At 40.4% G+C, this 56519-nt stretch carries 63 protein-coding genes, 1 other RNA gene and 1 riboswitch (2 of these 65 cut by a window edge); of the genes, 33 read left to right on the top strand and 31 right to left on the bottom strand.

The annotated features are described in order from the left end of the window. The 3 genes from I6E78_RS00855 to I6E78_RS00845 form a co-directional block, all read right to left on the bottom strand. Positions 1-204, bottom strand: the 5' end (the start) of a protein-coding gene (locus I6E78_RS00855; RefSeq protein WP_089368752.1) for a hypothetical protein. 267 nt of this gene lie to the left of the window's left edge; the window shows 204 of its 471 coding nt (coding positions 1-204); it begins with the start codon at positions 202-204; its stop codon lies beyond the left edge, outside the window. Between the two features lie 71 nt (positions 205-275). Further along, complete coding sequence (locus I6E78_RS00850; protein ID WP_089368751.1) at positions 276-674, bottom strand: hypothetical protein; 399 nt, start codon at positions 672-674, stop codon at positions 276-278. Positions 675-1022: 348 nt separating this feature from the next. Further along, positions 1023-1994, bottom strand: a complete 972-nt coding sequence (locus tag I6E78_RS00845; RefSeq protein WP_089368750.1) for a zinc transporter ZntB — start codon at positions 1992-1994, stop codon at positions 1023-1025. A gap of 278 nt (positions 1995-2272) precedes the next feature. Between I6E78_RS00845 and I6E78_RS00840 the strand changes: the two genes are divergently transcribed. The 3 genes from I6E78_RS00840 (at position 2273) to I6E78_RS00830 (ending at position 4710) form a co-directional block, all read left to right on the top strand. Beyond that, entirely contained in the window at positions 2273-2695 is a 423-nt protein-coding gene (locus I6E78_RS00840; RefSeq protein WP_086995212.1) for an ATP-dependent zinc protease family protein, read from the top strand. A 64-nt stretch (positions 2696-2759) separates the two neighbouring features. Then, positions 2760-3665, top strand: coding sequence for a 30S ribosomal protein S6--L-glutamate ligase (gene rimK / locus I6E78_RS00835; RefSeq protein WP_011329225.1), 906 nt, complete (start codon positions 2760-2762; stop codon positions 3663-3665). Beyond that, positions 3652-4710, top strand: a complete 1059-nt coding sequence (locus I6E78_RS00830) for a succinylglutamate desuccinylase/aspartoacylase family protein (protein WP_011329224.1) — start codon at positions 3652-3654, stop codon at positions 4708-4710. Before rimK ends, I6E78_RS00830 begins: the two co-directional genes overlap by 14 nt. A 90-nt stretch (positions 4711-4800) precedes the next feature. On the opposite strand, the gene I6E78_RS00825 is transcribed toward I6E78_RS00830, so the two are convergent. From I6E78_RS00825 to recQ, 4 genes are all read right to left on the bottom strand, one after another. Further along, positions 4801-5370, bottom strand: coding sequence for a mechanosensitive ion channel domain-containing protein (locus I6E78_RS00825; protein ID WP_011329223.1), 570 nt, complete (start codon positions 5368-5370; stop codon positions 4801-4803). A gap of 65 nt (positions 5371-5435) precedes the next feature. Next, positions 5436-7145 (bottom strand): ShlB/FhaC/HecB family hemolysin secretion/activation protein, encoded by a 1710-nt coding sequence (locus I6E78_RS00820; protein ID WP_197181800.1) that lies wholly within the window; start codon positions 7143-7145, stop codon positions 5436-5438. A 107-nt stretch (positions 7146-7252) separates the two neighbouring features. Further along, positions 7253-7537 carry a DUF3630 family protein gene (locus I6E78_RS00815; RefSeq protein ID WP_011329221.1) on the bottom strand — a complete coding sequence of 95 codons (285 nt, stop codon included), beginning with the start codon at positions 7535-7537 and terminating at the stop codon, positions 7253-7255. A 7-nt stretch (positions 7538-7544) separates the two neighbouring features. Further along, positions 7545-9368, bottom strand: coding sequence for a DNA helicase RecQ (gene recQ / locus I6E78_RS00810; protein ID WP_192532767.1), 1824 nt, complete (start codon positions 9366-9368; stop codon positions 7545-7547). Between the two features lie 201 nt (positions 9369-9569). Here recQ and I6E78_RS00805 point away from each other — a divergent pair, with 201 nt between their 5' ends. Then, positions 9570-10025, top strand: a complete 456-nt coding sequence (locus I6E78_RS00805; protein WP_172459223.1) for a thioesterase family protein — start codon at positions 9570-9572, stop codon at positions 10023-10025. A 52-nt stretch (positions 10026-10077) separates the two neighbouring features. Further along, a complete protein-coding gene (rarD, locus tag I6E78_RS00800; RefSeq protein WP_011329218.1) occupies positions 10078-10998 on the top strand; it encodes an EamA family transporter RarD in 921 nt (306 codons plus the stop codon). A 112-nt stretch (positions 10999-11110) separates the two neighbouring features. On the opposite strand, the gene I6E78_RS00795 is transcribed toward rarD, so the two are convergent. After that, positions 11111-11485 (bottom strand): DUF413 domain-containing protein, encoded by a 375-nt coding sequence (locus I6E78_RS00795; protein WP_011329217.1) that lies wholly within the window; start codon positions 11483-11485, stop codon positions 11111-11113. 90 nt (positions 11486-11575) lie between these two features. Here I6E78_RS00795 and I6E78_RS00790 point away from each other — a divergent pair, with 90 nt between their 5' ends. The 8 genes from I6E78_RS00790 to ung all read left to right on the top strand — a co-directional run bounded on the left by I6E78_RS00790 (position 11576) and on the right by ung (position 19238). Further along, positions 11576-12439: a LysR family transcriptional regulator gene (locus tag I6E78_RS00790; RefSeq protein WP_011329216.1), complete on the top strand. Its 864-nt coding sequence runs from the start codon at positions 11576-11578 to the stop codon at positions 12437-12439. A gap of 162 nt (positions 12440-12601) precedes the next feature. Beyond that, positions 12602-13540, top strand: coding sequence for a porin (locus I6E78_RS00785; RefSeq protein WP_089368748.1), 939 nt, complete (start codon positions 12602-12604; stop codon positions 13538-13540). Positions 13541-13585: 45 nt separating this feature from the next. Further along, positions 13586-13726, top strand: a riboswitch (cobalamin riboswitch). Positions 13727-13805: 79 nt separating this feature from the next. Further along, a complete protein-coding gene (locus I6E78_RS00780; protein ID WP_089368747.1) occupies positions 13806-14618 on the top strand; it encodes an ABC transporter ATP-binding protein in 813 nt (270 codons plus the stop codon). A 1-nt stretch (position 14619) separates the two neighbouring features. Further along, positions 14620-15621 carry a FecCD family ABC transporter permease gene (locus tag I6E78_RS00775; RefSeq protein WP_089368981.1) on the top strand — a complete coding sequence of 334 codons (1002 nt, stop codon included), beginning with the start codon at positions 14620-14622 and terminating at the stop codon, positions 15619-15621. 9 nt (positions 15622-15630) lie between these two features. Then, positions 15631-17121, top strand: a complete 1491-nt coding sequence (locus I6E78_RS00770) for a cobyric acid synthase (RefSeq protein ID WP_179806965.1) — start codon at positions 15631-15633, stop codon at positions 17119-17121. Then, positions 17105-17704, top strand: a complete 600-nt coding sequence (gene cobO, locus I6E78_RS00765; RefSeq protein WP_182683923.1) for a cob(I)yrinic acid a,c-diamide adenosyltransferase — start codon at positions 17105-17107, stop codon at positions 17702-17704. The genes I6E78_RS00770 and cobO overlap by 17 nt, the downstream gene beginning before the upstream one ends. Next, entirely contained in the window at positions 17704-18579 is an 876-nt protein-coding gene (locus I6E78_RS00760) for a cobalamin-binding protein (RefSeq protein ID WP_197181799.1), read from the top strand. Before cobO ends, I6E78_RS00760 begins: the two co-directional genes overlap by 1 nt. Continuing rightward, positions 18576-19238 carry a uracil-DNA glycosylase gene (gene ung, locus I6E78_RS00755; protein ID WP_197181798.1) on the top strand — a complete coding sequence of 221 codons (663 nt, stop codon included), beginning with the start codon at positions 18576-18578 and terminating at the stop codon, positions 19236-19238. Before I6E78_RS00760 ends, ung begins: the two co-directional genes overlap by 4 nt. Positions 19239-19294: 56 nt before the next feature. Here ung and I6E78_RS00750 read toward each other — a convergent pair whose 3' ends face one another. Together I6E78_RS00750 and tal are read right to left on the bottom strand one after the other, a co-directional pair. Further along, complete coding sequence (locus I6E78_RS00750; RefSeq protein WP_011329208.1) at positions 19295-19474, bottom strand: DUF3545 family protein; 180 nt, start codon at positions 19472-19474, stop codon at positions 19295-19297. A 270-nt stretch (positions 19475-19744) separates the two neighbouring features. Further along, the gene (tal, locus tag I6E78_RS00745; protein WP_197181797.1) at positions 19745-20695 is read right to left on the bottom strand and encodes a transaldolase; all 951 of its coding nucleotides are present in this window, start codon (positions 20693-20695) and stop codon (positions 19745-19747) included. Positions 20696-20926: 231 nt separating this feature from the next. Here tal and yaaA point away from each other — a divergent pair, with 231 nt between their 5' ends. Beyond that, the gene (yaaA, locus tag I6E78_RS00740; protein ID WP_197181796.1) at positions 20927-21706 is read left to right on the top strand and encodes a peroxide stress protein YaaA; all 780 of its coding nucleotides are present in this window, start codon (positions 20927-20929) and stop codon (positions 21704-21706) included. Between the two features lie 132 nt (positions 21707-21838). Then, on the top strand, positions 21839-22795 hold the full coding sequence (locus I6E78_RS00735) for a mechanosensitive ion channel family protein (protein ID WP_197181795.1): 957 nt from the start codon (positions 21839-21841) through the stop codon (positions 22793-22795). 87 nt (positions 22796-22882) lie between these two features. Here I6E78_RS00735 and mgtE read toward each other — a convergent pair whose 3' ends face one another. The 12 genes from mgtE to I6E78_RS00675 form a co-directional block, all read right to left on the bottom strand. Further along, a complete protein-coding gene (gene mgtE / locus I6E78_RS00730) occupies positions 22883-24241 on the bottom strand; it encodes a magnesium transporter (protein ID WP_011329204.1) in 1359 nt (452 codons plus the stop codon). Positions 24242-24388: 147 nt separating this feature from the next. After that, positions 24389-24661, bottom strand: a complete 273-nt coding sequence (locus tag I6E78_RS00725) for an HPr family phosphocarrier protein (protein WP_011329203.1) — start codon at positions 24659-24661, stop codon at positions 24389-24391. Positions 24662-24704: 43 nt separating this feature from the next. After that, positions 24705-25550 carry an RNase adapter RapZ gene (rapZ, locus tag I6E78_RS00720; protein ID WP_011329202.1) on the bottom strand — a complete coding sequence of 282 codons (846 nt, stop codon included), beginning with the start codon at positions 25548-25550 and terminating at the stop codon, positions 24705-24707. 21 nt (positions 25551-25571) lie between these two features. Further along, positions 25572-26024 (bottom strand): PTS IIA-like nitrogen regulatory protein PtsN, encoded by a 453-nt coding sequence (gene ptsN, locus I6E78_RS00715; protein ID WP_041454569.1) that lies wholly within the window; start codon positions 26022-26024, stop codon positions 25572-25574. 4 nt (positions 26025-26028) lie between these two features. Then, entirely contained in the window at positions 26029-26316 is a 288-nt protein-coding gene (gene hpf / locus I6E78_RS00710) for a ribosome hibernation promoting factor (RefSeq protein ID WP_011329200.1), read from the bottom strand. A 26-nt stretch (positions 26317-26342) separates the two neighbouring features. Beyond that, positions 26343-27836: an RNA polymerase factor sigma-54 gene (locus I6E78_RS00705; protein ID WP_041454568.1), complete on the bottom strand. Its 1494-nt coding sequence runs from the start codon at positions 27834-27836 to the stop codon at positions 26343-26345. Positions 27837-27905: 69 nt separating this feature from the next. Further along, positions 27906-28631: an LPS export ABC transporter ATP-binding protein gene (gene lptB / locus I6E78_RS00700; protein ID WP_011329198.1), complete on the bottom strand. Its 726-nt coding sequence runs from the start codon at positions 28629-28631 to the stop codon at positions 27906-27908. Beyond that, positions 28628-29173 (bottom strand): lipopolysaccharide transport periplasmic protein LptA, encoded by a 546-nt coding sequence (gene lptA, locus I6E78_RS00695; protein WP_182676499.1) that lies wholly within the window; start codon positions 29171-29173, stop codon positions 28628-28630. Before lptA ends, lptB begins: the two co-directional genes overlap by 4 nt. After that, positions 29163-29720: an LPS export ABC transporter periplasmic protein LptC gene (gene lptC / locus I6E78_RS00690; RefSeq protein ID WP_089368740.1), complete on the bottom strand. Its 558-nt coding sequence runs from the start codon at positions 29718-29720 to the stop codon at positions 29163-29165. The genes lptA and lptC overlap by 11 nt, the downstream gene beginning before the upstream one ends. After that, on the bottom strand, positions 29717-30268 hold the full coding sequence (gene kdsC, locus I6E78_RS00685; protein WP_197181794.1) for a 3-deoxy-manno-octulosonate-8-phosphatase KdsC: 552 nt from the start codon (positions 30266-30268) through the stop codon (positions 29717-29719). The genes lptC and kdsC overlap by 4 nt, the downstream gene beginning before the upstream one ends. After that, a complete protein-coding gene (locus I6E78_RS00680; RefSeq protein ID WP_011329194.1) occupies positions 30269-31240 on the bottom strand; it encodes a KpsF/GutQ family sugar-phosphate isomerase in 972 nt (323 codons plus the stop codon). It abuts the gene before it with no gap. Positions 31241-31249: 9 nt separating this feature from the next. After that, positions 31250-32218 (bottom strand): calcium/sodium antiporter, encoded by a 969-nt coding sequence (locus I6E78_RS00675; RefSeq protein WP_041454567.1) that lies wholly within the window; start codon positions 32216-32218, stop codon positions 31250-31252. 266 nt (positions 32219-32484) lie between these two features. Between I6E78_RS00675 and I6E78_RS00670 the strand changes: the two genes are divergently transcribed. The 7 genes from I6E78_RS00670 to murA are packed head-to-tail and all read left to right on the top strand — an operon-like array spanning position 32485 to position 37149. After that, complete coding sequence (locus tag I6E78_RS00670) at positions 32485-33300, top strand: ATP-binding cassette domain-containing protein (RefSeq protein WP_011329192.1); 816 nt, start codon at positions 32485-32487, stop codon at positions 33298-33300. After that, the gene (mlaE, locus tag I6E78_RS00665) at positions 33300-34079 is read left to right on the top strand and encodes a lipid asymmetry maintenance ABC transporter permease subunit MlaE (RefSeq protein WP_179806993.1); all 780 of its coding nucleotides are present in this window, start codon (positions 33300-33302) and stop codon (positions 34077-34079) included. Before I6E78_RS00670 ends, mlaE begins: the two co-directional genes overlap by 1 nt. A 13-nt stretch (positions 34080-34092) precedes the next feature. Beyond that, positions 34093-34641: an outer membrane lipid asymmetry maintenance protein MlaD gene (gene mlaD, locus I6E78_RS00660; RefSeq protein ID WP_011329190.1), complete on the top strand. Its 549-nt coding sequence runs from the start codon at positions 34093-34095 to the stop codon at positions 34639-34641. Positions 34642-34646: 5 nt separating this feature from the next. Next, a complete protein-coding gene (locus I6E78_RS00655) occupies positions 34647-35327 on the top strand; it encodes an MlaC/ttg2D family ABC transporter substrate-binding protein (protein WP_179806970.1) in 681 nt (226 codons plus the stop codon). Beyond that, positions 35320-35613, top strand: coding sequence for an STAS domain-containing protein (locus I6E78_RS00650; RefSeq protein WP_011329188.1), 294 nt, complete (start codon positions 35320-35322; stop codon positions 35611-35613). Before I6E78_RS00655 ends, I6E78_RS00650 begins: the two co-directional genes overlap by 8 nt. 5 nt (positions 35614-35618) lie before the next feature. Beyond that, positions 35619-35876 (top strand): BolA family protein, encoded by a 258-nt coding sequence (locus tag I6E78_RS00645; protein WP_011329187.1) that lies wholly within the window; start codon positions 35619-35621, stop codon positions 35874-35876. A gap of 13 nt (positions 35877-35889) precedes the next feature. After that, positions 35890-37149 (top strand): UDP-N-acetylglucosamine 1-carboxyvinyltransferase, encoded by a 1260-nt coding sequence (gene murA, locus I6E78_RS00640; protein ID WP_011329186.1) that lies wholly within the window; start codon positions 35890-35892, stop codon positions 37147-37149. Positions 37150-37216: 67 nt separating this feature from the next. Here murA and I6E78_RS00635 read toward each other — a convergent pair whose 3' ends face one another. The 3 genes from I6E78_RS00635 to I6E78_RS00625 form a co-directional block, all read right to left on the bottom strand. After that, entirely contained in the window at positions 37217-38299 is a 1083-nt protein-coding gene (locus tag I6E78_RS00635) for a trypsin-like peptidase domain-containing protein (protein WP_011329185.1), read from the bottom strand. Between the two features lie 99 nt (positions 38300-38398). After that, positions 38399-39751 carry a Do family serine endopeptidase gene (locus tag I6E78_RS00630; RefSeq protein ID WP_086995406.1) on the bottom strand — a complete coding sequence of 451 codons (1353 nt, stop codon included), beginning with the start codon at positions 39749-39751 and terminating at the stop codon, positions 38399-38401. A 393-nt stretch (positions 39752-40144) separates the two neighbouring features. Next, the gene (locus I6E78_RS00625) at positions 40145-40579 is read right to left on the bottom strand and encodes a YhcB family protein (protein ID WP_011329183.1); all 435 of its coding nucleotides are present in this window, start codon (positions 40577-40579) and stop codon (positions 40145-40147) included. Positions 40580-40704: 125 nt separating this feature from the next. On the opposite strand from I6E78_RS00625, the gene zapE reads away from it, so the two are divergent. The 8 genes from zapE to I6E78_RS00585 all read left to right on the top strand — a co-directional run bounded on the left by zapE (position 40705) and on the right by I6E78_RS00585 (position 47202). Beyond that, positions 40705-41793, top strand: coding sequence for a cell division protein ZapE (gene zapE, locus I6E78_RS00620; RefSeq protein ID WP_197181793.1), 1089 nt, complete (start codon positions 40705-40707; stop codon positions 41791-41793). 315 nt (positions 41794-42108) lie between these two features. Beyond that, on the top strand, positions 42109-42537 hold the full coding sequence (rplM, locus tag I6E78_RS00615; RefSeq protein ID WP_011329180.1) for a 50S ribosomal protein L13: 429 nt from the start codon (positions 42109-42111) through the stop codon (positions 42535-42537). An 8-nt stretch (positions 42538-42545) separates the two neighbouring features. After that, positions 42546-42938, top strand: coding sequence for a 30S ribosomal protein S9 (rpsI, locus tag I6E78_RS00610; RefSeq protein WP_086995409.1), 393 nt, complete (start codon positions 42546-42548; stop codon positions 42936-42938). Positions 42939-43463: 525 nt separating this feature from the next. After that, positions 43464-44054 (top strand): ubiquinol-cytochrome c reductase iron-sulfur subunit, encoded by a 591-nt coding sequence (petA, locus tag I6E78_RS00605; RefSeq protein WP_011329178.1) that lies wholly within the window; start codon positions 43464-43466, stop codon positions 44052-44054. Next, complete coding sequence (locus I6E78_RS00600) at positions 44054-45319, top strand: cytochrome b (RefSeq protein WP_011329177.1); 1266 nt, start codon at positions 44054-44056, stop codon at positions 45317-45319. The genes petA and I6E78_RS00600 overlap by 1 nt, the downstream gene beginning before the upstream one ends. Then, entirely contained in the window at positions 45316-46059 is a 744-nt protein-coding gene (locus tag I6E78_RS00595) for a cytochrome c1 (protein ID WP_179806975.1), read from the top strand. The genes I6E78_RS00600 and I6E78_RS00595 overlap by 4 nt, the downstream gene beginning before the upstream one ends. Positions 46060-46138: 79 nt before the next feature. Further along, complete coding sequence (gene sspA, locus I6E78_RS00590) at positions 46139-46765, top strand: stringent starvation protein SspA (protein ID WP_011329175.1); 627 nt, start codon at positions 46139-46141, stop codon at positions 46763-46765. Beyond that, positions 46765-47202 (top strand): ClpXP protease specificity-enhancing factor, encoded by a 438-nt coding sequence (locus I6E78_RS00585; protein ID WP_011329174.1) that lies wholly within the window; start codon positions 46765-46767, stop codon positions 47200-47202. The genes sspA and I6E78_RS00585 overlap by 1 nt, the downstream gene beginning before the upstream one ends. A gap of 279 nt (positions 47203-47481) precedes the next feature. Here the strand turns inward: I6E78_RS00585 and dolP are convergent, their stop codons facing one another. The 4 genes from dolP to I6E78_RS00565 are packed head-to-tail and all read right to left on the bottom strand — an operon-like array spanning position 47482 to position 50931. After that, positions 47482-48048, bottom strand: coding sequence for a division/outer membrane stress-associated lipid-binding lipoprotein (dolP, locus tag I6E78_RS00580; protein WP_011329173.1), 567 nt, complete (start codon positions 48046-48048; stop codon positions 47482-47484). Next, complete coding sequence (locus I6E78_RS00575; RefSeq protein WP_011329172.1) at positions 48041-48634, bottom strand: SIS domain-containing protein; 594 nt, start codon at positions 48632-48634, stop codon at positions 48041-48043. Before I6E78_RS00575 ends, dolP begins: the two co-directional genes overlap by 8 nt. 34 nt (positions 48635-48668) lie before the next feature. Then, positions 48669-49040 carry a YraN family protein gene (locus tag I6E78_RS00570; RefSeq protein WP_011329171.1) on the bottom strand — a complete coding sequence of 124 codons (372 nt, stop codon included), beginning with the start codon at positions 49038-49040 and terminating at the stop codon, positions 48669-48671. A gap of 13 nt (positions 49041-49053) precedes the next feature. After that, entirely contained in the window at positions 49054-50931 is a 1878-nt protein-coding gene (locus I6E78_RS00565; RefSeq protein ID WP_179806976.1) for a penicillin-binding protein activator, read from the bottom strand. Between the two features lie 61 nt (positions 50932-50992). On the opposite strand from I6E78_RS00565, the gene rsmI reads away from it, so the two are divergent. Further along, positions 50993-51850, top strand: coding sequence for a 16S rRNA (cytidine(1402)-2'-O)-methyltransferase (gene rsmI, locus I6E78_RS00560; protein ID WP_086995415.1), 858 nt, complete (start codon positions 50993-50995; stop codon positions 51848-51850). A 43-nt stretch (positions 51851-51893) separates the two neighbouring features. Continuing rightward, positions 51894-52258: RNase P RNA component class A (gene rnpB / locus I6E78_RS00555), an RNA gene on the top strand. A gap of 109 nt (positions 52259-52367) precedes the next feature. On the opposite strand, the gene I6E78_RS00550 is transcribed toward rnpB, so the two are convergent. After that, positions 52368-53447 carry a mechanosensitive ion channel family protein gene (locus tag I6E78_RS00550; protein WP_197181844.1) on the bottom strand — a complete coding sequence of 360 codons (1080 nt, stop codon included), beginning with the start codon at positions 53445-53447 and terminating at the stop codon, positions 52368-52370. A gap of 114 nt (positions 53448-53561) precedes the next feature. Between I6E78_RS00550 and I6E78_RS00545 the strand changes: the two genes are divergently transcribed. Further along, positions 53562-54521 (top strand): YihY/virulence factor BrkB family protein, encoded by a 960-nt coding sequence (locus I6E78_RS00545; protein WP_011329167.1) that lies wholly within the window; start codon positions 53562-53564, stop codon positions 54519-54521. Positions 54522-54581: 60 nt separating this feature from the next. Here the strand turns inward: I6E78_RS00545 and I6E78_RS00540 are convergent, their stop codons facing one another. Then, positions 54582-56519: the 3' portion of a bifunctional diguanylate cyclase/phosphodiesterase gene (locus I6E78_RS00540; protein WP_331459133.1), read on the bottom strand. The gene runs 1086 nt beyond the window's last position; only the last 1938 of its 3024 coding nucleotides appear in the window; its start codon lies beyond the right edge, outside the window — the gene reads right to left on this strand; the stop codon is at positions 54582-54584.

The following is a 56519-nucleotide window of genomic DNA, read 5'->3' as shown; positions in this document are numbered from 1 at the left end:
ATTATATAAATTGTTCGTATCTACGTATTCAGATATTTCATAATCAAAAGATATTTCTAGCTTATGCTGCCTTTCATTTAAATTATGAGTTTCGTTAATTTTAAGCTTTGATATTACAGCTTCACTAACGTCAAAGTCTGAATAATTTGTTGACGCACAGCCTGCTAAAGCTAATAAAGCAATTGAAATTCCGAGTTTTCTCATTATTTTTCCTTAAAATATAAAGCAACCAGATGTTGCAGTTTAGTGTTTTAAATATTCACGTTTAATCAGTATTAAGTTATATCAACAAGTGCCTTTAATTCTGGGTTTATTTTAACCTTAACCGGAATTTTAGTCGGGTTAGTTATGGAAGGCTTATATTGTTGTATTGGCATTTTATCTAATATTTTTTGTGTCATCCAATCATTAGGTATGGAGTCAATTAACTCTCTACTAACCAAAGTTCCGTTAGAATCAATAGTAATAAAAAAAGATGCTTTACCCATTCCTTTAGGTATCCACTTTGGACGCCCAGGTAAGAAAACTACCTTAGATGTTTTAGCAACCCAATATTGGTTCAAATCAGCTACATCAATCACTACAATATCGTTATTAAAGGTTGGCTCTTTAACCGAGCTACAACCTAATAAAGTCATAGACGCAAAAATAAACCACAGTACTAATTTGGTCACACAATAACTCCTAAAGCGGTCACTTGCTTAAAGGCATTATAGAGAAAGACTAGGAGGCAATACTATCAGAGCTTCCTAGTTATTATTTCCTATATTAGTAACAAATAGTTAAGAGTTTTGCTAGTTTATTGTAATTAAATTGTTGCTTTATTTTGGTGTAGTTTGTTTTTAGGAGAATATAGAGGGTTTTATATTTGAATTTTTTTGCGTGTTTAGAGCCGCATCAGATTTTTATTGCATAAAAACCTGATGCGGCTCACCTTAAATTACCTAGCGTATTTATAAGCTATCTTTGCTTATTGCTTTACCCGTAGCGCGTTACTTCCACTAAATAATTAATTTATATTGTTACAGCCATTTTTTATTTTTAAAGTACACGCCAATACTGCCGGTAAGTACAACTAAAAACACGACGAATAAAGTGAACGCATAAGGGCTTTCTGTGCCAGGTATGCCGCCTACGTTTACGCCTAATAAGCCGGTTAAAAAGCCCAGTGGCAAAAATAATGCAGCCACCACCGACATAACATACATACGCTGATTTAGCTGCTCAGATACTTGGTTAGTGACTGTTTGTTGAATAATTTGCGCCCGATCTATTGAGCTGTCTAATTCTTCAAGGTAACGAGTTAGTAAATTAGTGGTTTCATTAAGCTTAGCTTTATCCTCATCGAAGAGCCATGAATAGTGATGATTAACCATGCTAATAAGCGCTTCTTTTTGTGGCTTTAAATAGCGTTTTAAAGCAATAGTTTGCCGACGTAATTGCGACAAACCTTGATTATCAAACTTTTTGCTTGGCTCATCTATTTCTTCTTCAAATTCATCTAGGGTTTCATCTAAAGCATCAATAACACTTTCCATACGGGAAGTGAGTTTTTGGGTGATAGTGCAGACGAGTTCAGAAATACTGCGCGGACCGGTATTGTTACTAAATGAAGCTAAAATATCTTGAATAGATAGTAAGCGACGCTTTCGGGTAGTAATAACAATATCATCGTTAATAAAAAGGCGAATTGAAACCATGTCTTCAGGGCTTTGTGCCGGATTTAAATTAATACCGCGTAAAAATAACATATGGCCGTTTGTAGCAGAGGTGATACGTGGACGAGTTTCGTCTGCAGTTAGCGACTCTAATTCGTAGTCGGTTAAAAATTCACAGCCTTTTAGCCAAGTGACAACGTCAGCTTGGCTATAATCCATGTGCACCCAAAGCTTGCCTTGCTCTGGTTGCCAATTATGTAGTTCGGCGCTGTTTTCTATAGTGCGCGCACCGCCTTGCTCATCAAGTACAAGGGCGTGAAGTAAGCCATTAATCATAATAATTTCTCATAGATGGTGTGTTTTTAATACCGTTTACTATAGTGTATTTACTTTAGTAAATTAAACTTATCTTTCTTTTTTAAGAAGTTAAATTTATTTAGCGCTTCGAACAAGGGGGTTTTTGGCCCTTAAAGTTGACTAGTTTGTTACGCTTATATTGTTAAACTAGTCGGCTATAAAGATCAATCAAATCAATTTGTCGACTTGATAAATTTATTTTGTTGGTGTTTTTTTTCCGGTAGCGTATAAGACACTTTTTTATTAAGGGCACATTTATGACAGCAAAGATTACCGTTGGTTGGCGTGAGTGGTTGAGTTTACCAGAGCTAGGCATCGAGAAAGTAAAAGCAAAAATTGATACCGGTGCCCGCACCTCATGTATTCATGCACTTAATATAGAAGAGTATGAAGTTGATGGCGAAAAGTGGGTTAAATTTATTACCCAACCATTGCAAGAAGATGAAGAAACACAAGTTGTTTGCAATGCAAAAGTTAAAAAGAAGAAGCACGTAACCAGCTCTGGCGGGCAAAAAGAGTTACGTTACTTTATAGAAACAACATTGCATGCGGGTAAATATAGCTGGCCTATAGAAATTACCTTAACTAGCCGCGCAACAATGAAGTTTAGAATGTTACTCGGGCGTACAGCCATGGAAAATCGTATAGTCGTTGACCCGGCTTTATCTCATTTATTATAAGGATGTATTAACTTTTAGAGGGACTAAGCTTCTAAAATAATACGTACTTATTAAGGTTTAAATTATGAAAATTGGTATTTTATCTCGCAACAAAAAATTGTATTCAACGCGTCGTTTAATTGAGGCGGCTGAAGCTCGTGGTCACGAAGTTAAAGTAGTAGATGCACTGCGTTGTTATATGAATATAAACTCTGAGCTACCAGAAATTCACTATCGTGGTGAAAACTTAAAAGGCTTTGATGCAGTTATTCCGCGTATTGGCGCATCAGTTACGTTTTACGGCTGTTCGGTGCTGCGTCAATTTGAAATGATGGGCGTGTATCCAGTAAACGAGTCGGTTGCTATTTCTCGCTCTCGCGATAAGTTGCGCTCATTACAGCTTTTATCTCGTAAAGGTGTAGGTATGCCAGTGACTGGTTTTGCTAGTAAACCAGATGATGTAAAAGACTTGCTCGAAATGGTAGGCGGTGCGCCGGTAGTAATTAAACTACTAGAAGGCACGCAAGGTATTGGTGTGGTATTGGCTGAAACGCGTAAAGCGGCTGAGAGTGTTATTGAAGCATTTATGGGCTTAAAAGCTAACATTATGGTGCAAGAATACATTAAAGAAGCCGGTGGTGCTGACATCCGTTGTTTTGTTTTAGGTGACAAAGTGATTGCAGCAATGAAACGCCAAGCACAAGAAGGTGAGTTCCGCTCAAACCTTCACCGTGGTGGTAGCGCTACATTAGTGCGTATTACGCCAGAAGAACGTAAAACAGCCGTTGCAGCTGCTAAAGCGATGGGCTTAAATGTAGCCGGTGTTGATTTACTTCGCTCATCACGTGGTCCTTTAGTGATGGAAGTTAACTCATCACCAGGCCTTGAGGGCATTGAAATAGCAACAGGTAAAGATATTGCAGGCATGGTGATTGATTTCATTGAAAAAACAGCATCAAGTAAAGGAACAGCAACTCGTGGCAAAGGTTAAAATTAACCGTTCTTTTACCTTATTAGGTGAAAGTGTTGGCGTAGGCGAGCGTAAAACGCTGGCCTTAGAAGCGGCAAAACTTTATACCCACTCTCCACTTAATATTCCAATTGAAGTGGTTAATGGTGTTATGGAAGGGCCGGTACTTATGGTGTGTGCGGCTATTCATGGCGATGAGCTCAATGGCGTAGAAGTGGTGCGGCAATTACTTGCTAAAATAGATCCTAACCAGTTGCGCGGCACGCTGATTGCGGTGCCGATTGTAAATGTGTTTGGCTTTATACATAAGTCGCGCTACTTACCTGATAGACGCGATATGAACCGCAGTTTTCCGGGTTCAGAGCGTGGCTCGCTGGCTGGTCGTATGGCGTATATGTTTTTTAATCAAGTGGCAGTACATTGTACCCATATTATTGATTTACATACGGGAGCTATTCACCGCACTAACTTACCGCAAATACGCGCTAATTTAGCCGATGAAGCCACCGCACAAATGGCTAAAGCATTTGGTACACCCGCAGTGATAGATGCCTCGTTACGTAATGGCTCACTGCGCAGCGAAGCCGCTAACTTAGGGATCCCGGTTATTACTTATGAAGCCGGTGAAGCACTGCGTTTTGACCCATTTGCGATTGCTGCAGGTGTACAAGGCGTTGACTATGTTATGCGCCATTTAAAAATGATCCGTGGTAAGCGTCCTAGAAAGCTTCCTGAGCCTATTATAGCCAGCTCTACAAGTTGGGTGCGTGCTAATGTAGATGGCATTGTGCGTGCGCAGGTATCGCTTGGAGAGCGTGTTACTAAGGGGCAAGTACTTGCTTATATTAGCAGCCCACTTGGCGACTCTGAACTTGAGTTACCAGCACCACGCAGTGGAATTATTATTGGCCAGCAAACTATGCCATTAGTAAATGAGGGTGATGCGGTGTTTCATATTGCGTATTTTGCTCATGCAAATAGCTTGGTTGAACAACAGCTTGGCACTTTTATTGATGAAATAAATGATTTAGATGATGAGCTTAAAACAGCTGAGTTAAATAACTAGTTATAATAGTAAGCTACTAAATATAGATAGAATAAATTGTAAAGCCGTTTTAGTTAACCCAGTTGGGATAACAAAACGGCTTTTTTATTACTATTTATTTGGCTTTTTGGGGCCAATAATACGCCTAATTACCGGTGCTTTTGTTGGCTTAGGTTCTTTGTTTAAAACCAGTACCGGACGAGTTACAAATAAGTTATTAGGGTATATAACTCTATGCCCGTCAATGTGCTCAAGCACTACATTCATTAAGCCCATTTCTATAATGCGCCCTTCAATACTATTTGCGCCATCAACAATACGTACCCAATAGCCAACGCGGCAGTCATTTTGAATAAACATCAGTAAAAAAGCGGTGAGATTACTAAGTAATGACCAAGCGGCAAACAGTGCAACACCTAGCATAGCAAATAGCGACGAACCTAGTACTAGGAGTCCACGTAGCTCAATACCCCAAAATACCAGCACTAAACATAACATCACAAATGCGAGGATAATTTTAAGTAATAGCTCAGCACGATATTTTCGGTGTAGGTCTATTTTTCCTTTAATAGCTTTTTCGAGAAGCTTTTTAGTACCTTTTAACAGTATCGGAAAAAGTAATAACGCAATAAGGGTAACGACCAGTTTATATTGGGTGCCAAGCAGAGCTAACAATTCCAAAGTTATAGTCTCACAATAATTATATATGCCCAGTTTAACGCTTTAGGGTGCGACGAAATAGCCATTTAAAAAGAATTTTTAACATTTACCAGCCACTGTACCGAATCTACGCCATCGGCACTATCTAGCGGTGCAGCTATATCTATATGGATCATGGTGCCGGCATTTGCACGGCTTGGTGCTAAGCGCAGGCCTATACCTACATTTTTAAGAACGCGGCTATCTTCAACATTGTTTGGGGTGTTAGACCATGCTCGGCCAACATCAAGAAAAGCCGCGCCGCCTACTTTAAATAATTGCAGCAAATCATATTCCCAATAGTAACGCTTTTCTAAACTCACTAAAAAGCTGCGATCTCCATGCTGATAATCCATAGGGTAGCCACGTAGGCCGGTTTCGCCGCCGAGTGTAAGTTGTTTATCGTTAGTGAGGTTTTTAGCGTACTGCACCCGAGCTTTTACATACCAAGACTGATCAATGCTGGTATTTAAATAATATTGTATTTGGCTGGTGGAGATCAGGTTTTCAAATTTGTCCTGCTCTTTATTCCAGTAACCATCAATGTCTGCACTAAAGCGCCATAAGGTATTATCGCCACTAAAGTGAGCTTTTTTAAAATTAAAAGAGTAAACCGCGCGGCTATCATCGTTACTAACAGATTCATCGGAGTAGCCTAGTAAGGCTTTTATGTTCCAACCTAAGTTTAAGTCCTCAGTACGATAAATACTGTCGAAATTGCGTACTTTTATAAAGTTATCTTCAAACCAGTGTCCGCTTACATAAGGGTAGCTTAAGCTGCGATCGACGGCTAAGGGGGCAAAGGTAGAGTCTATTGCAGCAAAAGTATGTTGCTCATCAACGTAGCCCAGGCTGAGGCGCTGGGTCCAGTTACGGCTTAATGCTTTGGAGTGACCAACAAAAAAGCTGTTGTAGTCGGTCGTTTGATCAAACTCGCTAAACTTTTCACCGCGCTGATATAGCGCTTCTTCGCGTTGCTCTGAATAGCTTAAAATACCGTAGCTAAAAGGGGTGTCTATAGCAAAAAACGGATAGGTAAGTTCTAGCAGATGGCGTTTACCATCGTTATTATCGGCGTACTCTAAACGCCCACGATAGCGGGTTGATAAAATATTAGGATCGTCGTATACAAATAAATAACCATTACGATCGCTATCTGTAGTGCGCGACAACGACAAACGCTTACCCCAGCCAAATAAGTTAGATTCGCGAAAACCAATACTCGACTTGTTTTCTCCGCCACTGCGGCTAAAGCTTATTTCTGGTAGTAGTGTCCATAAGTCACGCGTAACGACGGTAACATTAACGTTCCCTTCGCAGTTTTCGGTGGCAATGACTTGAGCATCGTATAAATAGTTTTGTTTACGCAGTAAGCGTTCTGATTCGGCGAGCTTTTTAGGATCAAAATTATCACCGCTCTCAAACAATAAAATACTTTTAATAACCTCTGGCTCAGTTTGAATATGCGCGCGGTTAGCAAAGCGAAATAGGGCGTTATTTTCGGCTTCGAGTTCAGTATTAAATACGTTAAGTTGCTGCGAAGTAATATTGGCAATTTTTGCATTACTACTTTGCTTTAACAGTGGCGTTGGTTGATCTAGTTGACGGCGTAAATTATTACTACTTGATGGCGTTGGTTGCTCGCTTGCGCAATCATTTTGCGCATGAGGGGTTTCTTGCGCAGCTAAACTGAACATAAAAAAGCTTGGAATACAGAGGCTAAAACAACAAGATGAAATCCATTTTTTAGTAACCATTCAAACCCTTTACTGCTACGTAGCAAATTACTACCGTAATATCAGCTTACATCATTGTTACTAAAATGTAAGTTAAAAGTAGAGAGCTTGAAGTTATTTAATTGCTATTAACTTAGGTAAAAAGTAAGTGCGGCTAATAAATGTTCAGCGTCATGGCCTTCACCGTTAATCCAAATACTTTGGCTGTAGTGTTCAAAGTTTAAATTAAATGTTTGCTGCTGATAAGTGAAGCGCAGTTGATGGCGATCGGCACCAGCAGAGTACTCATTAATGGTTATTTCATCGTGGTGTAAAAACAAGCGACTCCACAGTTCAAAGTCTTCGTCGTGGGGCGGCTCTACCGGCGTAATAATAATGCATTGATGGGTGTGGTGATATTCTATTATGGTCATAATGCTCTTAGTTAGTAGCAAGGTAGTTGCGAATTGCAGTTAAAAACTCACCGCCATACTTATTTAATTTAGTAAAGCCAACACCCGACACCTTTAAGAATTCGCTGTCGTTGGTCGGCATTAGCTGCGCCATTTCTGCAAGCGTTTTGTCGTTAAATACCACGTACGGCGGTACATCGTCGGCATCGGCTAACTCTTTTCGCAGCGCCCTTAAGCGAGCAAATAGCTTTTTGTCGTAATTAAACTGAGCTAATTTATCTTGATAAACATGCTTCGCTTGCAGGCGAGGCTCTGCGAGTTGCAACGCATATTCGCTTTTTAAAATAGCGCGCGCGGCTTCGGTTAAACGCAGTGATGCACCTTGGGTTATATCTTGGCTTAATAAGCCTTGATGAATAAGTTGGCGTAAAATACTTAGCCAAAATTCACTACTTTTGTCTTTGCCAATGCCGTAGGTGCTGAGTTGATGATGGTTATTATCGCGAATACGACTAGTGTTTGCACCGCGTAGTAACTCAACAATATATCCAAGGCCAAAGCGTTGCTCTGCTCTGTATACACACGATAGCGCCTGCTGCGCTACTAAAGTGCCATCAAAGCTTTTGGGCGGATTTAAGCAAATATCGCAGTTACCGCATGGCTCACGTTGATACTCACTAAAATAGTTAAGCAGTATTTGTCGACGGCAGGTTTGTGCTTCGGCAAAACTGGCCATGGCATTAAAGCGCTGCTCTTCGACGCGGCGACGTTGCTCGTCGTCAATATCTTCAAAAAAGCGTCTTACGCGGCCTATATCAGCCGGATCAAAATACATTATAGCCTCAGCGGCAAGTCCATCTCGCCCAGCGCGGCCAGTTTCTTGATAGTACGACTCTATGCTTTTGGGAATATCGTAATGCAATACAAAGCGCACATTGGGTTTATTTATACCCATACCAAAGGCCACTGTAGCAACCACTATTTGTATATCGTCGCGGGCAAAGCCGGTTTGCACAAATTGGCGCTGCTCGTTACTCATACCTGCATGATAGGCGGCGGCGTTAAGTCCCGCGTCGGCTAACTTTTCGGCTATGTCGTCTACGCGCTTACGGCTGGTGCAATAAATTATGCCGCTTTGGCTTTTTTGTTCTTTTAAATAGCGCAGCAGTTGCACCATAGGTTTAAATTTTTCTTCTATGGTGTAGCGAATATTAGGGCGATCAAAGCTGCCGGTATGAATATAGGGTTGTTGTAACTTTAATTGCTCAACAATATCAAAACGAGTGGCTTTATCGGCAGTTGCAGTAAGGGCCATCATAGGTACATGAGCAAAGCGCTGTTTTAATTCGTTTAAACGAAAGTAATGGGGTCTAAAATCGTGCCCCCAATGCGATACACAATGCGCTTCGTCAATAGCAAATAAGCTGATTTTTAAATGCGATAAGCGCTCTAAAAACTCGCGCTGCAGCACTTTTTCAGGGGCAACATACAGTAGTTTAATTAATCCCTGATGGAGTTGTTGGTATACCTGCTGCTGCTCTTCGCGGGCTAAGCTATTATTTATATATGCGGCTTTAACGCCCAGCGCTTGTAGTTGAGTTACCTGATCTTGCATTAGCGATATTAGCGGAGAAATAACAATAGTTACCCCTTCAAGCACTAAAGCGGGTATTTGATAGCACACAGATTTACCGCCACCGGTTGGCAGCAATACCAACGAATCTTGGCCGTTAATGGCTGCATCAATAACCGTTTTTTGGCCGTCGCGAAATTCACTATAACCAAACACTTGTTTGAGTACAGCTTCAGGGGTGCGCACAAGTGAGCTAGAGGGTGGTGTTAATGTATTCATTGCGGGGTATTTTAGTGTTTTTTGTACAGGATGTCTTTAGCGAGTGTTGAATGTTTTTTGAATAAATTTATAACGTGTGAATTTACTCGCTCAGGGGGGTGATATTAGCTGACTTTAAGCGGCTAATAAATTTAACTGTGTTGCTAGTTTTATCCTAGTTATGCTTTACTCCTCTTACCAGATATAACATAGAGAATAATAATGAATAAAGAAATGTTAATAGAGCATGTAGGCTCGCTGTTTGTAAATAATATGCCGTTTAATCAGTTTTTAAAAATATCGGTAGAATCACTTAGCCCAGAACAAGCAAAAATATCGTTTCCTTGGCAGGATATACTCATAGGTAATCCGGCACAAAAAATACTCCATGGCGGCGTTATTTCGGCAGTGCTCGATAACGTAGGTGGTATGTTAGCTGCAGCAAGTGTAATAGATAAGCTAAACGATGTTGATATTTTATCTGTGCAGCAAAAACTAGCCACCTTGGGCACTATAGATATGCGCACCGATTACCTACGCCCAGGCAAAGGCGAGAAATTTATAGCCAGTGCCACTTTAATTCGCTCGGGCAATAAAGTATGTGTTTGTAGGATGGAATTGCATAATGAGCAAGCAGTACAAATAGCATTTGGTACGGGTACGTATTTAGTTGGCTAATAAAAGTTTGCGGAGTAAACTGGCGACCTTTTGAATAACTAAGTGTTTATTTATGCCGATTGATACCGAGAAGCGCAAGGGCGCCATTTTGGCTTGCATCGCTTTTACTATATGGGGTTTAGCACCTATATACTTTAAGCAACTCCAGCATGTTACTGCATTTGAAATTTTAACGCATCGTGTTGTGTGGTCGGTGATGTTTTTAATTATTATTGTGAGTATTTTAGGCCAGTGGGATAGAATTAAACGCATTATAGTACAGCCTAAATTATTGTTAATGCTGGTTTTAACCTCGTCGATACTGGGGTTTAACTGGGGCCTATTTATATGGGCAGTTAATAATAATCATATGCTCGATGCCAGTTTAGGTTATTACATTAATCCGTTACTAAATGTATTACTGGGAGTGTTATTTTTAGGCGAACGTTTACGTAAGTTTCAAATGGTTGCTGTTGCTTTAGCATTTACCGGTGTACTGCTGCAATTAATAAGTTTTGGTTCATTTCCTGTGGTTGCTTTTTCGTTAGCTATATCATTTGCAATATATGGTTTACTGCGTAAGAAACTGCCAGTGGAAGCATTGTCCGGTATTTCAATAGAAGCATTTATACTCTTGCCCGTAGCGCTTATTTATTGGTATTTAATGGTGCCTACAGCAACGTCAAGCTTGCCTGCTAATGACTGGCATACCAATGTGTTACTCATTAGTGCCGGGATCATTACCACCTTACCACTACTGTGCTTTACCGGCGCTGCTAAGCGTTTGCAATACACCACTTTAGGCTTTTTTCAGTACATAGGGCCAAGTTTGATGTTTATATTAGCTGTAATGCTTTACGGTGAAGTGTTTGATGCCGAGCGAGTAGTTACATTTGTTTGTATTTGGAGTGCATTGGCTATTTTTAGTTGGGACTCTTTTAGGCAATCTCGGAAACGTAAAAAAGCCGCTATTGTTGCCTCAGGCGTGGTTTAAAAGTTAGTTAACTTAAGTAAGCCCGTAGCGCGATGTATTTTGTACTCGCGCTAGGCTTGGTGTATGTTTAACTATTTAAGTTTAAAACGTAAAAATTAAATAGTTTAAGCAATTACATACTGTCTGACTCGGCGTAATAGTCTTGGCTTATTGGTGCTGGGGTCGCTATTTTTGAGCGGCCAAATAATGTATGGAACTTTGCTTTGCTGGTTGTTAACTTTAAGTATTTAACCCAAGCGCGCTCAATTGCATTGGTTGGCTCTAAAGCACCACTAATAACAGCGACAAATTGTTGCTGATGTTCATTTTGTGGCTCTAGGGCTTTATTATGTAAGCCTTTTAAAACAACACCGTGTTGCTCTAATATACTGGCTTCTAATAAGGTAAAGTTTCCGCTGCGACCAAATCCGCGTGGGAAGTTTTGATCATCAAAAAACTGACGTTGACTAACAAATGCTTGGCGAAGTAGTGAAATATCATTGCTCATTGTTGTACCCTCATACCTTGGTAATTGCTGGAGTATGCGGCAAGTTTGCAAATATTTTAAACAAGTTATTTTTATCGTGAGGATAAAAAATTGGATATCGATTTATTAAAAACATTTGTTGAGGTAGTACGCACTCGTCACTTTGGCAAAGCGGCTGAAAACCTTTATATCACGCAGTCTGCAGTAAGCTTTAGAATTCGTCAATTAGAGCAAGGGCTTGGTGTTAATTTGTTTATTCGCCAGCGCAATAATATTCAACTAACAGCGCCAGGTGAGCGTTTATTACCCCATGCACAAATGATCATTACCGGCATGCAAAGAGCAAAAGTAGATGTGGCACTTGCCGATAATATGCATAAACAAATTTGCCTAGCGGGTACACCAAACATTTGGGATGCATTTTTACAGTTTGGTATTACTAATATTGTATCGGCAATGCCCGGTGTGTCTTTGGTGGCTGAGGTAAAAGCACAACAAGAAAGTACCCGCCTGTTATTAGAGCGCACCTTAGATTTAGCTATTTTATTTGATCCACCAAAAGTTGATGAGCTGGTGGTTGAGCGAATTTGTGAACTACCCATTATACCGGTAAGCGCGTTTGATACTGCCAGTTACGATAACTTTTTTGATAACCAGTACGTATATGTTGACTGGGGCACGACATTCTCACTGTGGCATGCTCGCCAGTTTACTGGCAAAACCCCACCTTACTTTAGAACAAGTACAGGGCGTATAGCACTTGATTTAATATTGCAATGCGGAGGGAGTGCATTCATTCCTCAAGTACTTGTTGCAGCGCATTTAGAAAAAGGCGAGTTATTTCATGTGAAAGACGTAGAAACCACCTCGCGCGATATATTTGTTGCCTATCACAGAGACAATGAGCAAAAAGAGTTAATAGAAACATTAGTAAATTTATTAACCCAAATGACTCCTAAGTTACCCGTTGAGTAAGGCCAATGGTTTTGCTGTATATGTACGTTTGATTGCAACTATTATGTGTTTTTATGAATTTAAAAGTGTAAAAATATGACGTCTGTAATATTTTTGTCATTTAACAATGCCAAACTCCTGTTGCATTAAAAACGAGTCTGTTGTGATTATCGAGGAAATAACATGAAATTTGTAAAGTCGAGCTTATGTGTAGCTTTATTAGGTGGTTTGTCTTTTAATGCGCTTGCTGAAGTGGATTTTTACGGTAAAGCGAACGTAACACTACAGTCGTCGGATGATGGTGAGGGGTCTTTTACCGAAATTAAAAGTAACAAATCACGTTTGGGCTTAAAAGGGTCTGAAAAAATATCTGATGGCTTAGAAGCTGTTTATAAGTTTGAATTTCAAGTTGATGTTTCTGACGCCGACTCAAAAGGTGATAATGACGACAATATCTCTGCTCGTAATCAGTATATAGGTTTAAAAGGCGCGTTTGGCCAAGTTGTTATTGGCCGTAACGATACCGCGCTTAAGCAGTCACAAGGTAAAGTTGATTTATTTAGCGACCTTGAAGGCGACATTAAAAATGCCTTTAAAGGTGAAAATAGAATGGGCAGTAGTGTTTCTTATGCCTCTAATTCTTACCAAGGTTTTAAGCTTTTGGCTACGTTTGTTGCAGAGGATAGCGATTCAGCAGGTGCTGAAAATGGCTATTCAATGGCAGTAACTTATGGTGACGCAGCCCTTAAAAAGAGCGCAATATATGCCGCTATTGCTGCCGATAGCGAAGTGAACGGCTACGATGTATTGCGCGCATCAGTACAAGGTAAAGTAGCCGATTTTAAATTAGGCGCTATGTATCAAACGCAAGAAAAAGTTGATGGCAGTAGTGAGGCCGACGGTTATTTATTAAGTGCGGCTTACACTATGGCTAGCAATACCTTTAAATTGCAGTACCAGGCAATGGATTTTAAAGGCAGTGATGACAAAACGGCTATTTCGGCAGGTGTTGATCATCAGTTAAATAAAAACACTAAATTATTTGGTTTTTATTCTAATTTCGATATGGACAACAACGTTGACCAAGACTACTTAGGTGTAGGTATAGAATATAAATTTTAAGCAGCGCTTAGCACTGCCTTTTTAAGCCGTACTTTGTTAAGTGCGGTTTTTTTTGCTTTAAATTATTTACTTAGCCGCCCATAATAGAGTATTCATTTGGAATGAGGTGCAACTCCTCAACTGTTCCCGCAACTGTAATTAGCATAACGCTTTAAGTCAGATACAAATAAACTATTTTAACGAGCGGGTTTACTCATCTTCAAATTATGTACTAGCCATAGTTAGTTGCATTGTTAGTGAGCGCATTCCTGCCTAGGGCTAACTATTGCAAACTCAAACGCCATTAAATACACCATTGTTAAGCGTTAATCACGTGTCGTGGAATATTGGCAGTAAAACTATCCTCAACAATGTTAATTTGCAAATAAAGCAAGGTAAGTTCGTTGGCTTAATTGGCCCCAATGGCGCAGGTAAATCTAGTTTACTGCGGTGTTTGTATCGCTTTAATCAGCCCACTGCAGGGCAAATTAAATTTAATAATACCGATATTTGGCAGTTAAAAAGCCATGAATACGCAAAGCAGGTTGCGGTTGTTTTACAAGAAACCCCATCACAATTTAATTTAACTTTATTAGATGTGGTTGCACTTGGGTTAACCCCGCATAAAGCATTATTTAGCACCACCACAACAGCCGACACACAAAAAATAAACCAAGCTATAGCGCGAGTTGGCTTGCAGGATCATGCAAGCCAACGTTTTGAGTCGCTTTCGGGAGGAGAAAAACAACGTGCATTAATTGCTCGGGCTATGGTGCAGCAACCGCAACTATTAATTATGGATGAGCCAACCAGCCACTTAGATGTGAAGTATCAAATTCAGGTAATGGAGTTGGCTAAATCGCTTGGCGTTACTGTGTTTGCATCGTTTCATGATTTAAATTTAGCCGCTGCTATGTGCGATGAGCTGGTGGTTATAAATCACGGCGAAATTGTTAATACAGGCTCTCCCATCGATGTGCTCAGCGAGGACATGCTCAATGATGTATTTGGTGTATGTGCACAAGTAAGCCACCACCCGCAAATGTCTAAACTAGGTGGTGTTATTCCACATATTACTTACTTTTATGGGTATGAATAATATGCGCATGCTTAACAATCATTCAATAGCACTTTTAGTCACAGTACTAGCTGCATTATTTACGTTATTTACGGCGCTGAGTTATGGCGCTGCCGACATATCATTAACTGATGTATTTAAAAGTATTTTCACCTCAACAGAGGGCTCCTTTAACACTCGAATTATTGTTGAATTAAGAATGCCACGCACATTACTGGCATTTTTAGCTGGCAGTGGTTTAGCCATTGCCGGGCTTATTTTGCAAACCGTGACGCGTAATCCGTTAGCAGATCCTTATTTATTTGGGATATCGTCTGGGGCGTCTTTGGGGGTAGTTATACTCATGGCGTTTGTGGGCATTAGTGCGGGCTTTGCATTATCGGCAGCGGCATTGGCTGGCAGTTTAGTGGCTATGAGTTTACTTATATTGATTGCAGGGCGGCAGCAAAGTGGGCAAGTAGAATCTATGCTGCTGGCAGGTGTGGCCTTGTCATTTTTATTTAGCGCATTTACCAGTTTATTACTTTACTGGAGCGATCCTCAGGCAGTTGCGGCTATTTTATTTTGGACGCTCGGCAGTTTTGCACGAGCGCAGTGGGCAACGCTGTGGTTACCTTTTGTGGTTATTGTATTGTGTACATTTACAATGCTTAGTTTTAGGCGCCAACTAAATGCCATGCTGCTCGGCGATGAAAGTGCTATAACACTGGGTGTGCGGGTACATCGCTTTAGAATATTGATGCTAGTTTTAAGTTCGCTGATAACGGCAGTGTTAGTGGCTATGTGTGGCGGAATTGGCTTTGTAGGATTAATGGTGCCGCATATAGTGCGTTTTTTTATCTCCCAAGGTAGCTTATCTGGCTTACTGGTAACGAGTTTGGTGGGCGGTACTTTTATGGTTTGGGTTGATGTGCTAGCGCGCACGTTATTAACTAATCAAGAGTTACCCGTTGGGGTTATTACTGCAGCTATTGGTAGCGTGTTTTTTTTAAGCTTATTGTATTTTCGTAAGCGCCAGGTGTAGGGCTATAAAATGAAAACGTTAATGGTGCAAGGCACCACATCCGATGCGGGTAAAAGTACACTGGTTGCGGCGCTGTGTAGAGTATTTGCTAATAGAGGGCTAAATGTAGCGCCATTTAAGCCACAAAATATGGCATTAAATAGTGCAGTTACAGATGATGGTGGTGAAATAGGTCGTGCTCAAGCACTGCAAGCTATAGCGGCAAAGGTAGCCCCTGAAACTGACTTTAATCCCATATTACTTAAGCCAAATAGCGATACTGGCGCGCAGGTTATTATTCATGGTAAAGCCATAAGTAATATGGAAGCTGGGGCGTATCACGATTATAAAAAAGTAGCTATGGATGCAGTACTCACGTCGCATAACCGTTTAGCAAAACGTTTTGATTTATTGCTGGTGGAAGGGGCGGGCAGCCCAGCCGAAATAAACCTCAGAGCCAACGACATTGCTAATATGGGCTACGCCGAAGCCGTTGACTGCCCCGTAATTATAATTGCCGATATAGATAAAGGCGGTGTGTTTGCTCATTTAGTGGGTACTTTGGCATTGTTGAGTGAGTCGGAGCAAGCGCGGGTAAAAGGCTTTGTAATAAATCGTTTTAGAGGCGATATAAGCTTATTACAAAGTGGACTTGATTGGCTGGAACAGTACACAAGTAAACCGGTGTTAGGCGTATTGCCGTATTTACACGACCTTGCATTAGATGCTGAGGATGCAATTGCTATTGATAATACGCTAACTAATGCCAGCGTTAATATTGCCGTGCTGCTTGTGCCGCACATCAGCAACCATACTGACTTTGATGCACTGCGCTTACATCCCAATATAAATATTAATTATGTAGCGCATACACAAGCGATCCCCGATGTTGATTTGATCATTTTACCGGGGAGTAAAAACGTATTAAGTGATTTAGCCTTTTTAAAAAATGAAGGCTGGGATACACAAATAAAACGCCATTTACGTTATGGTGGTAAAGTGCTCGGTATTTGTGGTGGTATGCAAATGCTTGGCAATAGTATTAATGATCCCCTAGGTGTTGAGTCATCATTACAGCATATGCCGGGGCTAGCTTTAAGTGATTTTACCAGCACACTTACAGCACAAAAAATATTGAGTAATGTAACCGCGACTATGCAATTAAATAACCAGCAAACACTTTGTAGTGGCTACGAAATTCATGCAGGCATTAGCCAAGGTGAAGCACTTAATAAACCATTTTTAAGCTTTAATGAACACCCAAATGGCTTTACAGCCGATGGGTTTATTAGTGATGATAACGCCATAGCGGGTACTTATTTACATGGCTTATTTGATCAAGCGAGTGCCACATTGCAAATATTAAAGTGGCTCAAAGCCGATACAGTTATTAATCCGGTTAATATTAACCAGCACCGTGAGCAGCAACTAGAGCGTTTAGCTGCCATGTGTGAAACGCATTTAAATATTGCACACATTATTAAAATTTATGAAGGGCATAATCATGAGCGAACAAAGTAAAGATAAACATCAGCAACGCCAACAAAAATTAAAAGATCAAGTTGATGCACGAATAGCTGCAGCGCAACAAGAAAAAGGTATTTTTCAAGTTATAACTGGTAATGGCAAAGGTAAGTCGACCTCAGGATTTGGTGTGGTAGCACGTTGTGTTGGCCATGGAAAAAAAGCCGCTGTGTGTCAGTACATAAAAGGCACTTGGGAATGCGGAGAGCGTAACTTGTTACAGGGTGCGGGTGTGGAGTTTGTGGTAATGGGCACAGGCTTTACATGGAATACCCAAGACAAAGAGAGCGATACCGCAGCCGCGCAAGCTGCTTGGCAAGAATCAAAGCGACTGCTTAGCGATGCAAGCCTAGATGTAGTGCTGCTCGATGAGCTTACCTACATGGTAACCTATGGGTATATTGATGTAGATGAAGTGCTAGAGGCGATTGGCAACAGACCGCCAATGCAGTCGGTTATTATTACCGGCCGCGCAGCCCATCGTAAATTAATAGAACTGGCTGACACAGTAAGCGAAGTGCGTAATGTAAAACATGCATTTGATGCAGGTGTTAAAGCTCTGCAAGGTTTTGATTACTAATGTTTAAACAGCTTGTTGTTGGCCTATTGTTACTCTGTTTATCCCAGCATGCGCAGGCCAACAAGGTACAAATTGATAAAGTACAGCCAGCTAAAACACTGCGTATTGTGGCACTGGCCCCGCACATAGTAGAAAACCTGTATGCAATAGGCGCGGGAGATAATATTGTTGGCACAGTTGATTACGCCGACTACCCTGCAGCGGCAAAAGGTATTACCCGTATTGGCGGTTACTATGGTATTTCAATCGAAAAGCTTTTAGTCCTTAAGCCTGATATAGTAATTGCTTGGAAAAGTGGTAATCAAAGCGATGATTTAGCACAAATAGAGCGCTTAGGTATTAAGCTTTATTTAACTGATCCAACGACAATTACAGGTATTGCCGATGAGTTGCTTATGCTAGGAAAACTTACCGGTAACATTAAAAAAAGCGAGCAAGTGGTAAAAGCATTTAATGCTAAACTTGCAGCCATTAAAGCCAAGCAACAGGGTAAAAGTAAACTCACTGGCTTTTATCAACTCTGGTCTGAGCCGATGATGACAGTGTCGAAAAATACCGGAATAAGTGAGTTAATAGCCACTTGCCAAGTAACCAATGTATTTGCAAATAGCCGCACCGACTATCCACAAATAAGCATAGAAAATGTGATTGTGGCTAAGCCGCAAATTATAATTATTCCGGATGAAAAATCAGCAACACCGCAACCTACTATTAATTGGCAGCAATGGCCAGAAATACCCGCAGTAAAAAATAAGCAGTTTTTATCTGTAAATGCCGACTTACTACATCGTTTTTCAGCGCGTATGCTAGATGGGCTGGCCGATATGTGTGATAAAATAGACGTATCACGTCAACAAATAAAGAGCATACAATGAGCGATTGGACTGCATTTTTAAAGCAAGAATTACAGCAAGCATATATGCAGCAAACACTCGACTACGTTGCTAAGCGCCGCAGTGAAGGTGTTGCTGTTTATCCTCCAAAAGAGCAAGTGTTTAGCGCATTTGCTGCAACACCGCTTAGTGATATACGCGTTGTTATTTTAGGGCAAGATCCTTACCACGGTGAAGGCCAAGCGCATGGTTTGTGTTTTTCAGTATTACCTGAGGTTAAAAAGCTGCCACCTTCGCTTAAAAATATTTATAAAGAGCTGGCTAGCGATATAAACGATTTTGTTATTCCTACCCATGGTTACTTGCAAAGCTGGGCAGAGCAGGGAGTGTTTTTACTCAATACAGTACTTACGGTAGAGCAAGGCCAAGCCCATTCGCATAAACACTTAGGATGGGAGCAATTTACCGATAAGGTTATTGCGCATATAAACACCCATTGTGAAGGCGTAATATTTATTTTGTGGGGTGCTCATGCACAAAAAAAAGGTAAGGGAATTGATAGCGCACGCCAGCATATTTTAGCAGGGCCGCACCCATCGCCACTGTCTGCTCATCGAGGTTTTTTTGGTTGTAGGCATTTTTCAGCCACGAATGCGTTATTGCAATCTCAAGGTAAAACGCCGATTATTTGGCAAGTATAATTTTAACTTTTAAAACCAAAGGCCCGCACAGTAATGCGGGCCTTTTAGTTAGTCGTTTAAAAGTCGAGCTCATTAACGGCTATACTGTCTGTAAAGTAGTCCAACTCCTGTAGTTCTTTGCGTAAACGATACTTTTCTTGTATTGCTTCGATTTCGCGCCATCTTCTTTTTTTATTTTTTTGAGAAGCTTCCTTTTTTGTTTCAGGACCTTCTATTATATTGCTCAGGCTATCCATGAATATCTCCTTTAGACTGCATTTGATACCAGTCTTATTAAAAACATAAGCTATAACGGCTCACTAATTTAACGCAATAGGTATTAACTTCGCGAATACCTATACCATAGGCCTAGCTAAAATAGAATATAAAAGTGACATTTATGTTACTAAAGTGTGATCTGTTGATGAAGCTTTACTTTATGATGGGTTTATAAGTTTTTTGCATATAAATTACCAGCATAAAAAAACGTCGCAACTGCGACGTTTTTATACAAGCGTTTGAGCCAATTACATGGCTTTAAAGCGTGCTTCTAATTGCTCTTGAGCATCAGCAAAAGAGCGAATACCTTCAGCTAACTTTTCAGTCGCCATAGTATCTTGGTTATGCAACCAACGAAATTGAGCTTCGCTAAGCGGTGCCGGTTTTGGCTGCTGCGCAACATCTTTTGCTAGTAAGTATTCTGGTGCATCTTCAAGGTTACCCAACTCTTCTAAAAGATTGGGGCTAATAGTTAGCTTATCGCAACCAGTAAGGGCAATAATTTCGCCGGTATTACGAAAACTTGCACCCATAACTACCGTTTTGTAGTTGTGGCGTTTATAAAATTCAAAAATGCTGCGTACCGATTGTACCCCAGGATCTTGCAGTGGGTCGGTCGGTTTTTCCATACCGTTAGCAACGTGCCAATCTAAAATACGACCAACAAATGGCGAGATTAAAAATACGTTAGCATCGGCGCAAGCACGTGCTTGGGCATCACTAAACAATAAAGTAAGGTTACATTTAGTACCTTCTTTTTCTAGTTGTTCAGCGGCTTTAATGCCTTCCCAAGTAGAGGCTACTTTAATTAAGATTTTATCTTTGCTTACGCCTTCTTTTTCGTAAAGACTAAGTAGCGTGTGCGCTTTATCAATAGTTGCTTGGGTATCAAACGAGAGACGTGCATCTACCTCAGTAGAAATATAACCAGGTACAATAGCGCTAATTTCTTTACCTAATAATACCGCAAAGTAGTCGCATGCTAGCGCTAGTTGCTTCGCTGGATCTTGCTCGGTTTCTTTGGCGTAGCTCCATGCTTTATTTAAATAAGGCTTATAGGCTTCAATCTCGCTCGCTTTTAATAACAATGACGGATTGGTCGTTGCGTCTTCTGGTTGATGCTTTTTAATTGCTTCAATATCACCCGTGTCGGCCACGATTGATGAATGTTGTTTTAGCCTTTGTAGCGCGTTAGTCATTTGCTTTCCTCATTCCAAGCAAGTTAAAAGAAAATCTAAACTACTTTAATATTACACCATACTGCAACAGCGAAGTAATGCTTGATAGGTCTTATGTCCTTATCAATATAAAAACGGTTATGTATGAATTATTAAGGTAGGATCAGTCTGTTTAATATTAAACAAAACGTGCTTTTCGTTTCATTTAATGTTGAAATTGACATTAAATAAATTACAAGTCAATAGCTAACTATGATCACTGTTATTTCACCTGCAAAAAATCTTGATTACACCACGCCACCTGCAACCGATAAGTTCACTCAACCGGAATTACTTGAGCACAGCGAAGCACTGATGCAAGTATGCCGTGAACTAACCCCTGCGCAAATTGGCAGCCTGATGAAAATTAGCGATAAGCTCTCAGGGCTTAACGCTGCTCGCTTTAGTGAGTGGGCACAGCCATTTACCACAGAAAACGCTAAACAAGCGGTACTGGCCTTTAATGGCGATGTATATGGTGGTTTAGATGCTAGCACGCTAACGGCTAATCAGCTTGATTACGCACAAAGCCACCTACGCATATTATCGGGCTTATATGGGCTTTTAAAGCCGCTTGATTTAATGCAAGCGTATCGCCTTGAAATGGGCACCAAGCTTGAAAACAGTCGTGGTAAAAACCTGTATGAGTTTTGGGGCAGTGTAATTGCCAATAAACTTAACGAGGTATTAAAAGCCGAGGACGCCCAATACTTAGTTAACCTTGCTTCAAACGAGTACTTTAAAGCGGTTGATAAAAAAGCCCTTAATGCACAAATAATTACTCCACACTTTAAAGACTGTAAAAATGGTCAATATAAAGTAATTAGTTTTTACGCTAAAAAAGCACGAGGCATGATGGCGCGTTACCTCATCGAAAATAAAGTAACTCAGCTAAGCCTGCTTAAAGAGTTTACAGTAGCGGGTTATTACTTTAGCGCCGAAGCAAGTGTGAAAGAGCTTGAGCCAGTATTTTTACGCGATGAACAAAGCTAAAACTTAAACCTTTACCTAATCTATAAAAGCCATGCACAGCATGGCTTTTTTAATACTGGCGCTATACTTGCAATTGATATGCGAATTCAAGATTGATTCTAATCACATTATAAATCAATAGGTGCAAGTTACATGTTTAGTATTCCCTCAATTAGCGACGCCGAAAAACTTATCGAAGAAAAGCTCGGAGGGTGGTTTGATGTCGTTATAAGCCATATTCCTAATTTTATTGTGGCAGTTATTATTGTCATTCTATTTTCTATGCTGGCTCGCTTTGCCGGTAACTTAATGAAAAACTTATTGCGCCGCTCCCTCGATTCAAAACAGATAGCTGATTTAATGGCTTCTATATTTAAAGTGCTGATATTAAGTGTAGGAGTGTTTATAGCACTGGATTTTATGGGCTTAAAAGGCACGGTAACGTCATTACTAGCTGGTGCCGGTATTGTTGGTTTAGCGATTGGTTTTGCATTTCAAGATATGACCGAAAACTTAATAGCAGGTATTGCTATGGGTATTCGTAAGCCATTTAAACCAGGTGATGTAATAAAAACTGATGATGTGTTTGGCTCTGTGCATTCAATAAACCTACGTAATACACTAATAGAGAGCTTTTATGGGCAGCAAATATTAGTGCCTAATAAAATACTATTTAGAAATGTATTGCGAAACTACAGCACGCTAGGCGTTAGACGCATAGAAGTGCCGGTAAGAATTTCATTAACAGAAGACATAGAAAAAGCCGCAAACGTTATTGTGGATAAAATTAATCAATTTGAGTTTGTAATACGCCAAGATGAAACGGCCGTATACGCAGAGAGTTTTGGCGACAGTAGTATTAATTTATTATTGTGGTTTTGGATTAAATACCCTGGTGAGCCAGACTTTATGACAGTACGCCACAAAGGTGTTGTGGCAGTACAGCAAGCACTAAATGAGGCTGATATTCGTATTCCATTCCCAATACGTAGTTTAGATTTTGGGGTTAAAGGTGGCGAAAACCTCGATGCAATAATAAGTAATAAAGTAAATACACAATCGTCAAAGCAAGAAGGAGCCGATGGCTCTACAATCAATAAAGAAGACTAGATAACCTGAACGCTGGTTAAATTATATTGCGTAAAAGTTACTTTTAACCAGCGCGTATTTACACAGTAATGTGCGCTGGTTTATTTATTAAACCAGCAACCAAGTTGCGGTGCCTAAAAAGGCAAATATACCTACTATATCGGTTACTGTAGTGAGTATTACACTGCCAGCAAGTGCAGGGTCTATTTTCATACGTTTAAGTATTATAGGAATACACGCACCCGCCACACCCGCAACAACTAAGTTCATAAACATTGCAAACGCCAGTACCGCGCCAAGCATTAAGTCCCATTGCCATAGGGCTATAACACTGGCAATTAAAACAGCCCATAAAATACCGTTTAATGCACCAATGGCTAGCTCTTTTATCATTACAAAACGTTGGTTAGTTTGGTTAATATGACCCACTGCTATACCACGAATAACCAAGGTTAATGACTGGCTACCGGCCACCCCACCCATTGAGGGGACAATGCCGTTAAGCACGGCTAAAATAGGCAGTATTGCTAAAGTGCCTTCAAAAAAGCTGGCAACAAAAGCGGCTGCCAGAGCCGTTAATAAGTTAACACCTAGCCAAACAGAGCGTTTTTTTGAGCTTTTTAAAACCGGTGCGAAGGTATCTTCTTCATCATCAAGACCCGCTAAACCTAATAAGTGATGCTCTGCGTCTTCACGAATTACATCAACAATGTCATCGATAGTAACACGGCCAAGTAGCTGGGCGTTGTCGTCAACTACTGGGGCTGATATCCAGTTATGACGTTCAAATAACTGCGCCACTTCGCTTTCATCCATCGAAATAGGAATAGACTCACAGTCTTCATCCATTAGGTCGTGAACAATTTTTTCGGGCGAATTGGTTAGTAAGGTGCTTAACGATAAAGCGCCTAAAAAACAGTTATGCTTATCGACAACGTAAAGGTCGTCGGTACCCTCAGGGAGTTCGCCGCGCAGACGAATGTAACGCAGTACCACATCTAGGGTTACATCAGGGCGAATGGTTACTGTATCTGTGTTCATCAGCGCGCCAGCAGAGCGTTCCTGATAGGAGAGTGCTTGCGTAGCACGTTCTCTATCTTGAATGTCCATGGCGCTAACCACGTCTTTATAAACCGTGTCAGGCAGGCTTCGCAGTACTTCACCTAAGTCATCGTGGCCCATGTCTTCAGTGGCAGCAGCAATGTGCTTAGGTTCCATTTGGGCAATAATGCCTAAACGTACATCTTCAGAGAGTTCTTCAAGGACATCACCTTGTACATCTGGATCAACTAATTGCCAGAGCAGGCGACGAACTTTATGTGGTGATGATTCTAGTAAAAGTGCGGTATCACAAGGAGCTGTTTTTGCCAGCATGCGCCTAACTTGAACAAACTGACCACTATTGAGTGACTTGGTCACTTGTTGTAATTGTTGTAGTGGATAGTCTTGTTCGAAAGTTTCGGGCATTGGCGTCCTTAATTTATTTTTATAACGTTAGGGAAGAAGTTAGTCATTAACTTCGTTCAGTTTATCTTACTTTTTTTAGCCAAACTAGCTTAAGGTTTCACTAACCCTATATTTTAGCTCGTTTACTTGGTTTAAATAAAGTGCCTACTATTCTTGTTCGTTAAAGCGCTGCGCTATTAATTGGCCAACGGCATGTAAAGCATGCTCTGCATCGGGTCCTTCGCACACTACTTTTACTTCTTTACCTTGGCTGCTTTCTAGTAACATTAAAGCCAGTACGCTATCGCCAGCGGCTTCTTTTTCATCTTGAAATAAGGTAATAGATGCGTCAAATTGTACCGCTAATTGTGCTAATACGGTAGCAGCTCTAGCATGCAGGCCTAGCTTGTTTTTTATTAAAAATGTATTTTCTAAGCGCATAAGATACTCTACTTAAGCTGAACAGATGATTATTTAAATTGAATTATTTTTCTTGCTCGCGATGGCGAATTTTTACATTAGGGTGAGACATAGCAAAGCTTTCACCAATTGTTTGCGCTAAATAAACTGAGCGGTGCTGACCACCAGTACAACCAATAGCAATGGTTAAATAACTGCGATTATTACGCTCTAGGTGTGGTAACCACGTTTGTACAAAGGTTTGAATTTGCCAAGTGAATTTTTGCACAATACTATGACTAGCTAAATAATCTTTTACTGGTTGATCTAATCCAGTTAAAGGCTTGAGCTCCGGTTCCCAGTGTGGGTTTGGTAAAAAACGCGCATCAAAAACATAATCAGCACCTTTGGGAATACCATGCTTAAAGCCAAACGACTCAAAGGTAATGATAAGCTGTTTGTCTTTTTTACCGAGTATGGTTTCACGCATAGATTCAGCAAGTTGATGCACACTTAAATCGGTTGTATCAATGACATGATCAGCCCGCGTTACGAGTACATCGAGTAATTCTTTTTCCTTTTTTATTGCTAAATCTAGCGGTAGCGAATCAATCGAAAGCGGGTGCAAGCGACGTGTTTCTGAATAACGGCGGATTAACGTTTGATCGTCGCTATCTAAATAAAATAACGTTGGTTTAGCAAAGTCGGGTAAGTACTCAAGAATATCGTTAAACTGCTGCTGGTCTTTAGGCAGGTTACGCACGTCTATACTAACGGCTATTTTATCGTAGTTATCAGAGACACTGCGCACTAATGAAGGCAGCAAATTTACCGGAATATTATCTACACAATAGTAACCTAAATCTTCTACAACACGTAAAGCAACTGACTTACCAGAACCTGATCGGCCACTTATAATAATTAATTCCATTTACCACCCCTTTATTAGTAACTAGGATTGATCCAAAATAACTTGGTATAACGCTTCATCAGACTTTGCCGCACGCAATTGCTTACAAAACTCTTTATCGTTTAGTTTATCAGCTATTGTGGCTAGTGTTTTCAAGTGCTGCTGGTTATCGCCATCGGGCACTATAAGCGCAACAAAAATATCAACTGGACGATTATCAATTGCATCAAAATTAATAGCGGTTTCGCTTATTAAAATTAAGGCAAGAGGCTCTTGTGCCCCGCTCATACGGCCATGTGGAATTGCTATTCCTCGGCCAATACCGGTACTACCTAGCTTTTCTCTTGCCAATAAAGCAGTGAGAATATCTTGCTGAGGTAAATACGGCATTTTTTTATGCGCGAGTTCACTGATGAATTCTAAAATTCTTTTTTTACTATTAAAAAGGACCACAGCTTTGCTGCAGTCCTGGCATATAAGTGAGCTTAATTTCATAGTGTTAGTGTCGAGCAAACTTCTCTTTGTGTTTAATTACTTGACGATCGAGTTTGTCAATCAACGAGTCAATGGCAGCGTACATATCTTGGTGTTCGGTCGATGCAAATAGCTCAGCGCCACTTACAAAAATTGTTGCTTCAGCTTTTTGACTTAATTTTTCTACATCGAGAATAACATGCACATTAGTTATGTGATCTGAGTGTCTTTGCAGCTTTGCAAATTTATTATTTACATAGTCTCTTAATGAGTCTGTAATGTCTACATGACGACCAGTTAAGTTTAGTTGCATCAGCATTTTCCTCTTTGTTGTACGTCTTAAATCAAGCTTTTACGTTGATTCGACGGGGGAATAGCCAGAGATTCGCGATATTTTGCAATTGTCCGTCTAGCTACTTTAATTCCTTGCTCAGCCAATATATCTGCAATCTTGCTATCACTCAATGGTTTGGCTAAGTTTTCTGCAGCTATCAACTTTTTAATCAGGGCACGTATGGCAGTTGATGAACATTCGCCACCATTTTCGGTGCTTACATGGCTTGAAAAAAAGTACTTAAGCTCAAAAATGCCACGTGGAGTGTGCATATATTTTTGCGTAGTGACCCGTGAAATAGTCGACTCGTGCATTTCAACTATTTCGGCAACATCGTTTAATACCATAGGTTTCATGGCTTCTGGGCCATGTTCAAAAAACGCTTGTTGCTGCTTAACAATACAATTAGTTACTTTCAGGAGTGTTTCGTTTCTACTTTCTAGGCTTTTAATAAACCATTTAGCTTCTTGTAAGTGCGAGCGAATAAATTGGCTGTCACCGCTGGATTTTACTGTACGAGACATAGCCGCATATTGGCTGTTAACACGTATTTTTGGCATGCTATCTGGGTTTAGCTCTACCACCCAGCGGCCTTTTATTTTTTTAACAGACACGTCAGGTATAACGTATTCAGACTCTTCTCTGACAATAGTATCCGCAGGCTTAGGATTAAGCGTATGAATAAGTGTCATTATTTCTTTAAGCTCTTCTTCTTTGAGCTTAGTTTTTTTCATTAACGTACGATAGTCGCGAGCAGCGAGTAAATCGATATGATCAGTTAACACCATTTTTGTTTCGTTAATATAAGGGGTGTCTTTATCAAATTGATTTAATTGAATGCATAAGCATTCTTGCAAGCTGCGAGCTGCAATACCAACAGGATCAAATAATTGAATGCGCTTTAGCACTGCTTCTATTTCATCTAGTTCTACTTCGTGTTCGTCGTCAGTTTCTTGGTTAAAGCTTGCTAAAAGGTCTTCGCAACTGAGGGTTAAAATACCAGAGTCATCTACGGCTTCAACAATAGCTATGGCAATAGCTTCGTCGGTAGGGCTAAAAGGGGTGAGCTGTAATTGCCACATTAAGTATTCATGCAGGGTTTCGGTTGATGCACCTTGATAAATAGATTCATCTTCAGGCATTGGCCCTGATGAAGAGGCAGGCGCTGCGCTCATATATTCATCCCATGATACATCCATGGCCATGTCGTCGCTTATGGTGTCTTTATTTAGTGCTTCACCGCTATCTTGCTCATACTCGCTTGGGGTGTCGTCAGCAGAGGCGCTAACAGTAATGTCATCTGCTTTTTGCTCGTTTTTACCTGCTGATTCTTCCGTGTAATCTTGTTCATCAACTTCAAGTAATGGGTTGCTATCAAGTGCTTCTTGTATTTCTTGCTGGAGATCCAAGGTACTAAGCTGCAATAAGCGAATAGCCTGTTGCAGTTGCGGAGTCATTGTAAGTTGCTGGCCCATGCGCAGCTGTAATGATTGCCTCATTTATCTCTAACAATCCTTATAAATTGATATGATTAATCTTAGCAGATGCTTATAGTAATAACATAAATATTACAGTTTGAACTGCTCGCCTAAATAAACATCACGTACTGTTTTATCGTTTAATACAAATTCAGGAGTACCAGATGCAATTAGCTCCCCATGAGAAACAATGTAGGCTTTTTCACAAACATCAAGGGTTTCCCTTACATTGTGGTCGGTAATTAGTACGCCAATACCACGATTTTTAAGGTGTTCTATAATTTTTTTAATATCGAGTACTGAAATAGGATCCACGCCAGCAAAGGGCTCATCAAGCAATATAAATTTAGGATCTGCAGCTAAAGCACGTGCTATTTCTACGCGGCGACGTTCACCACCAGATAGTGCCATACCTAAGCTGTCGCGAATATGTTGCAGGCTAAATTCGTCCAACAAACTATTTAGGGTTTCTTCCCTGGCTTGTTTATTTAGTTGCTTACGCGTTTCTAAAATAGCCATTAAATTTTGATACACAGTGAGCTTTCTAAAAATAGAAGACTCTTGTGGTAAATAACCAATACCTAAACGAGCACGGCTGTGCATAGGAAGTAAGGTAATATCGTTATCATCAATTAATATTTTACCTTTGTCGCTAGGAACTAAGCCTACAATCATGTAAAAGGTAGTGGTTTTACCTGCGCCATTTGGGCCAAGTAAACCAACAATGCTGCCAGCTTTTACTTCAAGTCCTACATTTTTAACAACTTCACGGCCTTTATAGCTTTTTGCTAATAGCTCTGCTTTTAATGTACTCATGGCTGACCTTTATTGAGTTTTTGTTCTTTTTTTACGTCTATAGGCACTAAAATAGTGTGTACCCGATCAGTTGAGTTTTCATCTTTTTCAGCACTTATAAGCTGTTGCTCTATATCGTAGGTGATGCTTTTAGCCGTAATTTTTTGCCCAGCTTGAGAAATGTTTGCATCTCCTACTAGGGTTAAAAAACGTTTCGCTACATCGTAACGTACTTCGTTAGCGCTGGCGCTCATGACAGTACCATCTGCTTGCTTTTCTTCAAAATATGCAGGACTGCCCGTGGCAATTAATAGTTGTTTATTATCGCCAAGTTCGTCGCGCTTATGTACTTCTAAACGATCGGCGGTGATACGACGATTACCGTGAATTATCTCGACGTTTTTCTCAAAAATACCAACGTTTTCTTTTAGTTGGCCTTCTTGGCGGTCAGCACTAATAGAAATTTGATTAGCTAATGGGGAAGTACTTTGCTCTGCCGCATTACTATTAAATACAAGTATAAGCGATGGAATAATAAGTATTTTTGCAAGGTTATTGGTCATAATATAGTGTTCGCGTATGGTTAATTAGTTTTATCACCTCGGTTGTTAAATTGGCTTCAAGGCCTTTACCGGTGATCTTTAAATTCGGTCCAGTTATAATAACGGGCTGTTCGCTGCGCATAGTGAGTAGCATTATATCTACTTGAATATTGTCGGCGGTAATTTTGTCTATCATTGCGCCATCAATTAAGTTTTGGGCAGTTACATTACCCTCTAAAATTAATTGTCTTTCATCGTAAAGTGTTGCTTCATCAGCATTGATACGCCACGTTTTTTGTCTGTCGTCGTACAATATGAAAGTAGGTTTTTCGAATAAGGTAAATCCTAGCTGCTCGTAAAGCTCCGTTTTAACCGCAGTTACTTTATGGCTAATTTCACCGTTTTCGTCAAAAGCTGTTTGTTTTAGCTCAATGGCGGTGTAATCGGGTTTAGCTATTACTTCTGAGTCGGCTTTAGCAACCGTATTTACCTGAGTAAAATAAGGGTACCAAAGCCAAACCATACAGGTGATGAATAAAACGCTTAAGACTATGCGCGCTATATTCATGAACTGGTGCCTTGGCTAGTTAATGGTTTATTGTTTTCAAGCATAAGTAAGTCGGTTAGCTCTCTTACTGCACCAAAACCACCCGGCATTTGCGTAGTGTAATGTGCTAAGCGTTTAATTAGTGGGTGCGCGTCATTTACTGCTACTGCAAAGCCAACTAACTCCATAACAGGCATATCAGGGCCATCATCACCAATATAAGCAATTTGCTCATCGCTCAAATTAAGCTTGTTTTTAAGTTCTTGGTAGGCAATAAGCTTGTTTTCTTGACCTTGATAAATATGCTGCACGGTTAAGCTGGTCATACGTTGTTGTACTATTTGCGAGTGCCTGCCGGTAATAACCGCTACTTCAAAGCCGCTGTTAATAAGTGCTTTAATACCAAAGCCATCTTTTGTATTAAATGCTTTTAGCTCTTCATCTTGGTTGCCAAGATAAATTCGGCCATCAGAAAATACGCCATCAATATCGCATATAAGTAGTTTTACTTTTTTTGCGCGCGCTTTAGCGTCATCACTTAGCGCTTGATAGAGTTCTTCAAATTGCATTTATAATACTCCTGCTTTAAGTAGGTCTTGCATATTGAGTGCCCCAATAGGCTGATTATGCTCATTAATAATAATTAAGCCATTAATGCGTTTATGTTCCATAATATTAAGCGCTTGCGCAGCAAGCATATCTTGGGTTGCCGTGGTACACGATTTAGTCATTACTGCATCTATTGACGTGGTATGAATATCAACGCGTTGCTCTAAAATACGGCGTAAATCACCATCGGTAAATAACCCAGCGAGTTGCTGATTATCGTCAACTATGGCGGTCATACCTAAGCCTTTAGCTGTCATTTCAATCAGCGCATCTTTAATAGTTTGCGAAGTAGTTATAATAGGCGTATTTACACCGCTGTGCATAACATCTTTTAAGGTGAGCAGTAATCGCTTCCCTAAACTGCCACCGGGATGCGATAGTGCAAAGTCATCGGCAGTAAATCCGCGTGCTTCTAACAGTGCTACCGCCATTGCATCGCCCATAGCGAGTGTTGCCGTGGTACTGGCTGTTGGTGCTAAGCCTAATGAGCAGGCTTCTTTTTCTACTTTAATGCATACATGCACGTTAGCAAGTGTGGCCATGGTTGATTGTGTATTTCCTGTCATGGAAATAATTTTTGCACCAAGGCGTTTTAACACTGGAATAATATTAAGTACTTCACTGGTTTCGCCTGAGTTAGAAATAAGCATAACGACATCGTTTTTAGTGATCATGCCCAAATCGCCGTGGCTGGCTTCGCCTGGGTGCACAAAAAAAGCAGGGCTACCAGTGCTTGCTAAAGTTGCCGCAATTTTATGGCCAATATGCCCCGACTTACCCATACCAATAATTATAATACGGCCGCTGCAGTCATACATAAGCTGACATGCCTGATGAAAATTATCATCTACATATTGTTTTATATCAAAAAGTGCTTGGCGCTCGATATCAAGAACACGTAGCCCTTGCTCGATAAAACTTAGCTTGGTCATAGACAACTCTTACCCTATTTGACTAAAGATGTAACCTTGGTAAATCAAAAATGCGCTTAGCAGTAAACCACCTTCTACTCTATTGATACGCTGAGCGCCTCTAAAGTTCAATGACATAACAATAAGTGCCAAGGTTGCTGCAATCATAATCAGTACATCACGATTAGCAATAGAAGGGTCGATTATCGATGGATTGATAATACCGGCAAGTGGTAACACGGCTAAAATATTAAAAATATTTGAGCCCACAATATTACCCAGTGCTAGGTCATCTTCATTTTTAAGCACACCTGCAACAGACGCTGCCAGTTCTGGTAAACTGGTGCCAATAGCAATAATAGTTAAGCCAATTACCAAGTCACTTAAGCCAAAGAATTTTGCAATATCGACAGCTGAGCCAACTAAAAAGTGAGAACTAACAGGAAGTAATATCAAGCCTACAATGAGCCAAAAAACTGCCTTTTTAGTGGGAACGTTATCGGGTACTTCATCGCAGGCTTCGTTTACAAATGGATCGTTATTATTTTTAGCTCTTAGGGAGATAATAATAAGTCCAAAAATAAATACAACAAAACCAATAAGTAGGGCAATTGCTTCTGGGTATGAAAAATAGTTATCTGAAAAAATATACCAAGTAGCTAACGAAATAATTAATACCAAAGGTATTTCACGTTTTAAGGTGCTTGATGAAACAGACAACGGGCGCAATAAAGCGGTAATACCCAGTACTAATAAAATATTGGTTATGTTTGAGCCAACGGCATTGCCTATGGCAGTATCGGTTTTACCGGCTAAAGCGGCAGAAGCCGAAACCATCATTTCAGGCGCTGATGAACCCATTGCAACAACGGTTAACCCTACAATTAAAGTAGGCACACCAAAGTTTTTCGCCAGTGCTGCGGCGCCATAAACGAACTTGTCAGCGCTCCAAACTAGGCCAGCAAGACCAAAAATTAAAATAACAAATGAGGTAACCATTGTATTGAACCAGTTATTGAAAATACATATTGCACGAATAGTAACAAAAGCCAATCTGAAAGTATAAATAAAACAGTGGCGAAGAGAGCGGTTAATCACTTATTTTATAAATATTTAGGGTATGCTATGCAAAGGTTTAAGCCAAGGTTAAGGTGGTTTGAGCGAGCCTTATAACTGTTTTGGCAATTACATTACAAAATCTTACGAATTGTTTTTTCCATCTTGGTCGAAAAAGCCTTAAAATAGGAATACGAGTGAATATTGTTATGGAGAGCGACTTGTCGCAATCAATAGTAGAAGTCAAGGATGTTTGCTTTTCAAGGGGCGATAGAATCATATATAAAAATATGAGTTTTAGTGTTCCTAAAGGTAAAATCACTGCCATTATGGGGCCAAGCGGCATTGGTAAAACTACCATGCTGCGTTTAATTGGCGGTCAACTAAAGCCTGACTCTGGTGATATTTTATTTGAAGGCAGTAGCATTCCAAAAATGTCACGTAAAGCCCTATATGAAGCGCGTACCAAAATGAGTATGCTTTTTCAAAGTGGTGCATTATTTACTGACATGTCGGTATTCGATAATATAGCTTTTCCGATTCGAGAGCACACTAAGCTAAGTGAAGACCTTATTCGTTTAGTGGTATTAATGAAGTTACAAGCTGTGGGTTTACGAGGCGCTAAAGATTTAATGCCGTCGGAGTTGTCAGGTGGTATGGCTCGCCGTGCAGCTTTAGCCCGCTCTATAGCACTTGACCCTGAATTAATTATGTATGATGAGCCATTTGCAGGCCAAGACCCTATTTCTATGGGAGTACTGGTAAAGCTTATAAAGTCACTCAATGAAGTGCTTGGTTTATCGTCTTTAATCGTGACCCATGATGTGAACGAAGTCATGAGCATTGCCGATCACGTTATAATAATTGCCGATCAAGGTGTTATTGGCAGTGGATCGCCAGAACAAATGCGTCAACATGAATCTCCTTTGGTACAGCAGTTCTTAAAAGGCTTATCGGATGGTCCTGTGCCATTTCATTTCCCGGCACAAATATATGCAGATGAGTTGCTTGGAGAGAATAAATGATGTTGAATTTTCTGCAAAAAATAGGGCATAAAACACTAGGTCGTTTTGCAGCGCTAGGGCGCTCAGCGAACATGTTATTTGGTGCACTTGTGCACATACCTAACTTTAAAAAAGGCCCCCCCTTACTCATTCGCCAGCTTTATATGGTGGGCTCACAATCGTTGCTCATTATTGTGGTGTCGGGGTTGTTTATTGGCATGGTATTAGCGCTGCAAGGCTATACAGTGCTGGTTGGTTATGGTGCAGAGGATAGCTTAGGCCCTTTAGTTGCGCTGAGTTTGCTCAGAGAGTTAGGTCCTGTGGTTACTGCATTGCTATTTGCTGGGCGGGCGGGCAGTGCGCTCACCGCTGAAATTGGCTTAATGAAAGCAACCGAGCAATTGTCATCACTCGAAATGATGGCCATTGATCCATTGAAACGTATAATTGCACCGCGTTTTTGGGCTGGTTTAATAAGTATGCCGTTGTTAGCATTAATATTTTCGGCAGTGGCTATTATTGGTGCCCATTTAGTCGGCGTTGATTGGCTAGGCGTTGATACCGGAAGCTTTTGGTCAATTATGCAATCACAAGTTTCGTTTCAGCAAGACATACTCAATGGCATAATTAAAAGCGTTGTATTTGCTATTGTAGTGACCTGGATCGCCCTTTATAAAGGATATGATTGTGTACCAACTTCTGAGGGGATCAGTAAAGCAACCACAGAAACCGTGGTGCACTCATCTTTAGCAGTGTTAGGGTTTGACTTTCTTTTGACAGCGGTAATGTTTACCAACTAGTAGGGTATAGATAATGAATTCACGGAAATTAGAGATTTTAGTTGGTTTTTTTGTCGCACTAGGCATTTTAGCATTTGCTATGCTTGCGCTTAAAGTGGCCAACACTGGTATTAGTGGCTCAGGTGACACATACACACTTAATGCTAAATTTGAAAACATAGGCTCATTAAAGCCCCGTGCACCCATTAAAGTGGGCGGTGTGGTTATTGGCCGGGTAGAATCTATTTATGTTCATCCGCAAGAATTTTTACCAGTTGTTAATATGACCATTGATGCACAGTATTTATGTCGTTTTTCAGACACTAGCTCAATCTCTATTTTAACGTCAGGCATTTTAGGTGAGCAGTACTTAGGGATTAATCCTGTTATTGCACCAGAATCTGCAGAGCAGCGTTGTTTAGGTTTAACTGTGGTACATAACGAACAAGATCAAGCAATTGATGATTTATTTGGCGTAGAAAGTAAAGCGCTAGGTGACGGTGGATCTATTACCGATACTAAGTCTGCCTTAGTGCTAGAAGAGTTAATTGGGCAGTTTTTATTCAACCAAGGTAGTGAGTAATTATTATGTTGAAAAAGTTTTTAGTTATTGCAGCGCTTAGTACCCTAACGTTTGCACAGGTAGTTAAAGCTGCCGATGTTAAACTAACAGATCCTAACAAAATGGTACGTCAAGTGGCAGATAATACCTTTGAGCGGATCACAAAAGATCAGCCATTAATTATTAAAAATAATGAGCATTTACGTGTCATTGTTGAAGAAGAATTAATGCCCTACATTGACTACAAATATGCGGCACTGCGAGTGTTAGGCAGCGAAGTATCAAAAGTGCGTGCAATAACCGATGAAGCTGAAAAAGCGCGCGCAATTAAAGATATTCAGCGCTTTATTGTAGTATTTAGAGAGTACCTAGTAGCAACGTATGCAGGTGTTTTTACCCAATACACCAACCAACAAGTCGAGTTTGGCGCACCACAACCTTTTAAAGGTAAAGATGTGGTGGTAGTAAAAAGCAAGATAATTGAAGCGGGTAAACCCGATATTAAAATTGACTTTAAAGTACGTGAAGACAGAAGTGGTGAATGGCGTGCTTACGATATGATTGCAGAAGGTATTAGCTTACTAGATGCAAAGCAAAGTGAGCTACAAGGCATGTTACGCCAACAAGGTATTGACCACGTAAGTAACCTTTTAGAGCAAAAGAGCCAACTGCCAGTACAGTTTAGAGGCAGCGACACCAATGACTAAGTTGGTGATAAGCCAAGTTGATGAGCAACATTTTCGAGTCAGTGGTGAGCTTACTCGAAGTTCAATTGGCGATGAAAAAGGCCTGGGCAGTCAGGCAATAACCAAGCATAAAATCTGCTACTTTGACCTTAGTGACGTATCTAGGGTTGACACAGCAGGCTTAGCTTGGTTAATTCACACTTTTGCGCAGTACAAGCAACAAGGCATTCGCCTTGAGTTGCAAAATCCACCTGAACAATTGCAAAATTTAATGCAATTGGGTCAAGTTACAACCCTATTTGAGTGAGAGTTATGGAAACTAGCCAAGTCGAAATATTATTACGCGATGAACTTCAATTAGCAGAAGTACATGTTAAAGCCAATGGTAGCCATTATGAAGTAATAGCTGTTGGCGAATGCTTTGACGGTTTAAGCCGAGTGAAAAAGCAACAGCTAGTTTATGGACCATTAATGAATACTATTTCAGATGGCACCATTCACGCAGTATCAATTCGCGCTTTTACTCCTGTAGAGTGGAAACGCGAACAAAAATTTATTTTACCGCAATAAAAAAGGCCCCTACATGGATCAATTTGTAATTCAAGGTGGCACTTCGCTTGCGGGTGAAGTTACTATCTCTGGCGCTAAAAATGCGGCACTTCCTATTTTATTTGCCGCATTATTAGCCGATGGTAAAAGTACGTTTACTAATGTACCGCGCTTGCGTGACATAGTTACCACCGAAGCGTTATTAAAAACCTTAGGTGCGAGTGTTAATTGGCAAGGCGACACGCTTGTGATTGACGGCGCAACAGTGGATAAAACACTTGCTCCGTATGACCTAGTTAAGCAAATGCGTGCATCGGTACTGACACTCGGCCCTTTAGTGGCGCGTTTTGGTGAAGCACAAGTGTCACTCCCTGGTGGCTGCGCTATTGGGGCTCGACCTGTGGATATTCATATTCAAGGTTTAGAGCGCATGGGCGCACAAATCAACGTAGAAAACGGCTATATTAATGCCAAAGTAAATGGTCGCTTAAAAGGCGCTGAAATCTTTATGGAGATGGTTAGCGTTGGCGCTACTGAAAACCTATTGATGGCCGCGACCTTAGCCGATGGCAAAACTGTGCTTGAAAATGCAGCTTGTGAGCCAGAAATAACAGACTTGGCTAATTGCTTAATTGCTATGGGCGCTAAAATTACGGGTGCGGGTACAAACCGTATTGAAATTGAAGGCGTTGAGCGCTTAGCGGGTTGTGAGCACCGTATTTTACCAGATCGTATTGAAACAGGTACTTTTTTAGTTGCTGCTGCTATGGCCGGTGGCGAAGTGCTGTGTAAGATGACCGATTTTCATTCACTTGAGCCGGTAATTGAAAAGCTACGTGCAACCAATGCATTGTTAGAAGTACATGACAACAGCATTTATTTAGATATGCGCGGCAGAGAATTAAAAGCCGTTAATATTAAAACAGCTCCGCATCCTGGTTTTCCTACCGATATGCAGGCGCAGTTTACCGCATTAAATGTAGTGGCTAATGGTAGTGCCACCATTACCGAAACTATTTTTGAAAACCGCTTTATGCATGTACCTGAGCTACAACGTATGGGCGCAAATATTCGCTTAGAAGGCAACACAGCTATTTGTGGTGATACAAAAACTCTTAGCGGCGCCCAAGTTATGGCAACCGACCTACGTGCATCAGCCAGTTTAATTTTAACCGGTATAGTGGCGCAAGGTGAAACGATAGTTGATCGTATTTATCATGTTGATAGAGGTTATGAGCGCATTGAAGATAAGCTCAGCGCGTTAGGTGCTAATATTAAACGTAGAAGTAGTTAAGTAACTATTTAGTTAGTTAAGGTATTTTTAAAGGCCGGATAAGCTAATTTGCTATCCGGCCTTTTTATTAAAGCTTAGTTTCAAGCTCTGCAACCGTCACCATTATTTTTTCTATTTTACCATTGCGGTACAGCTCAAATTCTATTTCTTTACCGGGTTCGGTATTGCCTATTTTTTCTAACACTTTTTGTGGGTTTGCTACCGAAAGTCCTGCTATTTCAATTACAATATCTTGCTCTTCAATACCGGCCTGCCAAGCTGGGCCTAGTGGGTCTAAGTTAGTAATACGCATACCTGCCACGGGCGTTAGGCTGTCGTTTACTTCTTTGCCTGTGCTATCTACAGCTGTCCCCTCAAAGCCTAAGTAGCCACGAACCACTCGGCCATGACGAATTAGTTTTGCCATAACCTCTTTTACTAAAGAGTAAGGAACCGCAAAAAATATTCCCTGTATGTTTAAGTTTTCGCGAGTTTTAAATTGCGCAGAAGTAATACCGACTAAATCACCATTGGAATTAACTAATGCACCGCCCGAATTGCCTACATTAATGGCTGCGTCCATTTGCAATAAATTATTATAAGGACTGTCGGTGATTTTTTGTTTGCCGGTGGCGCTAATAATGCCTTGGGTAATGGTTTGCCCTAAATTTAAAGGGTTACCAATGGCCAGTACAATGTCGCCAACACTTGATGAGTAGTCATCGTTAACAGGAATAACAGGTAAGTGATCGGCATTAATTTTTAAGAGCGCAAGGTCAGTAATAGTATCAAAACCAATAAGCTGTACATCAAAAAAGCGTCGGCCATCGGTTAATATAACCAGTATTTGGTCGGCATTATTAATCACATGATAATTGGTAAGAATATAGCCATCTTGCGACATGATCACGCCCGAACCTAGTTCTTGTACGGTGTTTTGTCGTTTATAGCGTGGTTCTTTAGAAATACTTTCTGAAAAAACGGTGACTACCGAAGGAGCCGCACGCTTAACCGCATCTGAAAAGCTTAAATGGTTGCTACTCATAGCACTGGGCAGTGGCACATTAGGCAGCAATGCAGTGCGCATATTAGGACTAAAAAAAACCACTAAAAAAGCAATACCTAGGCCTGCAAATAGAGGAGGGAGTATAAATTTTAAGATTTTTAGCACAAGATTCTTATTGTTAGTGAGCAATCTCTTTATGATGGCCAAAAAAAATAACAGCGGCAAGTGCCGCTGTTACTTTTATTGCATTTTAACGGTTATAAATTATTGAATGAGTACAAATATAGACTCACGACCGCGTTTTACCCCTAATACAATGTTGCCTTTGATGTTTTCAATGATCTGGTTCATATCATTTATGCTTTCTACGCGCTGGCGATTTACTTGCACAATAATATCACCTTCTTCAAGACCAACACGCGCTGCAGGAGAGCGCGGATCTACCGTACTAACTTCAATACCCTTAGCGTTATTTTTCTTAACGTTTTCTAATGTGGCACCTTGAAATGCAGGGTGTAATTCTTCGCCTGTTGCGGTAATACCAGATGCGCCATCTAGGGTTACTTTAACGGTTTTTATCTTACCATCGCGGTAAATACCTAATTTAACGTCTCGGCCTTCGCCTAAGGTTGCTATTTTACTGCGTAATTCATGAAAGCCGCTAATATCACTACCATTAATGCTAATAATAACATCGCCTGCTTGTATGCCCGCTTTGCTGGCTGCAGTGTTATCCATTACTTGCATAACATACGCGCCCTGTTTTACGTCAAGCTGCTGTGCTTTGGCAAGCCCAGCATCGAGAGGGCGACCTGATATTCCTAGCGAGCCACGGCGAACTTCACCGTGTTCAATAATTTGATCAACTAAGTTTTTCATCATATTAGAAGGAATAGCAAAGCCAATACCTACGTTACCGCCAGATGCGCCTAAAATTGCGGTGTTAATTCCAATTAGCTCGCCATTTAAATTAACTAATGCACCACCAGAGTTACCTTGGTTAATAGCGGCATCGGTTTGAATGAAATCTTCGTAACCTTCAATATTTAAGCCACTGCGACCAAGTGCGCTTACTATGCCAGATGTAACCGTATGGCTTAAACCAAATGGGTTACCAATGGCAACAGCAAAGTCGCCCACCCGTAAATTATCAGAGTTAGCTAGCTTTACTGCGGTTAAATCATCTGCATCTATTTGTAATAAGGCGATATCAGACTCTTTATCAGTGCCAATTTTGGTTGCCTCAAACTCTCGGCCGTCTTCAAGGGTGACTATCATTTTTTCGGCGTCTTGGATCACATGGTTGTTAGTGACCACATAACCTTTCTTAGCATCAATGATAACCCCTGAGCCTAACCCGCTAAATTGACGTTTTTGACTGCGAGGTTGTGGGTTACCAAAAAAGAACTCCAGCGGATCGGCGCGGCGACGTATTTCTTTTGAGCCCGACACCTGGATACTGACAACACCAGGAGTTATTTGCTCTAACATAGGCGCAAGTGTTGGTAATTGTTGGCCATTTACTGCAATCGGCATTTTTGCGTAAGACGTAACCGGGCTCAATAATAGGCTAGTAGACAAAATAGCTGCGCTGATAAGTGATAATTTCATTTTCATAGTCAGGGTTTACTCCACTTAGGATAAGCGAAAACAAAAAGGGCTACTTTAAAAGCAGCCCTTTTCGGTTTATTTAGGGCCTGTTGACCTTTCAGGATTGTAATTTGTTCTATCTAGAGGGGATTTAATCGCGGCGCGAGATTTGTAACCTAGTGGGCTAAGTAAAAACCGAGCAACAATGAGTAAATTCCCCCTAGGACGAACCCAAGGGCAGCGCATGTTTGTTATTTATGCTGCGTTATCGCCTGTTTATGTGAAATAACCACATGGCACAGGCTCTGCCTTGCCTAAAAATCAAACATACTGCTGCAAATTCAACCTCGAAAGAAAAACAGGCCCTTTAAAACAACAAAGCTGTTATATCTAAAGACTATGGGGTTGAAAAAAAGTTCATCAAGATGCTGTTGAAGATTTTGCTTCGCCAGCAAACAAACCAGACTCACCCGATACGTAATCAGCCGGCTGTGCATCGGCGTTAGAGCGATCTGAGCGGCGCTCTTTAAGTGAAGCTTGTAACTGCTCAGTCATCTCTTTAGAGAAAAAAGGTTCAGCAGGTGCTTTATTTCTGTCCTCTAGTAACAACTGATTAGTTTCTTCAACATGGCTAAGTAACTGATCGTAATTGTCTTTCATTTTAGTTACTAACTTACCAGTATTTGCTAAGTGATCAGCTACATCTTGTCGATATTGCTCTAGCGTATTTTTTGCTTGTTCAACCTGCTCTTCTAATTCATCATGCTTGAACTGTTTTTTAGTGACAAATGCACCGATGAAAAATGCGGCTATAGCAACAATAATAACTAAACCGACCCATGTAAATGTACCCATAAATATCACCTCTTTGGGAAAATAACTAACGAATATCTTAAATCAAACTAAGTCTAATATACCCTGACTAATGATGCGTGTTAATATGCTTTGTAAATTAAACTGCGTTTTAACTGTAAATAGATATGACTCCTTGGCAAACATACCAGCAAGACCTCAAGCGTGATGACTTTGTATACGACGCAGCACAAGAAAATGCTGTACGTCATTTACAGCGCTTATATGATGATTTAACTCAAGCAAAACCGCAACCTACCGGTTTTTTTGCAAAGCTATTTAATAAAACAGAGCCTGCACCTATAAAAGGTTTGTATTTTTGGGGCGGAGTAGGGCGTGGTAAAACGTATTTAGTTGATACCTTTTATGAGGCACTACCGGGGCAGCGTAAAATGCGCGTGCATTTTCACCGCTTTATGCACCGAGTACATGACGAGCTTAAAAAATTAAATAAAAAAGAAAACCCACTAGAAATAGTAGCTGATATTTTTAAAGCCGAAACCGATATAATTTGTTTTGATGAATTTTACGTTCAAGACATTACCGATGCTATGTTACTTGGTGGCTTAATGGAAGCACTGTTTGCTCGTGGCATAGTGTTAGTTGCTACGTCGAATATTATTCCCGATGAGTTGTATCGAAATGGCTTACAGCGCGCGCGCTTTTTGCCCGCGATTGCGCTTGTTAATGCAAATACAGAAATAGTAAATGTCGATTCGGGCATAGATTACAGATTAAGAACTTTAGAGCAGGCAGAGATATTTCACAGCCCACTCGATGAGCAAGCCGATAAAAACCTATTTGAATACTTTGATAAGTTATCACACGAACAGGGTAAATTTAATACCGCCATTGAAATTGAAGGGCGCATGATTAAAACCCGTAAAGTATCTGATTGTGTTGTAATGTTTGAGTTTAGCGAATTATGTGAAACCGCGCGTAGCCAAGTAGATTACATGGAAATTAGCCGTTTATATAACACAGTTATTTTGTCTAACGTAAAACAATTTGGGCAAGTGAATGACGACGCAGCAAGACGCTTTATTGCATTAGTAGATGAATTTTACGAACGCCACGTGACTTTAATAATTTCGGCAGAAAAACCCATTACAGAGCTCTATACTCAAGGTAATTTAAGCTTTGAGTTTAAACGCTGCATAAGTCGCTTACAAGAAATGCAGTCGCTAGAGTATTTAGCGAAAGAGCATTTAGCATAAAAGTTAGCGTCTTAGGGCTAATTTACTCTTTTGAGGAAAGGGCTCAATGCTAGAGCCCAATACACAGCGAAGGTCTCTTTAATATAAAGTGCCTAGCAGTTAAAAAATTTGTGGAAAAAACAACCCGCCGGTAGTAATGCAATAAAAGTGCTGATATACTCCCGCTCCTGCCACGTTGCGTTCTATGCCTTCATATAGTCTAGCCACTTGTGAGCGGCGCAAAAGTCTAAAACTCGAAGGGGTTATAGCAAACTTAGAGCAGTAGTTAATATTAACTACTTGTGGTTTTAATTGAAAAACATTGGATTTTTATAAATGAAAACGTTTGTTGCTAAACCAGAAACAGTAAAACGTGACTGGTACGTAGTTGACGCTGAAGGTAAAACTTTAGGTCGCATCGCTACTGAAATCGCTCTCCGCCTACGCGGTAAGCATAAAGTTGAATATACACCGCACGTAGATACTGGTGATTATATCATCGTTATCAACGCTGAAAAAGTTACTGTAACTGGTAACAAATTCAAAAACAAAGTGTACTATTCACACTCTGGTTTTCCAGGTGGTCTTAAGTCTACTACTTTTGATAAACTTCAAGCTGCAAAGCCTGAAATGATCATCGAAAAAGCTGTTAAAGGCATGTTGCCACGTGGTCCTTTAGGCCGCGCTATGTACCGTAAACTTAAAGTTTACACAGGTACTGAGCATAACCATGCTGCACAACAGCCTCAGGTTCTAGACATTTAAGGAGCACCATCATGGCAAATCAATACTACGGTACAGGTCGTCGTAAAAGTTCTAGTGCTCGCGTGTTCTTACGCCCAGGTACTGGTAACATCGTAATCAACAAGCGCTCTTTAGAAGAGTACTTTGGTCGCGAAACAGCACGTATGGTTGTTCATCAAGCTCTAGAGCTTGTTGATATGACTGAAAAGTTTGATCTTCACATCACCGTTTCTGGTGGTGGTACAACTGGTCAAGCTGGTGCAATCCGTCACGGTATTACTCGTGCACTTATGGAGTTTGACGAGTCACTACGTCCGCAACTTCGTAAAGCAGGTTTCGTAACTCGTGATGCACGTAAAGTTGAACGTAAGAAAGTGGGTCTTAAGAAAGCGCGTAAGCGTCCACAGTTCTCAAAACGTTAATATTTACGTTATCAAGAATTCAAAAACCCAGCTTATGCTGGGTTTTTTGTTTTTCGCGACATAATAAATGGTAACTTTGACGATAGGTAATTGATAAAATCAGCGTGTTTAATGAGCAAAAGTAAAAAAACACTCAGTGAATACTAAAAAAGTTAAATAATTATCGTAATTAGTTTAAATCCATCAGTTAATTGGTGAATTTTTTTGCTACAATTGGCTGGCAAATAATGTGAGCAGGTTTAGCCCTAGAAAATGCAGTTGTTACTGCTTGTTTTGGTGAGGTTGACCTGAGTCAGTATATTATTTTTACAGAAGCGATATGATAGTCATTCGGCTTCATACTCGAGCTAACTTAATCTATTTTTTGAGCAAGTCAGGATTATTCGAGCATGGGGCTGTGAGTAACCTTGTTTTAAACAAGGATTTAAATATGATCGTTTCTATTTTATAATTCAAAAAAATTAACCTGCTGTAACTGATGTTCTCAATATAGCAAGTGTTGAGAATCATAGTGGAGATAAGTGGATGAGCAATGCGCCTGTAGACAATGGCCGACGTCGCTTTTTAACCATAGCTACCTCTGTTGTTGGTGGTGTTGGTGCGGCTGGGGCTGCTGTTCCTTTTATTGCGTCTTGGAATCCAAGTGAGCGAGCTAAATCTGCGGGTGCGCCTGTAGAAGTAGACATAAGCAAACTTGAGCCAGGACAATTAATACGTGTCGAGTGGCGTGGTAAACCTGTATGGGTTGTATCACGGACCCCAAAAATGCTTGAGCAAATGAAAGGACATGAAGATCAACTTCGTGACCCGCATTCGCAAGAGCCACAACAATTAGAATCATCAACAAATGATTACCGTTCATTGCGTCCAGAAATATTTTTGGCTGTAGGTATTTGTACTCATTTAGGATGTTCACCTAGCTTTTTACAAGGTGGCTTTGGTGAAAAAGTGGAAGGGACTGACGACGGTTTTTACTGTCCATGTCATGGTTCTAAGTTTGATATGGCTGGCCGTGTATTCCAATCGGTACCTGCACCATTAAACCTAGAAATACCACCATACACTTTTCTTGATGAAACCACTATATTAGTGGGCGAAGAACAAGGAGTGGCCTAATGTTTGGTAAGATTATTGGTTGGCTAGACGACCGTATACCATTGACACGTGTCTGGAACATGCATATTGCACAGTACCCAGCACCTAAAAACTTTAACTTTTGGTACTTCTTTGGCTCACTAGCTATGTTAGTACTAGTTAACCAAATTCTTACAGGAATTTGGTTAACTATGAACTATGTACCTTCTGCTGAGGGGGCGTTTGCATCAGTTGAATACATCATGCGTGATGTTGATTATGGCTGGTTATTACGTTATTTACACTCAACCGGTGCATCAGCGTTTTTCATCGTTGTATATTTGCATATGTTCCGTGGCATGATCTACGGTTCTTATCAAAAACCACGGGAATTACTGTGGGTATTTGGTATGTTTATTTTCTTAGCGCTAATGGCCGAAGCATTCATGGGGTACTTATTACCATGGGGGCAAATGTCATTTTGGGGTGCACAGGTAATCATTTCACTATTTGGAGCAATTCCGGTTATAGGTGATGATTTAACACTTTGGATCCGTGGTGATTACGTAATATCAGGTGCAACGCTTAACCGCTTCTTTGCATTGCATGTTATTGCTTTACCATTAGTTATCGTGATTTTAGTATTTTTACACATAGTTGCACTACATGAAGTAGGGTCAAATAACCCTGAAGGCGTAGATAACAAGCGTAAAAAAGGTACGGTAGCTGAAGAAGATAAACCTAAGTTTAAGTTCCATGAATATTATACTGATAAAAAAGATATTCTTGATGCGATCCCGTTCCACCCTTATTACACAGTAAAAGATATTGTGGGTGTGGTTGGTTTCTTAATATTGTTCTGTTGGGTGGTGTTCTTTATGCCAGCCATGGGTGGTTTCTTTTTAGAAGCGCCAAACTTTGAAGCGGCTAACCCGCTGAAAACACCAGAGCATATTTTTCCAGTTTGGTACTTTACGCCATTTTATGCAATCTTACGTGCGATCCCTGATAAGTTAATGGGTGTTGCAGCAATGGGTGCATCTATTGTAGTGCTTGCGTTATTACCTTGGATAGATCGTGGTTCAGTTCGCTCAGTTCGTTACCGTTGTGGTTTCCACAAATGGAACATTGCAGGCTTTGTTGTTACTTTTGTTCTTTTAGGTTGGGTTGGTGCAACACCACAAACTGACATGAAAACAATTGTTTCGCAGATATGTACTGTGACTTACTTTATGTTCTTCGTACTGTTATTTGTATACAGTAAGAATGAAAAAACTAAGCCATTGCCTGAGAGGTTACTGAAATGATGAAAAAGCTACTTATTGGTTTATTTGCTTTATCAATTAATGTGTTGCCGGCAATGGCTGCAGGTCCTTCAGTGGCATTATTAGATGCTGGTAATGACCTAACAGATCAGCCTTCGTTGCAACGCGGTGCTAAATTGTTCATGAACTATTGTGTTGCTTGTCATCAAATGCAATACCAGCGTTATGAACGTACTTTTCGTGATATCGGTATTCCAACGGAAATTGGCGCAGAACAGTTAATTTTTGACGGTTCAAAAGTAGGTAGCCATATTACCAATGCGATGGCCAAAGAAGATGCTGAAAAGTGGTTTGGTGCTGCGCCACCAGATTTAACTAACGTTGCACGTGTTCGTGGTTCTGATTGGATATATACGTATTTAAAATCGTTCTACAAAGATGAATCACGTCCATTTGGCGTAAACAATACATTGTTTCCATCTGTAGGTATGCCGCATGTTCTGCAAGAACTACAAGGCTTACCAACAGCTATTACAGAAGAAGTAGAAGTGAATGGTCATACTGTGACCAGAATTGTTGCTACTGAAACTGATGGCTCAGGTGAATTAAGTGTAGATGAATACGACCAAGCTGCTCGCGATTTAACCAACTTCCTTGAGTACGTGGGTGAACCTTCACGTCTTGAGTCAGAAGCAATAGGTATTAAGGTAATTGGATTTTTATTCATCCTATTTATCTTGGCATTTATGCTTAAGAAAGAATACTGGAGAGATGTTCATTAAGTTTGAACATGTTTAAAGGTAATTTTGCAATAGGGGCTTAAGCCCCTATTGCTGTTTTAGTTATTTAATGGAGGTAGGCATGGCCGTAGCTGCCAATAAGCGCCCTGTAATGACCCTTTTTTCTGGTGCTAACTGTATGTATAGCCACCAAGTACGCATTGTACTTGCTGAAAAAGGTGTAAGTGTAGATATTCATTTGGCTGAAAAAGATAACCTGCCAGAGGCACTTCACGAAATTAACCCTTACGGTACAGTGCCAACACTGATTGACCGTGAGCTTGGTTTATATCAGGCAAATATCATCATGGAATACCTTGATGAACGTTTCCCTCATCCTCCACTAATGCCTGTTTACCCGGTAATGCGTGGCCGTAGCCGTTTAATGATGCACCGTATTGATACTGATTGGTACAGCCTAGCTGACAAAATCACTAACAACGCACCAGATGCTGCTCAAGCTCGTAAAGAGTTAACAGAAGCATTGCTTGCGGTTGCAGCAATCTTTAGCGAAGCACCTTACTTTATGAGTGAAGAGTTTAGCTTAGTAGATTGTTACCTTGCTCCACTATTATGGCGTTTACCTGAATTTGGTATTGAGCTTAACGGTGCAGGTTCTAAAGAGCTTAAAGAGTATATGATCCGCTTATTTGAGCGTGAATCATTCCAAGCTTCTTTAACTGAAACTGAGCGTGAGATCCGTTTATAATGACGCCTAATCGTCCTTATTTATTACGCGCTTTTTTTGATTGGATTGTTGATAACGAATGCACGCCACATTTAGTGGTTGACGCTGATTACCCTGCAGTACAAGTGCCAACACAGTTTGTGCAAGACGGACAAATTGTATTAAACATAAGTCCTTCAGCGGTAACGCAGTTTTCGTTAGATAATGAGCAGCTTAGCTTTAGCGCGCGGTTTGGTGGTCAGCCAATGCAAGTGTATGTGCCTTTAAGGGCTGTACTTGCAATATACGCGCGTGAAAATGGCGAGGGTACGGTCTTTACAGCAGATGAGTTTTTAGAGGACGAAGACGATTTTGCTCCAGATTTTGAAAGTGTTGATTCATCAGCAAATTATGTTGACGAAACACCACCAGAAAAGCCTGAAAAGAAAAAAGGTTCGCATTTACGTGTTATAAAATAATACATTTTATAATCTGTTAATGATAAAAGAAAAACCGCTAATAAGCGGTTTTTTTATGTCTGTATAAAAGTAAAAGGTTTTAGGTTTTAGGTATTAGGTATTAGGTAGAGATTAAGCCAAGCACAAAGTTTAGCTTAAGGCTTTATGCCTTAAAGTTTGCGGGAGTGGGCTGCGAGAAGTGGGTTAAGGTTGATTGTTGTAACGGCGGGTTTTCCCACCGGTATAAAAAACCTTGCAGTGTTAACTACAAGGCTTTTATATTCATCGAACCAGCTATCTTTACAAATATTCAAATACTTTAATTACGCGCTCAACACCCGATACATTACGCGCAATATTTACTGCTTGCTCTGCTTCTGCGTCAGAAACTAAACCCATCAAAAATACTTCGGCATTTTCAGTCACTACTTTAATATTATTACTACTAATATTTTTAGCGGTTAATAGCTGTGCTTTTACTTTTGAGGTTAACCAAGAGTCATGAGTTTGGGTAGTCACCCCAATATTTGAACCAATACGAATTTGGTTATGTATTTTTCGAATGCCAGCAACACTCTCAATGGCTCTATTAGCTTCGTTTTTCATTTCTTCATTGGCAACTTGGCCAACTAATAAAACAATGCCATTAACGCTTACAGCGCTAATATGAGCAAATTTATGCAAGCGATCTACTTCACTAATTGCAATGCTAGCTTTTATTTCAATATTGCTGTCATCGATCTGAGAGCCAATTGTGCGACGATCGTTTGCAGCTGTTATTGCACTAGCAGTACCAGCAACCACTGCGGCTGCACACCCTTGCAGTAATACAACCGTGCCTAAAATAATAAGGGAGCGTTTAAACATAATTTTCATCCTGCGGGAAAAGCGTTAAATCAACCAGTTCACTTAAACAATGTAAGTTAACTAAATGCGACTCAATAATACGGCTTGGGCGTTTAGAAGGCGTTCTAATCTCAACATCATTAGGGCCAAGTAAACCAACTAGCTCACCGCCGTCATCACCAACCATAACTATGACCTTCATATCCTTAGTTAGTGCCGCCTCTACCGCTGAAATAATTTGTTTTTCATTACCATTAATAGCCAGTGCCAGCAGTAAGTCACCTTGTTGAGCAAAGGCACGTACTTGACGAGCAAACGTGTCGTAATCGTCAACCTGAGTACTTTGCCCTAAGTTAATACTCTCTTGCGATAAAGCAATAGCTGGCAGGCAAGGGCGCTCGGTTTCATAATGATTAACTAAAACACCTGCCATGTGTTGAGCAAGCATATGGCAGTTAGCTGTACCGCAACAAATAAGCTTATTGCCGTTGATCAGGCTTTGAGCAATGGTAAAAGCGGCTGACTCTAATGCACTGGGTAATACCTCACCCGCTGCTATTTGTACCTGAATGCTTTCTGTAAAAATTTCTTTAATTGTGTCTTGCATAGAATACCAACAATTTATACCTAGTTCTTAGTTTTTAAAATACGTTTTTGAGCCAGTTAATATGCATAGACGGCTCTCCAGTGATTGCTACATAATCGATTCTTAACGGCTGATTTGTTAGGTTTTTAGCGGCTAAGTAATGATAAATACTGCGTTTTAAGCGTGCTTGTTTTTGTATACTTAATGCGTAATTAGCGCCGCCGCGAGCGTGGTTTTTACGAAACTTAACTTCCACAAAAACCAAAGTGTTACCGTCTTTCATAATTACATCAAGTTCGCCAAAGGGGCAGTAATAGTTACGCTCAATTGCTGTTAACCCTTGAGAAACTAAATACTTTTGTGCCTGGAGCTCATAATACTGGCCTTTTTCACGACTGTTTTGCCACAGCTGTTTAAACCAAGACATGTCGCCCCCTTAGTTATTCGGTAATGTATAAGTCACTGGCTGATTGCATAAATAATGGTACAGGGCGTTGTGTTTTTAGTTGCACAGCCTTAATCCGACGATTGGTATATTGTGCCCAGTCTAATGTGCGTTCAATATGCCCGCTGGTATTAACCGAGAGCTTACCACTTAAACCGCTAAACTGATTCCCAGGGGAAAGACTTAGTTGTTTAATGTCATGTAATATAGTTACTGCATCGTAGGCCATAGCAAATAAACGCTGACTTATATCGGCGTGCTCTGGCCACAATGTTTCGTATTGCTGGCGAAGATTATGCTGTTTAATTTGCGACTTTAACATCCAAGGAAGTTCGGTAAAGTATAAGCCATCTAAGTCGCCTTTATCGGTACGATCAATTTGGCTACTATGGCTTTTAGAACTAGCATAAAGCGGGATCCTATCAGCAAATGTACTTACATTAACGTCTAAATACGGCTTTATTAAACGGGTTTCTATTGCATCGCCTAAGATATAAATAGCGTCTATATCGCTGCGCGAGCGTGTTTCGTTTTCGACTTCTTGCTTAAATAAAGTTTTAACGGTTTTGATCCGCTCTTTACTTTTATCAACCTCAAGTAAGCTGGTAATCGTATCAGGCATGTCTTGATTACTGTTATAAAAGCCAATTTGTGGTTTGGTTTCGCTATAGCGTTGCCACTGCAGGTTAAAGTAATCAACCAAACGCTGCCCGTTTGCATTATTAGGCGCAAGTAACATAGGCTTTTGGTAGCACTGAGCTAAAAAGTGCTCTAATGCTTGTTGTACTTCATGCTCGGGGTTAAGGGCAAAAAAGTAGTGCTGTAACGAAAGCCGCTCACCATCAAAGGTATTTAAATGCATAGTAGGTATGTCTATAAGCACTTGCGCATTAGCAAGTTTATCTATATTCGCTTTTAACAGTGGACCAACAACAAAGTCGGGTTTTATTTGCGCTATTTTAGCCGTAATTTCATCAACATCACTGTTTTCATCAATAAAAATGGTTTCATTAATGCTTTGCTGATCAAGTGCTGCGAGCACGCCGGCTTTAAGTGCATCACCTAAGCGTTCATTAGCACCAGATTGCGGCAGTAGTACAACTAAACGCTCTATTATTACAGGCGTTAAGTCATTCACTAACTCATCTTGTTTAGATAAAACTACTTTAGCAGGGTGCCCGGGGTAGCGTCTCAACCAATTATTAATAGCTTGGTCAAGTTCAACGGCACTGCCAGCATAAACTTGATGGTACAAAGCAAGGTTAACCCAACCTTGTTGAATAACCGACCCTCTGTTAAAGCGTTCAAGTGTATAAGAGGAAAGCTTTTTTAAGTTATCCCATAAGTTTTGGTTTAGCTGTGCAATATCAATATTGTTTTTAGTAGCAGACTCAGACGCTGCAAAAAAGTAAGGGGCTGCGCGTTTCGCAAAGTCTTGCGATGCATACACACTGGCGGTTAAAAATTGATGCCAGGCAAAATGTTCAGGCTGTTTAAGTTGACCATCTAACGACTGCAAAATAACTAACGCTTGAGCGTTTTTATTTTGCTGCTTTTGCGCAAACGCAATATAAAGACGATTTTGAATCTGATCAACACTTGGGGTTAATTCTAACTCACCGCATACCTTTTCTAATAACGACCAACTTTGCTCATTCACTGCAGCATCGCGGGCACTATAAAGTAGCTGTATTTTATCGGCACCTTGGCGGTTTTTCGCCAATTGGTAGATAGATAACGCACTATTAGCTTGGTTTTTTAGTGCATTGGCACTGTTACTGAAGTTATCACTGTTTTTAGTTGGTTTTTCGGTTGTGCTACACGCCGATAACCCTGACAATATAATTAATAGACTAACTAGTTTAAGTCGCACAATGATTTCCCAATACGTTAACGCGATTTGCTTATATTACTGACTGACGCAGGAGACCTCAATGTTAAATGAGGAGAATTCACAGAAAATTGGCACTCTTTACATTGTAGCCACCCCAATTGGCAATTATGACGACTTAAGTCAGCGTGCAATCGCGACATTATCGCAAGTTGACTTAATCGCTGCTGAAGACACACGCCATACTGGCAAGCTACTTAGCCACTTTGGTATCAAGGCTAAAACCTTTGCTTTACACGATCATAACGAAAAGCAAAAAGCACAACAAATTATCGATCAGCTCAATCAAGGCTTAAATATAGCCTTAGTATCAGACGCAGGCACACCTTTGATCAGCGATCCTGGCTATGCGGTGGTTAATTTATGCCGCGAGCAAGGCGCACATGTTACACCCATTCCTGGAGCATGCGCTGCAATAACCGCTGTATGCTGTTCTGGCTTACCAACTGATCGCTTTCAATTTGTTGGTTTTACACCAGCAAAAAGTAAAGCACGCCAAGAATTTTTTATTGATGCAGTTAATTCTGGCATTACTAGCATAATGTATGAAAGTACCCATCGTATTATGGCAAGCCTTGATGACTTAGCCGAGGCACTTGGCGATGATCAGCAAGTGGTGTTTGCTAAAGAGCTGACTAAAACCTTTGAAACATTTTTTAATGGCAGTGTGAGTGAGTTAAAAGCATTTTTAACTAACGATCCTACCAAGCAGCGCGGCGAAATAGTACTCATGTTGCCGGGTAAACCTAAGCTAATAGACGACGTACCGCCTGAAGCACGTAAAATGCTAGCGCTGCTTGAAAGCGAAATGCCAATGAAAAAAGCCTGCGGTATTGTAGCCGATTACTTTGGTATGAAAAAAAATGCGCTGTATAAAACAATAATTGACGAAAAAGGGTAAATCTTTACTGCGCTTGGCATTATCCTCAGGTATAATCCGCGCCGAGTTAGCCAAGATAATCGCTGCCTGTGACGAAAATGATCAGGGGGAGGAAAGTCCGGGCTCCATAGGGCAGAGTGCCAGTTAACGGCTGGGGGGCGCGAGCCCACGACAAGTGCAGCAGAGAGAAGACCGCCAATCTTCGGATTGGTAAGGGTGAAAGGGTGCGGTAAGAGCGCACCGGGCCGCTAGTAATAGTCGGTTGCAAGGTAAACTCCACTCGGAGCAAGACCAAATAGGGTTCCTTATGGCGTGGCCCACGTTGGAACCGGGTAGGTTGCTTGAGCCATAGAGCGATTTATGGCCTAGACGAATGATTATCACTTTCTTCGGAAAGGACAGAACCCGGCTTATACGGCTAACTCACTCATTCAATAAAAAACCCGCAGTGCAAACTGCGGGCTTTTTTGTGTCTAAAATAAAAGTAGGCTCGATATAACCTGATACGACCTTATAAAACTAGCTCCCTGATTTTTAACTAGATAATATTTTTACCTTGCTCGGGATCGCGGGATTGATCTGCTTGCTCGCGTATTTCATCGGTGTCGCTACTTACGTCATCTAAGTTTTTGGCTTGAGCTTGTGTTTCTGATACTTTTTTAGTTGGCGCTATAGGCTCACTTTTTTCTGGGGTTACAGCTTCAAGGTTAGGATCGCTAAGTATAATGCGTTCTCTGGCATCGTCTGGCATGCTGATGTTATGACTAGTAAATTCGTTTACTAATTCTCGCATTAGCTGTGAGGCCACTTTAGCGGTACTGAACTGCTCGCTATTAACCCAAAAAAATAACGTAAAGTTAATTGTTGATGAGCCTAGGTTTTTAATTAATACCTGCGCAGGTGGATCGGTTAATACTGCGTTTTGTTGGTTTGCAATTGTGAGGGCTAGGGTTTGTGCGCTGCGTATATCGTTATCATACCCTATGCCTATTTCTACTTTGCCGCGCATTTTAGGGTTGGCAGTGAGGTTTTTAATAATATTTTTGTACACAGTGGCATTAGGTATTTGAATATGGTTACCGTCGTAGTCAACTAAAGTGGTTGCGCGAGCGGTTACTTTTTTAACTATGCCGAGGCGGCCTTCTACCTCAATTACATCATCTATTTTAAAAGGGCGTTGTATGCTTAATAATAAACTAGCTATAAAATTTTCGGCAATATCTCTAAATGCAAAACTGAGAATAAGCCCTATCAAACCTGTGCCACTCATTATAGCTACGGCAAACTGTGTCAGCCCAGCTAAACGTAAAAATAAGTAAATACCCAATAGTAGGATTAAAATACTTATACTTCGTCTTATAACCAGATGAATAAGTGCACTATCGGTTAAATATTCAATAGGTTTAATTAATAGGCGTGATAACGGCCTGGCAAGGATGTAACTTATTACAACTATAATAATCCCTAAAAATAGGGTGGGTAAGGTTTGCACTACTACATGTAGGAATTGCATGCTTTGCTCTTGCAAAAACGCCCACGACAATACATCGGCTTTAATGCTTGGAGTAGCAGGGGCTGCATTAACTGCAGTTATAATGTTATTTAAAGCACTGAGCATGGGGGTTATCCGTGTTAAATCATCTTTATAAACAATAATAGCAAGTTTAATACCAAGCGCATTGGTGTTGGCAAACATTTTGCTCTCTTACTGCTATATAACAAAGGAGTTAAAATGAGCGATGTAAAACGTGGTCAAGATGCACAGCAACCAGTAAATATTCCGTTGCTTGGTTGGTGGGATATTACTAAGCGTATTTTTACTCAAATGAGTCGTGATAATTTATCGTTAGTGGCCGCTGGCGTGGCATTTTATGCGTTACTGGCTATTTTTCCGGCGCTTGCTGCACTTGTATCTATTTATGCCTATTTTGCATCACCTACAGATATAGGGGCGCATTTAAGTCAGGTAATTGAGCTGCTACCAGAGAGTACCGGAGAGTTAATTTTGTCGCAAATAGCCAGTATCGCCCAAAGCTCAAGTACTAGCTTGAGTTTGAGCGCAATTGGCACATTAATATTAACTATTTGGAGTAGTTCAAAGGGCAGCCAAGCATTAATTACAGCCTGTAATATAAGTTATCAGGAATATGAAAAACGCTCATTTTTTAAAGCACAACTTGTACGCTTTCTGTTTTCGATTGGCGCTATTGTAGTGGCTATTTTTGCGCTGTTAATTATTGGTATTTTACCGGTAGTACTTAATTTAGTGGGATTAAAAGAAAATATAGATTTACTCATCACGTTTATTTCATGGCCATTATTAGCATTTACTTTTAACTTTGCCTTAGTGCTTTTATACCGTTACGCGCCGCATCGTAAACCTGCTAAATGGCGTTGGATCACCTTAGGATCTGTTATTGCGACAATTTTATGGATAGTCGCTTCAATTGGTTTTTCATTTTATGTATCGAAATTTGCCAGTTATAACGAAACTTATGGCTCGTTAGGTGGGGTGGTTATTATGCTGATGTGGCTATACATTAGTGCTTATATTGTAATTTTAGGGGCGACAATTAATGCTGCCTCAGAGCAACAAACTGCAATAGATAGTACAATAGGCCCAGATAAGAAAAGAGGTGAGCGCGGAGCCTATGTTGCCGATCATCTTGATGTGAAAGAGCTTAATAGGTAAGTAACTTTACAAGTACTCATAATAGAGTACTTGGGTAATGTTTGGTGCCTAACGCTGTGGTTATTTTAGTGCAATGATTTGGCTTGTGGTTAGTAAGCTCATAAACTGCTCTTTAGGTAAGGGTTTTGAAAATAAATAGCCTTGCCCATAGTCGCAACCAGCTTCAAGTAACAGTTGCATTTGCTGCTTGGTTTCTATTCCTTCAGCAATTACTTTTAACCCTAACTGATGCGCCATAACGATAATGGTTTCGCACAATACCAGCTCCTGGCTACCTTTATTAATGTTATCAACAAAGCGTTTATCTATTTTAAGGTAGTCGGTATCCATTTCTTGTAAGTAAGCGAGAGAAGAGTAACCGGTGCCAAAATCATCAAGGGCTAATTGCATTCCCGACTGAACCAGTGCCTTTAAACGGCTTTGTGTTAAAGCCTCAGGGTTGACCATTAAGCCTTCTGTTATTTCAGCAACAATTGATGATGCAGGCAGGTTTGCTGCATTAAGCATAGCTCCCCACTCATCTATCCCGCTATCTGGGGTAGATAGCTGTATTGGCGATACATTAACGCTCAGCTGAAAATCATTGGTTATGTGTGCTTTTATATCATTGAGTGTTTGTAATGCTTGGGAGAAAACAAATTGCCCAAGTATATTTATTTGTCGGGTTTCCTCAGCTAACGGAATAAAGTCAGCAGGGCTTATTAAGCCTTTTTCAGGGTGACGCCAACGAATTAATCCTTCAGCTTTGTGTACGTGCAAGTCTTTTAGGCAGACGATAGGTTGATAAAACAATTCAAACTGCTCAAGCTCTATTGCTGTTCGTAATTCTTTAAGTAGCAGCATGCGCATTTGCGCTTTTTCGCGCATGTCATGGGAGAAAAATTCAAAGCCATTACGGCCATTAACTTTTGCTTTATACATTGCTTGATCGGCTGCTTTGAGTAACTGCTCAGTATTTTCGCCATCATTAGGGGCTGAGGCAATACCTATACTGGCACTAATAAACAACTCTTCGTTTTCAATATAAATAGCCGATGACAAGCTAAGTAAAATATTTTCAGCTATTTGCTTTATATGCTGTTCTTTAATTTTACTAAATACGATTACAAATTCGTCGCCGCCAATGCGGGAAACAAACTCGGCATTTTTTGCTGACTCTAAAATACGCTGCGACACAAATTTAAGTAAAGCATCACCATAATGGTGCCCTAAAGTGTCGTTAACGTCTTTAAAGTGATCTATGTCGAGCAACATAATAACCAGTTGCTCGGCATTATTTTCTACACGCGTAAAACATTCATTTAAACGTTTTTTTAACTCTAATCGATTCGGTAAGTCAGTAAGGTGATCAAAGTGAGCTTGTTTCCAAATAAGCGCATCGGCTTGTTTTTTTTCTGTTAAGTCTGTAAATATGGCTATACGACGAACCGGCATGTTATTGTCATCATACACAGTATCTATAGTTAACCATTCCACGTAAAGCTCACCATTTTTACGGCGATTAATAATTTCTCCCTGCCAACGCCCCGTGCTTGTTAGTTCTGCCCACAGAGCCTGATAAAATGTCTTATCGTGCTTGCCAGAGGACAAAACACTGATCGTTTTATTAATTACTTCTTCTTTAGAAAAAAGCGTGGTTTTACTAAAAGCAGGGTTAACATCGAATATAATGCCATTTTCATCGGTTATAGCCATTCCTTCACTACTGTTATCGTACACAAGCGACGCTAAGTGTAGGGCTTCTTCATTTTGTTTGCGCTGGGTTATATCGCGTAGCACTACTACAAACTCATGGTTAGTTTGCATTGGGTTTATTCTGGCTTCAAAGCTTTTAATATCAGTTTGGCTTTGCAAGGTAAACTCTAAGTTACTTGAGCTTTTTGAAGTTGAAGTAGGGAGGTTATTGAGAATTAACTGTGCATTACGCTCAGTAACAAAACTAGCTAAAGTTAAGTTGTTTACCGATTGCGTAACATCAGGAATATTAAATGATCCCCC

The sequence above is a fragment of the Pseudoalteromonas sp. NZS127 genome, assembly GCF_015864805.1.
GTDB lineage: Bacteria > Pseudomonadota > Gammaproteobacteria > Enterobacterales > Alteromonadaceae > Pseudoalteromonas > Pseudoalteromonas nigrifaciens.
The sequence above is the reverse complement of the archived record's forward strand: the minus strand, read 5'-3'. Positions and strand labels throughout refer to the sequence as shown.

Bases quoted from the DNA above. Each gene is read 5' to 3' on its own strand.
- ptsN (WP_041454569.1), bottom strand. From the start codon at position 26,024: ATGAAATTAAGCTCACTTATATGCCAGGACTGCAGCAAAGCTGTGGTC.
- cobO (WP_182683923.1), top strand. From the start codon at position 17,105: ATGAGCGAACAAAGTAAAGATAAACATCAGCAACGCCAACAAAAATTA.
- mgtE (WP_011329204.1), bottom strand. From the start codon at position 24,241: ATGCCCGAAACTTTCGAACAAGACTATCCACTACAACAATTACAACAA.
- I6E78_RS00805 (WP_172459223.1), top strand. From the start codon at position 9,570: ATGAATAAAGAAATGTTAATAGAGCATGTAGGCTCGCTGTTTGTAAAT.
- I6E78_RS00585 (WP_011329174.1), top strand. From the start codon at position 46,765: ATGACGCCTAATCGTCCTTATTTATTACGCGCTTTTTTTGATTGGATT.
- I6E78_RS00770 (WP_179806965.1), top strand. From the start codon at position 15,631: ATGAAAACGTTAATGGTGCAAGGCACCACATCCGATGCGGGTAAAAGT.
- I6E78_RS00645 (WP_011329187.1), top strand. From the start codon at position 35,619: ATGGAAACTAGCCAAGTCGAAATATTATTACGCGATGAACTTCAATTA.
- hpf (WP_011329200.1), bottom strand. From the start codon at position 26,316: ATGCAACTAAACTTAACTGGTCGTCATGTAGACATTACAGACTCATTA.
- lptC (WP_089368740.1), bottom strand. From the start codon at position 29,720: ATGAATATAGCGCGCATAGTCTTAAGCGTTTTATTCATCACCTGTATG.
- I6E78_RS00670 (WP_011329192.1), top strand. From the start codon at position 32,485: ATGGAGAGCGACTTGTCGCAATCAATAGTAGAAGTCAAGGATGTTTGC.
- yaaA (WP_197181796.1), top strand. From the start codon at position 20,927: ATGATCACTGTTATTTCACCTGCAAAAAATCTTGATTACACCACGCCA.
- I6E78_RS00575 (WP_011329172.1), bottom strand. From the start codon at position 48,634: ATGCAAGACACAATTAAAGAAATTTTTACAGAAAGCATTCAGGTACAA.
- lptB (WP_011329198.1), bottom strand. From the start codon at position 28,631: ATGAGTACATTAAAAGCAGAGCTATTAGCAAAAAGCTATAAAGGCCGT.
- sspA (WP_011329175.1), top strand. From the start codon at position 46,139: ATGGCCGTAGCTGCCAATAAGCGCCCTGTAATGACCCTTTTTTCTGGT.
- rapZ (WP_011329202.1), bottom strand. From the start codon at position 25,550: ATGGAATTAATTATTATAAGTGGCCGATCAGGTTCTGGTAAGTCAGTT.
- recQ (WP_192532767.1), bottom strand. From the start codon at position 9,368: ATGAATACATTAACACCACCCTCTAGCTCACTTGTGCGCACCCCTGAA.
- I6E78_RS00735 (WP_197181795.1), top strand. From the start codon at position 21,839: ATGTTTAGTATTCCCTCAATTAGCGACGCCGAAAAACTTATCGAAGAA.
- rimK (WP_011329225.1), top strand. From the start codon at position 2,760: ATGAAAATTGGTATTTTATCTCGCAACAAAAAATTGTATTCAACGCGT.
- lptA (WP_182676499.1), bottom strand. From the start codon at position 29,173: ATGACCAATAACCTTGCAAAAATACTTATTATTCCATCGCTTATACTT.
- I6E78_RS00650 (WP_011329188.1), top strand. From the start codon at position 35,320: ATGACTAAGTTGGTGATAAGCCAAGTTGATGAGCAACATTTTCGAGTC.
- kdsC (WP_197181794.1), bottom strand. From the start codon at position 30,268: ATGCAATTTGAAGAACTCTATCAAGCGCTAAGTGATGACGCTAAAGCG.
- I6E78_RS00815 (WP_011329221.1), bottom strand. From the start codon at position 7,537: ATGACCATAATAGAATATCACCACACCCATCAATGCATTATTATTACG.
- mlaD (WP_011329190.1), top strand. From the start codon at position 34,093: ATGAATTCACGGAAATTAGAGATTTTAGTTGGTTTTTTTGTCGCACTA.
- I6E78_RS00795 (WP_011329217.1), bottom strand. From the start codon at position 11,485: ATGAGCAATGATATTTCACTACTTCGCCAAGCATTTGTTAGTCAACGT.
- rplM (WP_011329180.1), top strand. From the start codon at position 42,109: ATGAAAACGTTTGTTGCTAAACCAGAAACAGTAAAACGTGACTGGTAC.
- mlaE (WP_179806993.1), top strand. From the start codon at position 33,300: ATGTTGAATTTTCTGCAAAAAATAGGGCATAAAACACTAGGTCGTTTT.
- I6E78_RS00570 (WP_011329171.1), bottom strand. From the start codon at position 49,040: ATGTCTTGGTTTAAACAGCTGTGGCAAAACAGTCGTGAAAAAGGCCAG.
- petA (WP_011329178.1), top strand. From the start codon at position 43,464: ATGAGCAATGCGCCTGTAGACAATGGCCGACGTCGCTTTTTAACCATA.
- murA (WP_011329186.1), top strand. From the start codon at position 35,890: ATGGATCAATTTGTAATTCAAGGTGGCACTTCGCTTGCGGGTGAAGTT.
- rarD (WP_011329218.1), top strand. From the start codon at position 10,078: ATGCCGATTGATACCGAGAAGCGCAAGGGCGCCATTTTGGCTTGCATC.
- I6E78_RS00725 (WP_011329203.1), bottom strand. From the start codon at position 24,661: ATGCGCTTAGAAAATACATTTTTAATAAAAAACAAGCTAGGCCTGCAT.
- I6E78_RS00545 (WP_011329167.1), top strand. From the start codon at position 53,562: ATGAGCGATGTAAAACGTGGTCAAGATGCACAGCAACCAGTAAATATT.
- I6E78_RS00705 (WP_041454568.1), bottom strand. From the start codon at position 27,836: ATGAGGCAATCATTACAGCTGCGCATGGGCCAGCAACTTACAATGACT.
- I6E78_RS00595 (WP_179806975.1), top strand. From the start codon at position 45,316: ATGATGAAAAAGCTACTTATTGGTTTATTTGCTTTATCAATTAATGTG.
- I6E78_RS00750 (WP_011329208.1), bottom strand. From the start codon at position 19,474: ATGGATAGCCTGAGCAATATAATAGAAGGTCCTGAAACAAAAAAGGAA.
- zapE (WP_197181793.1), top strand. From the start codon at position 40,705: ATGACTCCTTGGCAAACATACCAGCAAGACCTCAAGCGTGATGACTTT.
- dolP (WP_011329173.1), bottom strand. From the start codon at position 48,048: ATGTTTAAACGCTCCCTTATTATTTTAGGCACGGTTGTATTACTGCAA.
- I6E78_RS00820 (WP_197181800.1), bottom strand. From the start codon at position 7,145: ATGGTTACTAAAAAATGGATTTCATCTTGTTGTTTTAGCCTCTGTATT.
- I6E78_RS00845 (WP_089368750.1), bottom strand. From the start codon at position 1,994: ATGATTAATGGCTTACTTCACGCCCTTGTACTTGATGAGCAAGGCGGT.
- I6E78_RS00655 (WP_179806970.1), top strand. From the start codon at position 34,647: ATGTTGAAAAAGTTTTTAGTTATTGCAGCGCTTAGTACCCTAACGTTT.
- ung (WP_197181798.1), top strand. From the start codon at position 18,576: ATGAGCGATTGGACTGCATTTTTAAAGCAAGAATTACAGCAAGCATAT.
- tal (WP_197181797.1), bottom strand. From the start codon at position 20,695: ATGACTAACGCGCTACAAAGGCTAAAACAACATTCATCAATCGTGGCC.
- I6E78_RS00625 (WP_011329183.1), bottom strand. From the start codon at position 40,579: ATGGGTACATTTACATGGGTCGGTTTAGTTATTATTGTTGCTATAGCC.
- I6E78_RS00760 (WP_197181799.1), top strand. From the start codon at position 17,704: ATGTTTAAACAGCTTGTTGTTGGCCTATTGTTACTCTGTTTATCCCAG.
- rsmI (WP_086995415.1), top strand. From the start codon at position 50,993: ATGTTAAATGAGGAGAATTCACAGAAAATTGGCACTCTTTACATTGTA.
- I6E78_RS00840 (WP_086995212.1), top strand. From the start codon at position 2,273: ATGACAGCAAAGATTACCGTTGGTTGGCGTGAGTGGTTGAGTTTACCA.
- I6E78_RS00785 (WP_089368748.1), top strand. From the start codon at position 12,602: ATGAAATTTGTAAAGTCGAGCTTATGTGTAGCTTTATTAGGTGGTTTG.
- I6E78_RS00630 (WP_086995406.1), bottom strand. From the start codon at position 39,751: ATGAAAATGAAATTATCACTTATCAGCGCAGCTATTTTGTCTACTAGC.
- I6E78_RS00550 (WP_197181844.1), bottom strand. From the start codon at position 53,447: ATGCTCAGTGCTTTAAATAACATTATAACTGCAGTTAATGCAGCCCCT.
- I6E78_RS00680 (WP_011329194.1), bottom strand. From the start codon at position 31,240: ATGACCAAGCTAAGTTTTATCGAGCAAGGGCTACGTGTTCTTGATATC.
- I6E78_RS00775 (WP_089368981.1), top strand. From the start codon at position 14,620: ATGCGCATGCTTAACAATCATTCAATAGCACTTTTAGTCACAGTACTA.
- I6E78_RS00600 (WP_011329177.1), top strand. From the start codon at position 44,054: ATGTTTGGTAAGATTATTGGTTGGCTAGACGACCGTATACCATTGACA.
- I6E78_RS00675 (WP_041454567.1), bottom strand. From the start codon at position 32,218: ATGGTTACCTCATTTGTTATTTTAATTTTTGGTCTTGCTGGCCTAGTT.